The organism is Ruminococcus sp. AM31-15AC (genome assembly GCF_003462045.1).
GTDB lineage: Bacteria > Bacillota > Clostridia > Oscillospirales > Ruminococcaceae > Hominimerdicola > Hominimerdicola aceti.
In genome coordinates this window covers 1-57,671 of record NZ_QTYG01000007.1, presented here as the reverse complement: position 1 = coordinate 57,671, position 57,671 = coordinate 1, and the positions used below count along the sequence as shown (strand labels likewise).

Sequence of the window (57,671 nt, the reverse complement as noted above, 5' to 3'; positions counted from 1 at the left end):
CCTTAGAAATGTCGCCGCCCTTGATGACTTCGATTATGTCAATGCCGAACTTCTTTGCAAAATCATAGTCCCTTGTATCGTGAGCAGGCACAGCCATGATAGCGCCTGTGCCGTATCCCATCATAACATAGTCTGAGATGTAGATAGGTATCTCTTTGCCTGTGATAGGATTGATAGCTGTCAGACCGTCTATCTTAACGCCTGTTTTATCCTTAACGAGCTGAGTTCTCTCAAATTCGCTCTTTTTTGCACACTCTGTCTTATAAGCGTCAAGGTCAGCAATGTTTGCAATACTATTTCTGTATTTCTGGATGATAGGATGTTCAGGAGCGATTACCATAAATGTAACGCCGTAAAGTGTGTCAGGACGTGTAGTGTAGATCTTGAGCTGCTCGTCCTGCTCTTTGATCTTGAAGTTTACAAATGCACCTGTTGATTTTCCTATCCAATTCTGCTGCTGGAGTTTGATGTTAGGCAGATAGTCAACTTCTTCAAGTCCCTGAAGAAGCTTGTCAGCGTATTCTGTGATCCTCAGATACCATACTTCTTTAGTTTTCTGAACTATCTCGCTGTGGCAAACATCGCAGTGACCGCCCTGTGAGTCCTCATTTGAAAGAACGACCTTACAGCTTGGGCAATAATTTACGAGGGTCTTATCTCTGAATACAAGACCATTCTCAAACATTTTAAGGAATATCCACTGTGTCCACTTATAGTAGTTTTCATCGGTCGTATCAATAACTCTTGACCAATCGAATGAAAAACCTACTCTTTTGAGCTGCCCCGTGAACTTCTTAATGTTGTCGTCAGTTACCTTTCTTGGGTGAACACCTGTTTTGATAGCTGTGTTCTCTGTAGGCAGACCGTAAGCGTCAAAGCCTATAGGGAAAAGAACATTATAGCCCTGCATACGTCTTTTACGGCTTACAACTTCTAGACCAGAATAAGCCTTGATGTGTCCAACGTGCATACCGTGACCTGACGGATAAGGAAACTCTACAAGTCCGTAAAATTTCTTCTTAGAAAAGTCATTGCTTGCCTCAAAGGTCTTATGCTCGTCCCAGTATTTCTGCCATTTGCTTTCTATGGCCGAAAAATTGTATTCTTTCATCTTTATCAATCCTTTGTTAAATTATAATTGTCAAAATTAATCCTGTGGCTCGTCTGGTAAGAACTGCTTTACGTCGATATCCTTGCCGTCAGACCATAGTCTTTCAAGATTGTAATGATCTCTTGTTTCCTTATAGAAAACATGAACTATGATATCACCGTAATCAAGTACGACCCAAGTTGCACCCTGATAGCCCTCTGTTCTGTTAGGTTCAATGCCAAGCTGGCTCATTTTGAACTCAACTTCCTCCGCAAGGGCCTTTGTCTGAGTGCTTGAAGTACCATTTGCTATAACAAAATAATCCGCAACTATAGTCAGGTCACCGATCTCTATTATCCTAATGTCCTCTGCTCTTTTTGAATCAAGAGCTTTAACAATAGTTGACAGCTTTTCATTCTGTGAAATATTATCCATAAAAATCTCCTTTATTTTGAATTATCGGCAAAATCATTATATGCTTCAAGTGTGGAAACGGGGATAGTATTACCCTTTTCCACTGAGTCTTTTATTGAGAATTTCAAAGCCTCAAACATTGCTTTCTCCAAGCTTTGTTCGGCATACTTTCTCATTTTCTTTACATCTTTATAATCCCTGTCCGCAGAAATAAGGTCTGCAAGATATACTATCTGGCTAAGCTTGGGCATATTGCCACAGGCAACTGTATGATAGCGTATAGCTGAGATTATCTCAGGATCATGAATATCAAAAAGCGTCTGCACAAGCTCTGCCCCTGCAATACCGTGAAAAAGCGGAACTGCCTTTTTCTCTATATCACACACATCAAGTGAAGATTTAGAAACTATGGCCGCAAGCTCCAATGCTGGTATCTCTTTTGCAACATCATGCAAAAGTCCTGCAATATAAGCCTTGTCTGCGTCAGCACCATATCTTTTTGCAAGCTCCACAGCGGAATTTGCCACGTTCATAGAGTGTGTATATCTCTTTTTTGATAAATGTTCTTTTAGGTATGCTTTATAAATGCCTATTGTTTTTTTATCTGCCACTTAGAAAACCTCGGTTATACAAATTTTTGTCCACTATATATTGTACAACATTTTCACTCAAATAGCAAGAGCAATCAACATTTTTTTTGAGCATTTGACGTATCTCAGTTGAAGACACCTCAAATGGGTCAGTTTTTACTATGATTATCTCTCCACCCTCGGCTTTGAGCTGTTTGGCTTTCACCTCTATGTGGTCAATGTCCTCATGCGAGCGTGCAACGCAGATAAGTGCCGAAAGTGATAATATCTCCTTATACTGGTACCATTTTTCAAATGAAAGCAACATATCGCTGCCCATTATAAAAAACAGCTTATCATGTGGATATATCTCTTTTAGATGTCTGAGTGTTATCACTGAATAGCTTTTGCCCTCTTGCTTAAGTTCCCAATCGGATATTTCCACACATGGGATATCTGCAAAAGCAAGTCTGCACATATTCAACCTATCCTCAGAGGAAGCTAAGTCCTCCGCTTGCTTATGTGGAGGTATTCTGTCAGGCATGACAATCATCTTGTCAAGACCCGCCTGCTCAGCTACGCTTTTAAGGCAATTTAAATGCCCTAAGTGAACAGGATTGAACGTGCCGCCGAAAACACCTATTTTCATTACTTTGACTTTAATTTTATAACAGGCTGCTTCTCATTGCGTTTATAAAGTACCGCCTTTGAGCCTATTACCTGAACGACTTCAGCAGATATCTTTTCAGCGATCTCCTCTGCGGCTTCCCTTGCGGTGTACATTGAGTTGTCAAGCACCTTTATTTTTACAAGCTCGTGAACTCTCAGATAATCGTCTATCTGTGCCACCTGAGCGTCATTAACTCCGCCCTTGCCTATCTGAAAAGCAGGCTGTATAAGCGAAGCCATACCTTTGAGTTCTGCTCTTTGTTTAGTTGTAATCATAATCTAAATCCTTTCAGTTTACTGCTTTGTGAGCTGTTCAAGCAAAGCTTTCAGTGCGTTTGCTCTATGGGAAACGGTATTCTTTGTTTCTGAGTCCACCTGAGCAAAGCTCTTGTTCCCATACATGAAAATAGGGTCATAGCCGAAGCCGTTTTCGCCAACAGGCTCGTGAGCTATCTTACCGAATACTTTTCCCTCAACGGCTATCTCTTCACCGTCTGCTTTGATAAAGTGTATTGTACAGGTAAAGTGTGCTCCCCTTTTATCATCAGGTATTTCTTTCATTTTTTTAAGCACAAGAGCGGTACGCTCATCATCAGTTTCGAGTCCGCCATATCTTGCTGAATATACTCCAGGCTCACCATCCAGGGCGTCTATCTCAAGACCGCTGTCGTCTGCAAGTACAGCACAACCGCAAAGCTTGAATGCAGCTCTTGCTTTTAGTGCAGAGTTTTCAGCAAAAGTAGTGCCTGTTTCCTCAACATCAAGTATCAGACCTGCCTCTGATTGCGAGAACACCTCATAACCAAGCGGCTCAAGAATCTGTTTATATTCTCTTATCTTGCCTTTATTGTTGCTTGCAATAACAAGTTTCATTTTTTCTCCTTTAGCTGTGTATATAAGTTACCTTATTTTTCTTTAATTTTTCACGGCATTTGTTTGCCTTATCTTTGAAAACTGTACCGATACATTCTTCGTTGAAAACAACTTTCATTCCACATTCAATAGCACCTATTGCAGTGTTGATAACGGAGATACCACCATCAACACCTACAAATTCTATCTCTTTCACATTCCTTGCTCTCATAAAATCTTCAAGAGCAACGTTTGAAAAAGCATCGGGCTTGCTTTTGGAATAAATATTTTTGGATACAACTTTCAGCTTTGCTGGAAAGCTAGCCGCAGGTGTTCCCTCTTTGGGCATTCCTCCACCCAAAAGTCCCTTTTTGTAGCTGACGATATAAAAGACCTCCTCAGCTTTATAAGCAGAGATACGCTTGTTTATGGCGTCGATAAGTGATTCGGCATCATATGAGTATGTGGTTTTATCTCTGCCCCTTCCTACATACATTTCCTGCATATCAACTACAAACAAAACCTTATCCATAAAAAATTCCCCCTGATTTTATACTTTTAAGTGTCTAATCCAATATTCTATTATTCAAACAGTGCTTCAACAAAATCTCTTGCTGAAAACGGCTGTATGTCGTCTATTTTTTCGCCTACTGTAACAAGCTTTACAGGCACTTGCAGATCGTCGGTTATGCTGATAATTATTCCACCCTTGGCTGTGCCGTCAAGCTTGGTAAGAATAATACCCGTTATATCAGCTACTTCGTTGAACTGTCTTGCCTGATTAACTGCGTTCTGTCCCGTTGTAGCGTCAAGTGCAAGCAGAACTTCGAGAGCGCAGCCCTCTGCCTGCTGGTGAACTATACGGGATATCTTTTTCAGCTCGTCCATAAGGTTTTTCTTATTGTGAAGACGACCTGCGGTATCGCATATAACAACGTCAGCCTGTCTTGCCTTAGCAGCTGCCAGTGCGTCAAATACCACGGAAGCAGGGTCTGAACCTTCGTTGTGCTTGATTATGTCTACCCCTGCACGCTCTGTCCACACTTCGAGCTGGTCAATAGCAGCCGCTCTGAAAGTATCAGCCGCCGCAACGATAACCTTTTTGCCTTGTTTATGAAGTTGATAAGCAAGCTTGCCGATAGTTGTTGTTTTGCCAACACCGTTTACTCCGATAACCAGTATAACTGACGGTGTTGTTGACATATCGAGCTTCTGATCCTCACCGAGCATTTCTGTGATTATCTCTTTAAGCATATCCTTGATTTTTTCAGGCTCTTTAACGCCCTCCTGCTTGACTTTCTGTCTGAGCTTATCGCATATTTTTTCAGAAGTTGTAACACCGATATCGCAAAGGATAAGCGTTTCTTCAAGTTCCTCAAAAAGATCTTCATCTATTTTACTGAATGAATGGAGCAGACTTTCTATTCTGCCCATCATTGAGTCTTTAGTCTTTTTAAGACCATTTTTCAGCTTTTCAAAAAATCCCATTTCTTCACTCCTATTCAAGTTTCATTTGACGTGTTTCCGAAACGTCCATTTTAAGAAGCTTGGAAACACCCTTTTCTTGCATCGTTACGCCATACAGAACGTCAGCTTCTTCCATTGTTCCACGTCTGTGAGTAATGGTGATAAACTGTGTTTTATCTGTAAGATGGTGCAGATATTGTGCATATTTACTTACGTTCACATCATCAAGCGCCGCTTCTATCTCATCGAGAAGACAGAAAGGTGATGGCGAAATTTTCAGAATTGCAAAATAAATTGCAATAGCCACCAGAGCCTGCTCTCCGCCTGAAAGGGACATAAGGTTTGTTATGACCTTGCCTGGCGGCTGAACGTTTATCTCAATACCACATTCAAGGACATTGTTTGGGTCTGTAAGAATAAGCTCGCACTGACCACCACCAAAAAGCTCGGTGAAAATTTTCTTGAAGTTTGCATTTATGCGCTCAAAGCTGTCGGTGAACATATTCTTCATATTTTCTGTCAGATCCTCGATAAGTTTTTCAAGTTCTGTTTTTGACGTATTTACGTCATTAAGCTGACCTGTGAGAAATTCGTGTCGCTGTGACACTTCTGCATATTCCTCTATAGCTCCAAGGTTTACGCTTCCAAGATTTCTTATCTTTCCACGAAGTTCGTTGAGTCGCCTGTTAGCTACCGTTATATCCACAATATCCTCGGCTATCTCTGCAGCGTCGCTTCTTGTAAGCTCATAATCGTCCCAAAGCTGTGCCACAAGCTTATCAAAGCCTGCAGTAACAGATTTTTTCTGTTCCTCCGCTCTTGTAATCTGACCTGAAAGTGTTTCCTTCTCGTCCATTTTGTGCTTCTGCTTGGTGCGAAGTTTGTTTGCTGCATTGTCAAGCTCAATATGCTCACGCTGAGCCTGCTCCGCCATTTTCTGTGCAGCGGCTATCTTTTCGTCAGCACCGCTGAGTTCCTGTTTGGTCTGAAAAATAAGCTCTTTCTTCTCGGCTATTTTCTTTTCACACTCGGAGATATTATCATTCAACTTGCCGCTGTCAGTATCACTGTCGCCGATAGTTTCTTCAAGCTGTGATATTGAAAGCTTGCAGGCATCAAGGTCTTTGGATAACTCTGCCGCCATTATCTTCATTTGCGAAAGCTCTTCGCTGAGCTGTTCACGCTTATTTTTAAGTTCTGCCTGCTCGTTCTGAGAGTCGGCAAGCTTGGCTTCATTATCTGATATCTCAGCTTCGATCTCTGAAAGTTCTGTCTGAGCCTTGTCGATATCTCCGCTTACTATCTTGTATTTATTTTTCAGCGTTTCGATAAATGTTTCTATCTCATCAAGCTTGTTTTCATAGTCAGAATAATACTCTGAAACACGCTTTATTTCCATTTCAAAACGGAGTATATCGCTGTTTACCTGTGAAAGCTTTTCCCTTAGTCCCTCGGTATCAGCGGTGTATTTTGAAACCTCTTGATTTAGCTTCTCAACCTGCTGTTTAAGCTCTGTAAAGGAGTTTTCAAGTGCTGTTTTCTTTTTAGCAAGTGCTTCCGCTTCATTTTTTCTTGTAAGCAGACCTGTCTGTTTGGAAACGCTTCCTCCTGTGAATGAGCCGCCCGCGTTTATCACCTGTCCGTCCAGGGTAACGATGCGGAATTTATAGCCGTATTTCTTTGCGATAAGGGTTGCACTATCGATATCCTCTGCTATACATATCCTGCCTAAAAGGCTGTTGATTACGCCCTCAAACTGGCTATCATACTTAACAAGCTCACAGCCTAGAGCCACAAAGCCGTCCTCATTTTCAAGTTGCGGCATATTTAGCCTGTTTCCTCGAACTGATGTAACAGGCAGAAATGTTGCACGGCCTGCTCTGTTCTCTTTCAGAAGCCTGATACCTCTCTTAGCAGAGTCCTCATTGTTTACGACAATATTCTGAAGTGCCCACCCAACGCAGTTTCAATGGCTACAGAGTATTTTGTTTCAACAGATATAAGCTGAGAAACAGTACCGCAAATGCCGCTTATCCTACCCTGCTGTGAGGCTTTCATTATGTGCTTTACGCTGAACTGAAAGCCCTCCATGGAGTTTTCAAGGTCGGCTATAGTCTTTATCCTGTTCTCAACGTCACGGAGCTGTATTTCCGTATCTGTGAGATTTTTGCGACATTCTGAAAGCTTTGTGTTTCTAGTTTCAAGAAGCTTTGCAAGTCCGCTCATGCGGTTTGTAAGCTCCTGCTTGTTTTCGTCAGCTTTGCTTTTTGATTCACGCAGTTCCTTTAATTCCTTAGAAGAAAGTTTTGAATGTTCTTCAAGCTGTTTTTTTCTTTCAAGAGAATTTTCGATCTGCTCATCAATATCCGAAAGGTTGTTTTTAGCATTTTCAAGTCTGAATGAAACTTCCGACTTTTTCATGTAAAGCTCATTTATAAAGCTTCCAGCTTCACTTACCGACTTGTCAGATAATGCAGTTTTATCAATAAGCTCAGAAAGCTCTTTTTCCTTACAATCTACAGCTTCCTGCTGCTTTGCTTTTTTCTCGTCGAGTTCTTCAAGCTTCTGTCTGCGTGTTTTCAGCTCAGCCTCAAGATAGTATTTTGATGAGTTGGACTCACTTATCTGCTCTTTAAGCTTCAAAATATTATCTTCAAGGTGAGAAATATCATTCTCATATACTGCGATCTTTGACAGTGCCTGAGAGTTTTCAAGCTCCACCTGATGTATCTGATTTTTGTAGCTGTCAGCAAGCTCGGATTTTTCAGCGCTCTTTGCAAAGCTGTCATTTATATCATCTTCAATGCTTTCAAGCTCCTGCGTGATGACCTCGTACTCTTTTTTTACAGAAGAAAGCTTCTCCTCATAACCTGCTATTTGGCTCATATACTCGTTGAGCTTATGCACCCATACGGAGACTTCCAGCTTTCTCTTTTCTTCATCAAGGACTCTGAACTTCTCCGCCTTTTCAGCCTGCGCTTTAAGCGGACCTATTCGTCCTTCTATCTCTCCCATGATGTCATTGATACGAGAGAGATTATCCTCAGCCGCCGCAAGCTTTTTTTCGGCTTCTTTTTTCTTTGAACGAAATTTTGAAATGCCTGCCGCTTCTTCAAATATCTCACGGCGGTCATTGGATTTTCCGTTTACGATATCTGCTATCCTGCCCTGACCGATTATCGAATAACCATCCCTGCCAAGACCGGTGTCCATAAACAGTTCCACGATATCCTTTAAATTTACTTCTTTACCGTTTATCATGTAAAAGCTGTCGCCATTGCGGTAAAGCTTTCGTGATACTGACACGGTGTCGCTGTCATATTCAAGTGCACCGTCCTCGTTGTCTATGGTGATAGTTACCTGAGCAAAAGGCGCTTTTGGTCTAGTTTGAGTGCCGTGAAAAATAACGCCTGCCATTTTTTCACCTCTCAGGGCTTTGGAAGATTGCTCGCCCATTACCCAGCGCATAGCGTCACCGATATTACTCTTGCCTGATCCGTTAGGACCGACAACTGCTGTGATACCCTTATTGAATTTCAGCTCTATTTTATCTGGAAAAGACTTAAAGCCCTGCAATTCAAGTGATTTAAGATACATTATTTTTCACCACCCCTCATTATGATTTCGTTTATCTTTATTTTATCGCTGCCCTCGTGACCTACAATTTTTATATTGACACCAAGATCTTTGAAATATTCTATATTAGCTTTTTTCTGACCTATTGCCTTGCTTATCTGCCTTTTTGGTACAGATATCACAACGGAAGCTATATCGCTTATATTGCCATGCTTTCCAAGCTCCTCTGCTATAAGCCTACGGTAATTTCTGCCTTCGCAAAGTTCACGGAATGCAGGGTGATAAAATCCGCCCAACATTTGCTCCTCCACGACCTCGCTTGCGTGCAGACCAAGCTTTATAACATCTATACCAAGTTTATCGGCTTCTGTGAGAAGATAAGAACAGATTTTCACTACCTCGTCAAAGTCCATAGGCTTATATTCGCCACTTTTGTAAAGCTCTCCGAGCCTTGTACCATTAAGGATAACAACGGGATAGATGCGCACTGTTTTAGGAGACAGCGCCGCTATCTTCGACCAAGTTTCCAGCTCAGTTTCATGGTTGCTTTTATAAAGTCCTATCATCATTTGCAGACCAAGGTCAAAGCAACCATAGCTTTTTATAAGCTTTGCAGCGTTTTCGACGTCCTGAACAGTATGTCCACGCTCGTTGGCTTCAAGAACAACATCTGACATAGACTGTGCGCCAAGCTCGATAGCCGTAACGTGATTATCTCTGAGAATGTCAAGTATCTCAGTGCTGATATAGTCAGGTCTGGTGGATATCCTTATACCCTTGAATTTGTCGTTGCCTATAAACTCCTGCGCTGCACCAAGAAGTTCGAGCATATATTCTCTCGGCACTGCTGTAAAGCTACCACCGAAAAAGGCTATCTCCGTCTGTGAAACGTCCTTAACTTCGTTCATTGCCTGTGTGCAGATACGCTTCACATCATCAGCGTGCGGTATCTTCTCTGTACCAGTTATGGTGCGCTGATTGCAGAACGCACACATATGCGGACAGCCTATATGCGGCACGAAGACAGATATATTACTGTGCCCCATAGCCCATTAGTTCCAATGCTTCTTTAGCCGCCAACTGTTCAGCGGTCTTTTTCGATCTGCCTGTACCCTCGCCGATAACATTCGTATTCAAAAGTACCTGAACAGTAAATTTCTTATTATGGTCAGGACCTGACTCGCCTTTAAGATGATATTCTATTCTCTCCTCAGGATTTTTCTGGATTATCTCCTGAAGAATAGTCTTGTAATCATGGAAAACAACTCCATCAGGCGTGATATTTTCAGGTATGAATGAAAGTATATATTTTGAAACAGGCTCGATACCACCGTCAAGATAAATTGCAGCGATAACTGCTTCAAAAGCGTCTGAAATAATTGACGGTCTTTCTCTGCCACCGGTTATCTCTTCGCCCTTTCCGAGAAAGATATACTTGCCAAGTTCTATTTTCTTTGAGAACTCAAACAGTGCTTTTTCGCACACAAGTGAAGCTCTCATTTTTGTAAGCTCGCCCTCAGGCATATGCTTGTAATGCTCGAAAATGTGATCTGACACAACTATAGAAAGCACTGAATCTCCAAGAAATTCAAGCCTTTCATTGCTGTTTCTTGCCTTCTTGTTTTCATTTGCAAATGATGAATGGGAAAGAGCTTCGTAAAGGAGCTTTTCGTCTTTGAATTTATAACCTATTCTTTCCTGAAACTCTTTAAGAGCCTTTTGCTCGTCCATTATAACATCTCCTGTTTGCTTTTCAACTGCTCGATAGCAGTTGTGATCTCGTCTATCACATTAGTTTCAGTAAATTGTTTTGCTTGTCTGATAGCGTTATAGAATGCTCTTGCATTTGATGAGCCATGTGCCTTGATAACAGGCTTTGCAGTACCAAGTAGAGGCGCTCCGCCATACTCAGAGTAATCTACCTTTTTCTTGAATTCTTTAACGTTCTTCATTACCATAAGAGCAGCAATCTTTGACTTTGTATCCTTAGTCAGAAGCGTTTTAAGCTCCCCTGAGAAGAATTTTGCCATGCCCTCGTAAAGCTTGAGCATAAGGTTTCCGCAGAAGCCGTCAGCCACGCATACGTCACAATCGCCCATAGGAAGCTGTCTTGCTTCGATATTTCCAACAAAGTTTACAGGTGCGTTTTTCAACTGCTTGTAAGTTTCAAGCTCCAGCTCTCTGCCCTTTGACTCCTCTGCACCAATATTTGCAAGACCTACTCTTGGTGACTCAACACCAAGTATCTTGTTCATATAAGCCGAACCCATTATTCCAAACTGAGTAAGCATTTCAGGGCGGCAGTCTGCGTTTGCACCGCTGTCAAGAAGCATCGTAGGCGTCGTTGCCGTAGGAAGTATTGTTGCAAGAGCTGGTCTTTTGATGCCCTTTATTCTCTTTACGATAAACGTTGCTCCAACTACAAGTGCGCCTGTTGAGCCAGCTGAAACGAAAGCGTCGCCCTCGCCGTCTGCAAGCATTTTCATGCCCACAGCCATTGAACAATCCTTCTTGCCCTTAATTACTTCTGTAGGCTCTTCACATATCTCGATAACAGTATCAGCGTGCTTGATATGTAAAGCTGTGATATCAAGGCCGTTTTCCTGTGCACATTTTTTTATCTTTTCTTCGTCACCAACAAGAGTAACGTCAACGCCGAAATCCTTTTGTGCATCAATTGAACCTTTGATGACTTCGAGAGGTGCGTTATCTCCGCCGAAAGCGTCAATTACTATATTCATAACATTCTCCTTAAAATTCTCCGATGGCCTTGTCAAGGTCTGCAAGACCCCTTTCAGCTATCATCTTATATTTCAGTTTCTTATCTCTTATACGTTCAGGCAGCTCAGGCAGGATACCCATATTACATCCCATAGGCTGGAACTTCTCCACAGTAGGATCGCTTATATACTTTGAAAGCGCACCCAGCATTGTGGTATCAGGCAAGGTAACCGCAGGCTTGCCCTGCAAACGTCTTGCCATGCTCAGACCTGCAAAAATTCCGCTTGCCGCCGATTCGATATATCCCTCAACGCCTGTCATTTGACCTGCAAAATAAAGGTTCTCCCTATCTCGCATATTAAACTGCGGATTTAAGAGCTTAGGTGAATTGATGAAGGTGTTTCTGTGCATAACTCCATAGCGCACAAATTCTGCATTTTCAAGTCCTGTTATAAGTGAAAATACTCTTTTCTGTTCGCCGAATTTCAGGTTTGTCTGAAAGCCCACAATGTTATACAAACTTCCCTCTGCATTCTCGGCACGAAGCTGAACGACGGCATAAGGTCTGTTTCCTGTTCGTGGATCTGTCAAACCCACAGGCTTCAATGGTCCAAAACGCATTGTGTCCTCACCACGTTTTGCAAGCACTTCCACAGGCATACAGCCCTCGTAAACCTTGAACCCGTCCTTTGAAAAGTGTTCCTTATCAAAATCATGGAGCGGTGCTGATTCAGCGTTTATGAGCTCATTATAAAACCTGAGATACTCCTCTTTATTCATTGGGCAGTTGATATAATCAGCCTCGCCCTTGCCGTATCTCGATGCAAAAAACACCTTATCCTTATCAAGGCTTTCATATGTGACGATAGGTGCGGCGGCATCATGAAAATACAGATAATCACCGCATATTTTGCCGATACTCTCTGCAAGCCCATCGCTTGTAAGAGGACCTGTTGCGATTATAACATCGCCATCAGGTATATCTGTGACTTCTTCCTCGATAACGGTAATGTTAGAATTTTCCATTATCTTTGCCGTGACCATATCGGAAAACCTTTCCCTGTCAACAGCAAGAGCTCCGCCTGCTGATACCTTAGTTTCAGCTGCACATTCCATTGTGACAGAGCCCAGCCTGCGCATTTCCTCTTTTAGCATACCTGCGGCAGAATCTATTCTGTCCGCTTTCAATGAATTTGAGCAGACAAGCTCTGCAAAGCCCTTATATTTATGGGCAGGCGTAAACTTTTTAGGCTTCATTTCATAAAGCTCAACGTCTATCCCTGCTTGAGCTAACTGCCACGCAGCTTCACAGCCTGCAAGTCCTGCACCTATTACCTTAACCGCCATTAGATAAATTCCTTTCATATCCGCAATCAGGCTTATGGCAAATGAGTATTCCGTTCTTTCCGCCTTTCTGGAAAAGCGTACTGCCACACTTAGGGCATTTCTCTTCGGTAGGAACGTCCCATGTCATGAACTTGCACTCAGGATTATCCTCACAGCCGTAATACTTCTTGCCCTTTTTAGACTTTTTAAGAAGCACTTTCTTTCCGCAGTAAGGGCAAATTCCGCCTGTTTCCTGAACTATTTTCTTGGTATTCTTGCACTCAGGAAAACCTGAGCAAGCCATAAATTTGCCATATCTGCCTATCTTTATTACCATAGGTTTGCCGCAAAGCTCGCACACCTGATCTGTTTCTTCGTCAGGCACTTTGATACGCTTCCCGTCCATGGCTTCCTCAGCTTCAGTCAATTCCTCGTCAAAGTCACCGTAAAAGTCCTGCAAAGTTTTTACCCAGCTTTTTTTGCCACTTTCAACCTCATCAAGAGATTTCTCCATGTTTGCAGTAAACTTAACATCAACTATTTTATCAAAATGCTCGCTCATAAGCTGGTTTGTTACTTCGCCAAGCGAAGTCGGCTTAAGCTGTTTTCCGTCACGCTCAACATAATTTCTGTTTATTATGGTTGTAATAGTTGGAACATAAGTTGAAGGTCTGCCGATGCCTGTTTCCTCAAACGCTTTTACGAGGGTCGCTTCTGTGTATCTTGCAGGAGGCTGAGTGAAATGCTGATTTCCCTCAAGGTACGCACCTTTATTGAGTCACCGGATTTTATTGGAGGAAGCACGTTTTTCTTTTCACCCTCATCGTCTTTAGCCTCTTCATAAAGAACAGTAAATCCGTCGAACTTTACAGAATAGCCTGTTGCCTTGAAGTTACAACCGTTTGCAGAGATATCAACAGAAACAGTGTCCATAAGGCAGTTTGACATCTGAGAAGCTATAAATCTCTCCCAAATGAGTTTATAAAGCTTGTACTGGTCACTCGTCACTCCGCTTGCCTTTACCATATCAGGTGTAACCTCTGGGTGTGTTGGTCGGATGGCTTCGTGAGCGTCCTGAGCGTTGCCCTTAGTTTTATATTTTTTCGGTGTGTCAGGGATATACTTATCGCCATATTTTTTTCTGATAAAATCATATGCCGCTGCTCTTGCTTCATCAGAAATTCTAAGGCTGTCGGTACGCATATAGGTGATAAGACCTGTCTGACCCATATCGTTTATCTCAACACCCTCATAAAGCTCCTGAGCGGTTTTCATCGTTCTTCTCGCCTGAAGCTGAGACGTCTTGACGCTTCCTGCTGTAAAGTCGAGGTGGTGAATGGTGCGGCAGGAGATTTTCTGTGAACGCTCTTTTTTACCTTGTCGATAACAAACTCGGCACCCTCAAGTCTTTTCAGTATCTCGTCAGCCTGCTCTTTATTTTTCAACTCTGGCTTTTCTCCGTCAACTGTATTAAGCTTTGCGGCAAAGGTCTTTCTTTCACCGTTTGCGGAAATTTCGTCAATGGACCAATATTCCTGAGATACAAATGCCCTTATCTCGTTTTCTCTGTCGCATATCATTTTAACTGCGACAGACTGAACTCTGCCCGCTGAAAGTCCTTTTCTTATCTTTCTCCAAAGAAAAGGTGAAAGCTTATAGCCCACAAGTCTGTCAAGGATACGTCTTGCCTGCTGTGCATTAACAAGGTTTATATCAATAGAACGTGGGTGGCTCATTCCAGCTTTGATACCGGTTTCAGTAAGTTCGTTGAAAGTTACTCGGTTTTTATCATTCAGGTCAAGACCCAAAAGCAATGCAAGATGCCATGAAATGGCTTCTCCCTCTCGGTCAGGGTCTCCTGCAAGATAAACATGGTCGCTTTTCTTTGCAAGCTTTTTTATATCTTTTATAACGCCCTCTTTGTCTTTTATGTTGACATATTTAGGCTCAAAGTTATTATCTATATCGACGCCCAGCTTTGATTTTGGCAGGTCACGGACATGACCCTTTGAAGCCACAACTTCATAATCATCGCTAAGATAACGCTTAATTGTTTTTATCTTCGTTGGTGACTCAACTATGATCAAATTAGACAAATCTATTCTCCATTCTTAATATATATTAAAGTCCAAACATTTTGCCCGGATATGACTTAACAGTGCCATAAAGTTCAAGCTCCGTTAGCTGTGCAAGCACATCAGAGATATCCATACCAAGCTTTGCAGCTATCTCGTCCGCAAGCATATTTCCGCTTTTTAACAGTTCGCAAATGCTCTTTTGTGTGTCATCAAGCCCTGACAGATCAGGCTCAGGTATTGGCTTTACCACTTCTGTTTCAGAAACAGACTTGCTGTCAGGCACTTTTCTTTTGCTTTTTCTGTGCTTCACTGTCTTAGCTCGCCATTGTTAAGTATAGCAGAATCCTCAGCAGGAAGCGTGAACTCTCCCAGGCTTTCCACAAGCCTAAGAGATTGATACCTTTCATTGCCAAGCGAATACACTATATCCTCTGCGCCGAACACAGGTTGACACTCATTTCTTATTAGATCACGTTGTCCGAAATATCGACTGTCATAGATATCATGTGGTGGTACTACAAATACCTGTTTTCCTTGAGATATGGCGTGATTGACATTATCAAGGCCATGACTTTCCTTGCTACACTCAGTAAAAAGCACTGCATTTGAAAGTCCTGTAAGAATCCTATTGCGATTCACAAAAGCATTTCCAAATGGTTTATAACCCGGAAAATACTCTGATATTACTACTCCATTCTCAGCGATCTGTTTTTTTAGCTTGTTACTTCCCTTAGGGTAATCACAATCAAGAGCTGTGCCACACACAGCTATAGGTCTACTATTATTTTCAATAGCTACCCTGTTAGCGATCTGATCTATACCGCCTGCAAACCCCGAAGCAAGCAGACAGTTTCTTCTTATAAGATCTGCGCAAATATGCTTCGTTATCTTTACAGAATATTCAGACGGCTCACGGGAGCTACTACTGAAATAACGCATTTATCGTTTAAAAAGTCAAGGTTACCATAAGTATACAGAACAGCAGGTGGATTTGCGATCCGTTTAAGTCTGTCAGGATAGCCCTCACTTTCGTAACAATAAATATTTATGCCAAGATCTTCACAGCGTTTTTTTATGATTTCTGCGTCTTTAAGACTATATTTTCCTATCCTCTGCAGCTCTTTATCATTAAGTCCGCTGACCATATGATCATCGAGTGCAGTCATGAACTCAACTATATCATCATAATTTGCAGAAACTTCCCATATACGTTTGCTCGATGGAGTGAAAATCAGAACCGCTCTTATCCACAATAAAAGTCTTTCTTTATCCATGACTGCCACCTCGAAACATTTCCCACAAAATGATTGTGCCTGCGCAAGCAGCATTAAGTGATTCTATGTTGCCGTGCATAGAAATAGTCACACGATTTTTACAAATGTCTGAATGTTCTTTAGGCAAACCTTTGCCCTCGTTTCCTATTACAACAGCACATGGTCTGTCAAAATCAAATTCTGTGATATTTTCACCGTTTCTGACAACTGCAGCATTTGTAACGATACCAAGCTCATCAAAAAGCGTTGCGACGTTCAGAAAATTATCCACTACAAAAAGATCAAGTCTTGTAGTACTTCCCATAGCGGAACGAACCACCTTTGGGTTATACAGATCAACGCAATTATCTGTCATAACTACTCCACTAACGCCTACGGCATCGGCAGTTCTTAGAAGCGTACCCAAATTACCTGGGTCCTGTAAATTATCAAGCACGAGATACTTCCCGTTTTTGTCAATATACTCAGCCACAAAAGGCAAATCGACCTTAAAAACGATCATATAAATGCCCTGAGATTTTCCCTCATCTGTCATCTTCTTCGCAATCTCATCAGATATTTCAAAAACATCTTCAGGTCTTGCGCACGAGAAAAGGCTATCGGTTTTAAGTGTATTTTTATATTTAGTCAAGGCCGTTTGAGTATAGAAAACAGAATGGACTTTTATTCTTCCGCACACAGCTTCATAAGCGGTGTCAACGCAGTTTCTTGCACCTTCAACAGCAAACAATCCATGTTCTTCCCTAGCTTTTTTTGATGACAGAAGCTTTCTGAAAAGCTTCACTCTAGGGTTATCTTTACTATTAATATGCAAACTGCGTCACCTCTTATTCTGAAAATTTAATCATTTAGTTGCCAAATGCGTCATATATGGTGTTGCCTTAATATACAACAAAACACGCAGGTTACAAGAACGTGCGTGTTTTTGACTATTAAAGAGCAGCCTTCGCCTTTTCTGCAATCGCTGTGAAACCAGCAGGATCGCTGATAGCTATTTCGGAGAGCATCTTTCTGTTAAGATTGATACCAGCCTTGTTTACGCCGTTCATGAATGTTGAATAATTCATACCGTTCATTTTAGCAGCTGCTGAAATTCTTGTGATCCAAAGCTTTCTGAAATCTCTCTTCTTCTGCTTTCTTCCAATGTATGCATACTGACCTGACTTCATTACAGCCTGTTTAGCCATTTTGAAGTGCTTGCTCTTGGCACCAAAGTATCCCTTAGCAAGCTTCAGAGTCTTATTTCTTCTCTTACGAGTCATCATTGCTCCCTTTACACGAGCCATAGTTATTACCTCCTGAAATTTTTAAAATTTGTTTTCCCTACAACTCGTTTATTTGTAAGGGATAAGAGCCTTTACGTTCTTGATGTTGGTATCATCTGCATAAGCTGCACCACGCAGGATTCTCTTACGCTTGTGATCCTTCTGAGTAAGTCTGTGTCTTTTGTTTGTGTGCTGGAACTTAACCTTACCGCTACCGGTAACACTGAAACGCTTCTTAGCACCAGAATGTGTTTTGATCTTTGGCATTGTATTTATCCTCCTTATTATTTTACTTGTTTACTTTCGGAGAAACGAACATCACAAGACTGCGCCCCTCCATTTTTGATGGCTTGTCAACAACGCCGGCTTCAGAGATAGCGTCTTTAAATTTTGCAAGAAGTTCTTCACCGAACTGTGGATGAGCCAAAGTTCTTTTCTTGAACCTTACAGAAACTTTTATCTTATCTCCTCCGTTAAGGAATTTAACAGCCTGATTGACCTTTACATTAAAATCATGAGTGTCGATCGTAGATGACATTCTAACTTCCTTGATCTCGATAACTTTCTGATTTTTCTTTGCTTCCTTCGCACGCTTTGTCTGTTCAAAACAGAACTTGCCATAATCCATGATACGGCATACAGGCGGAGTTGCCTGAGGAGCGATCTTTACAAGATCAAGATCTTTCTCAAATGCAATTTTAAGAGCCTCGTCAGCGCTTAAAATACCAAGCTGATTTCCGTCAACGTCTATGACCCTGAGTTCTTTATCACGGATCTCTTCGTTGATCTGATGTTCCCTGTTGCTAATGACGCAGCACCTCCAAAAATAAAATAAAACGGGTACAGAATCTATCCGTACCCGCATAAAATCACATTGATATGCAAATTCATGTTGACCTTTTTACTACAGAGAACTGCGCTTAAGGTGAGAACGGACATTGTTCTGCTTTGTTTACCATGATATTATACTACACTTTTCTCGACTTGTCAATACCTTTTCTCAAATTATTTCAAAAAAATATTTTCAAAGTTCTCTACACGTTATTATATCACATTCAGAGCTTGATTTCAACCCCTTTTCGCAGCCAAAATGAATAAATATAACAGCTTTTTATCTTTTCGCCAAGTATCATCTCAAACGCCGCTTTATACAGTGCAAGCTGTGTTTTATAGCCCATGAGCTGTGACATATCCTTGAATCTGTCGGTTTTATAATCAACGATAACATATCCGTCAGGCTCGTGGAAGATACAATCGGCGATACCTTGAAGCATACTGTTGCTTCCATTATATTCAGTGAGATTTTCACTTAAGTCAAGGTCGCTCATTGAAACAAGGAACTTCTTTTCACGCATTACCTTATCAGAATTTTTCACACGCTCATAAAAGTCAGATTTAAAGAATGCTTCAAGTGCTTCAACATAAACTCCGTCAGCTTCTTTCTGGCTGAAGTACCCCTGATTCACAAGACGTTCAAGCTCTATTTTTACGCTTTCACGTGCCTTATCATAGTCCGATAACTCCATAAATTTGTGGGTAAAAGTTCCCTTTTCCGCTGCTGATAGTTTATCAAACTCATCATCAAGCCGTGGAAGACTAGGATAAAACTCAGGTTCGGTTTTCTCTGTCTGCTTCTCTTTTTCAGCCGCAGTTATCTCCGTAACAGTAAGCTTTGCTGGTGTTGATACACCTGACCAGTCATACTCAAATGAAAATTTGTCAAGAAGCTTTTTTAACATTGCTCTATCCGCTTCTATTACACTAGCGGTGGTATCTTCTTCCTGTATCTGCTCTGTATTTCCAATGCCGTATTCATTATATATTATCTCAGGCTCAGGATATCCGTCACCGTTGACAGCTATGTTATCAGTGCCAAGCCAAGATGTGAGTTGATCACCCGTGGAGTGAAGTGCGAGCGCCATTGTTATCCAGTCCAGCATCGTTTCAGCGTCCGCCACAACATTTTCAAGAGAATCTCCCTGCCTTGAGTATATGTTCCTAAGCCTGTCAACTATTCCTGCTTTTCTTTCGATAACTTTATCATATGTGGTATTGTTGTAAATAATCGGTGCATAGCTTACAAAAAGTCTTTCTTTTGCTCTTGTACATCCAACATAAAGCAGGCGGAGTTTTTCACTTTTTTCCTCTGCTTTTGATTCCTTTGAAAGCTTATCATAGTAAAGTGAAGTTTTTCTCATAAGTTTACTGTTATCCATAAAACTGAAAGCAAAGCCCAGCTTGTTATGTGAACAGTAACCTTTGTCTTTCTTTATAAGCGGTATGTCAAGCTGACATAAAAATACAAATGGATATTCAAGACCTTTTGAAGCATGGTAGGTCTTTATGTAAACGGAATCTGAGCCCTCTGTTACTGTCATTGCCTGCTTAAAGGCTTTTTCATTTGAGGACACAGAGTCGATATATCTTAGAAAACCAGTTACGCCCTCCTGACTATTTTGCTCATAGGATGAAGCATATTCAAGAAGCAGACGAAGGTTTGCTCGCTTTTTATCAGAATCAAGATACAGCGAAACGATCCCCATAAGGTCGGTCATGTCGTATATTTTTCTTATGAGCCGTTCAAGACCCATGCTCATTGAAAGATAACGCAGGGAATTAATAAGCTTATTAAGCTCTATGCACTTATCCTGTAATGTTTTATTATTAAAGCTTATATGAGTAGCTTCCTTTTCGTGGCTGTCCTCAGCAGAAGCTGACGCCGCTACCACCTGATAGATATGGTCTTTCAGTTTGCTGTTAGGCTTCTTTGACTTTTCTGTTACTGCCGCCATTTCATCAGGTGTAAATCCCATGATAGGCGACATCATGATAGCTGTCATTGCAATATCGTTCATAGGATTGTCAATTACCCTGAGCATATTCAGCACAAGTGTTATCTCTCTTGACTTTATGTATCCGTTTGTATCCTCAGAATATGCTTTCAGACCTACTTCTTCAAGGGCTTTTGCCATAAGGGTAATTTCATCATTCTTTTGAACAAGTATACAAAAATCTCCTGCACGGCATGGTCTTATAGAACCATGATCTTTGACTTCATCACCGTTTTCAAGCATGTGCTTTATCTTTTGCGCTATCACTTTGTTCTCCACAGAATAGCCATTTGTCTTTTTGTAGTCCTTATCAAAAGGTATGAGCATTATTTCTGTAGGCTTGTTATTTTCATCATAAAGTTCACCGTATCGAAGTTCTTCATTTCTATCATAATCCACCTGACCTGTGTGCTGTGTCATAAGATAGTGGAACAGAAAATTTACAAAATCGACCACAGACTCACGACTTCTGAAATTCTTGCTTAGCAAGATAGCCTCGAGCTGTTCGCTGTTTTCAGGTGCGGAAGCGTCATTTCTCGTTTTGCTGAAAAGTTCAGGATTTGAGAGTCTGAAACGATATATGGCCTGCTTTATATCGCCAACCACAAAAACATTTTTGCCCATGATATCCAAGTTATCAGAATCAGAAAGCGAGCGGAAAACAAGCTCCTGAAGATTATTCACGTCCTGAAACTCGTCTATGAAAATAAGCTCATATAGCTTGTTTCTGCGAATTTCCTCGCAAAGCTCCGTGCGAACAGGTCCATTCTCGGTATCTTTTACAAGCAATTCTCTCGCCATTATCTCAACGTCAGAAAAAGTAACGCCATTTCGTTCAAGCTTCATTTCTTGTGAGATCTTGTCTATTTCTTCGCATACCCTGCACAGAACAGTAAATATTCTGTCAGATTCAAGCATATTTTCCTTCATGATTAGTTTGGTATTATTGAACATATCGGTAATTTTAGCTACGATATCTTTATATTTGTTTCTGTATGATGCACAGAAGGCATAATTGTCCTTGAACCTAATGCGAATATCATCGTCAAGTGATGCATTGAAAGCCTTGTTCGTGGGAAATCTTTTTATGGTGCTGAATTTCCAATCTGACTTAGCAATAGTATCTATATCACCGCTTTCAAGAAGCTTTCTTAACCTATGAAGAAGTTCTCTGTCACTGTCGGCAGTTTCATTCATTTTGATATGTTTTATAAAAGGTATGCCCTCTATCTCTTTACGGCAGGCATATTCTTCAAAAACTTCATACATTGAAAATGCTTCTTTCAGCTTTGTTTGAGCTACACATATATTATCTTTTATAAAGCTGTCAAAAATCTTATCATCAGTAAAGTTTTTATGTACCTCCGCTATCCAACGCTCAGGAAACGGCAGCGAACGCATGAATTTATAAAGATTGTCGGTGATTTCATTGAGAGTTTTATCCGCAAAAGCGTTTTTCAGCAGTTTGTAGCTTTCATAATCTTCTTCACAAAGCTTTTCATAAGCCTGCGTGATAGCTTCCTGCAAAATAAGATTTTGCACACTGTCATCAAGTATATCAAGACCTCCCTGAAAATCAAATTCGTGTAGATTACTTTTCACAAGGTCAAGACAGAAAGAATTTATTGTAGATATCCTCGCAAGCTGGATAAGATTTTGCTGACTAAGCAGCCACTTATTTTCAGGGTCACGGCGAAGCTGTTCGTCAAAAGCACGGCTGAGTTTTTCTTTCATGCTTGAAGCGGCTTCTTTTGTGAATGTTACTGCAAGAAGTCTGTCGGCAGGTATTTTATTTTTTTCATCAGAAAGGAGTTGTATCATTCGTTCTATAAGCACTGTGGTTTTGCCGCTTCCTGCCGCCGCTGAAACTATAATTCCCTTGCCACGGTCACTAATGGCTCTTTCCTGCTCTTTGGTCCATTTTGTATCAGCCAATTATTTTTTCTCCTTTCTGTCAGTTAGTTCTTCCATAAGTTTTTCTTCATAAACGCTGTCTTTCACGTCTGTAATGTCCTCTTGGTTTACCCTGCCGCAGATATCGTGAAAATCACAGTGCTTGCAGGCTTCCGCCACAGGTCTTGCCTGAATGTTTCCCTGACAAAGCTGTTCACCAAACTGCGCCACTTTGCCTATAGCAAATTCTCTGAGCTTTGTAAAAAAGCCGTCTGGAACAGTGCCTGAAATGCCGTTGATTTTAGAATATTTAAAAGGCGCATAGGCATAATTTTCTTCTGAGCTGAAAGCTTCAGTGACGGCCTTTATATCAACGACTTTTCCTATAGGCTTGAAAGCGTTTAGCCGTGATCTGCTCTCGGCTTCTTCTACGTCAGCGTCGGCTGTCTGCTCGTATGTTTTAGGCTTGTTTCCTAGCGTATAGTATACGATACCAGCCTGCTTCAATCCACCGTCTATATTCACCGGATTTTTGGTTTCAAGTAAAGCGGTAAGATACACGAACATCTGCAAATTAAGGCCATTGTAGAGCATTGAATATTTAAGGTCAATAGAGCCTGTTTTATAATCGATTATCCTCACATATTTTTCACCGTTCTCGTCCTCGAAAACGTCAACTCTGTCGATAATTCCCGTAAGGATTATCTTATCTCTGCCGTTTACGTCTATGATAAGTCTGTCTTCTCCTTCGGACTTGTCTATTTTGTATTCCAAAAGCGCAGGTCTGAATTTTGAGTGAAGAAGCTCATTCTGCATAAAACGAATGATATGCAGGATATTGCTTTCCATACGCCCCTGTAAAAATACAAATGACGGAGATTTTCCGAACATTCCACCAAGGCTTTCCTTTATATATTCGGTAACGTTTTTGTGGATATACTCTTTTATCTCATCATCTGAGAGAGTAAGGAAAGCCTTGTCAAAGCCTGTGCCGTCATCATCTTTACGCATTATCTTTTCAAGAAGCTGATGAATGATAAGTCCCCTGTTAAGCCCGTCGATATCTGCCTTTCTGACAGTTTTAAGACCAAGACCATACTTGCAGAAATAATTGAACGGGCATTTATAATATGTATCAAGCTGAGTAGGCGAGACCTTTGCAGGCTGTTCTGACATAAAAAGCTTTTCTGCGGTCTTTTCTTCAAGCTTATAGTCACCGTTTTCATGAAGATTCTTTGTTCGCATAAGTTTCTCGGCATATTCCTGCGATAACCCCAACACAGACCTAATCGCAGAAATTGTAGCGTTTTTATCACGGGAATGTTCCATATATTTATAGTAAGCTGTCCTGAAAGAAGTGCAGTAAAAATCAAGCCCCATGTCCTGAGCTTTGGTATTGATTTTGCCGAACATTCCGTTAAGCTCGGAAACAAGCGCAGAGGGGTGGTGAGCTTCTCCTACAAGGTCAGATTCTGAATAAAGCACATAGAGCTTTTCGTCTGCAAGGGTAAAAGCGTTGTAGCACACAAGCTTCTCTGTCTGAAAAGATTTTCTTGCGCTGTGTGAGATATGAATATCGCTTCCCTCTAATATCATTTTTTCATTTTCTGTAATAAGTCCACCAGAGCTTAAAGACGCAGGAAATATGCCGTCGTTCACCTCAACAAGAAAGACAGCCTTTACGCCCTCAAGCCTTGAATGGCTCGGGTCGCATATCCTTACGCAGTCTAGTTTCTGCGGAGGACGTGAAACACTCATTTGCGAAAGCATGAGCTTGAAAAGCTCATAAAACTGTCTGAGGGAGATAACTTCGTCATTCATGCAGTCATAGACGGATTTGATAGCCGAAAGAACAGAGTTCCAAAGTTGTTTCAATCCTCTTGCCATTTCAAGCTGAGTTTCGTTATCCGAAGTTCCTGCCTTTTTTACTACAGAAAAGGTCTGCTGAGAAAGCTCAATGCTGCCAAGAAGATCATAAAGCCCACGGCACAGTTCCCCTGCTGTAATGTCTTTAACAAGTTTGCTTTTAAATGCTTCAAAAGGCTCGATTATCTTTCGTCTTGAGCAGTTTATTTTTTCAAGCTGTTTTTCGCTGAGATCACCTGCAACAGTAAAATCACTGAGCCACATATCACCATCAACGCTCCAGCGTATGCAATAGTCTTCCAGATTTGATATCTCGATATTCAGCATTGGAAAAAGCGGCGATTTTATGTATTTCAAAATATTGTCCGTGGAATACTTTCTTGAAAGCAAGCACTTGAAAAGCGAGTTCATATACCTCACCAGAGATGATGAAGAAACACTGTCACTGCAGTCTGAAAAATATGGTATCTCATATCTGTCAAACGTACCCTCAAAAACGGAAGCACAATCTTTAAGGTTTCTTGCAAGCAAAGCTATGTCACTGAATTTATAGCCTTTTTCTCTAACAAGCTCCCATATCTTTCCGCTGACAAATTCACTTTCTTCGTAAATATCCGTTGCTGATATAACAGAGACATTTTCGCACTTTCCGACGTATGGCTTTTTGCAGGTGTTGTAAATCTCTTTGCTAACATATTCAAGTTCAGGGACTCTAAATGAGCTGTTACGACACTCTACCGTGTTGACCTTGTAATTATGATCAGCGGAAATATCTGTTATCTGCTGCAACGTTTTAAGAGTATCAGCAAAAGGGTGATTTGCATATCTTCTAATGCTTTCATTGTCGATACATAGAGAGAACGTTATACTCTTGCACTGTGCGATACAAGCGTCAAGCATTTTAAGTTCATCAAAAGAGAAATCGTTGAAAGCGTCAACAAAAACTGTCATTCCACGGAAATATCCGTTTTCCTTCACCTGATCCACACTTCTTGCCATTGCAGACAGTGTATCCTGCATTCCTGCCTTTTCAAGCTCATCCATGTAAAAATCATAAAGCCTTGAGATATCAAAAAGTTTCATGGCAAGAGAGCCGCTCTGCTTCTCAGCAGCAAGAGCTAGATCCTGCGGTGTTATTCCGCTTTCACGAAACTGGCTCACAAGTTCGTTAAGTTCGGCTAAGAAACTGCCCTTTTCAAGACTCTTTTTATAAAAGCGGATATCCTTGGTCTGTTTAAGACGTCTGACTGCCTTATACATAAGGATAGTGCGGACGTTATCATCAGCATTTTCTTTTACCCTACCGCCATAAAGCTTCTCTGTGAACTCAGCGATACGGTTAAAGCCTGCAGTCTGTATGACGTTGAAATCTGCCGCACCAAGGTGTTCATACAGTTTTTTATCATATTCAAAAGAAAACTGATCTGGTATTATGACCATGACCTGCTCGCCGTTTTTTACAGCAGACTTGATCTTATCTATGAAAACTTTGTCACGTCCACTGTGAGAGCCACCGCTTATAACTGTTACCATTGAATGAGCCTCCGTTATGATTTATATTTATATAATAACACGGCAAGGCTCAAAAGTCAATCGTACCTTTGATACAAGTACAAATAAATGTACACTTAGCTAAAAAAACTTTTAATTATCTCGGCTATTTTAAAAGTAAACTTTATATCTTCCCTATTGCCGTCTATGACAGTTATACCGCTGCCATTTTTATCGTTTTTTTCATCTGACATAACATTGCTCAAAACGAATGCTGCCCCAAGGTTTGATGAGGAAAAAGCAGCGGCTTTGATGCCTGCAGAGCTTACTGTAACGACAAATGAAATGATGATAGCTGTAACAAACTTTTTCATTAAAAATGGCCTCCCATAAATATCTGTTGTTCAGATTATGGGAGGCCATAGTTATTTTATTCAGTTTCCGAAAAATTTTCTTGCGATATCTACCGACTCTTTTGCGTCTTTTGCATAATAGTCAGCGCCTATCTGCTCTGCATAATCGGCCGTTACAACCGCACCGCCTACTATTATCTTGCAGTCAACATTGTTTTCACGAAGAAGCTTAACTGTATTTTCCATGCTCACAAGAGTTGTTGTCATAAGCGCAGAAAGACCGATAAGATGTACGTCATTTTCTATTGCACAATCAACTACTGTCTGATAGTCAACGTCCTTGCCAAGGTCAATAACGTCATAACCATAGTTTTCAAGAAGTACCTTTACAATGTTCTTGCCGATATCGTGGATATCGCCCTTTACTGTTGCAAGGATTATCTTGCCCTTAGAAACGCTTTTTTCACCCGTTGACAGAATGTAATTTTTTATTACCTCAAAGCAAGCCTGTGCAGTGCCAGCTGTCTGGATAAGCTGCGGCAGGAAAAGCTTTCCCTTTTCAAATTCTGCACCGGCCTTATCAAGTGCTGGGATAAGCATATCGTTGACAATGTTCATGGCTTCTGTTTCCTGCAAAAGCTTTGCAGTAAGGTCAGCTGCTTCTTTCTTCAAACCATTTTCGATAGCATACGGCAAGTCTAACTCAGCTTTTGCGCCTGTTGCGGCAGGAGCAGTTTTTTTCTCGCCACCGTAGTGAGAAATAAAGTCAACAGAGTTTTTATCAATGTTTGTCAGAAGCTTGTAGGCACGAACAGTTGCCGTCATAGAATCAATATTAGGATTCATTATCGGCAGGTCAAGACCCTTTGTGAGCGCCATCATAAGAAAGTTGTGATTAACTATCTCTCTGCTAGGCAGACCAAAGCTGATATTCGATACACCGAGAACTGTTTTAAGTCCAAGCTCGTTCTTTACTCGTTCCACTGCATTTACTGTCTGCATAACATTTTCCTGCTCCGCAGAAGCGGTAAGAGTAAGACAATCTATATACACATCTTCTTTTCTAATACCGTATTCAAGCGCCTTGTCAAGTATCTTTTTAGCAAGCTCAAATCTCTTGTCAGCACTCTTTGGTATGCCGTTTTCATCAAGAGTAAGACCTACCACAGCCGCACCGTATTTCTTTACAAGAGGAAGAACATTTTCAATGGAGCTGTCCTCAGCGTTTACAGAATTGACGATAGGCTTGCCATTATAAGCCCTCAGAGCCGCTTCAAGCACCTCAGGTATAGTTGAATCCACCTGCAAAGGCACATCGACAACGCCCTGCAAAGCCTTTACAGCCTTGACCATCATACTCTTTTCGTCAATTCCCGGCAGACCAACATTTACATCAAGAATATCCGCACCTGCGTGTATCTGCTCGATAGCCTGACCAAGGATATAGTCAATATCGTTTGCAAGCAGTGCTTCTTTAAAACGCTTCTTGCCAGTAGGATTGATACGCTCACCGATTATTCTTGGCTGGTCAATAACTACAGTATGTGTCGGTGAACAGCAAGCGGCAGGGATATCATTATGCACGCTGACGTGCTTCTTGCCTTTGAGCATTTCAGCAAGCTTTTTGATATACTCAGGGTTAGTTCCGCAGCAACCTCCAAGCACCTTAACTCCCAATGGGATAAGCTTTTCTGCAAACTCCGCAAAATCATCAGGTGAACAGTTATATTCATTTGTAACAGGGTCAGGAAGTCCTGCATTAGGCTTTACTACAACAGGGAGATTTGACCACTTGCAAAGCTCCTCCACAACAGGATAAAGCTCCTTTGGTCCTAATGAGCAGTTCACACCGATTGCGTCAACGCCCAGACCCTCCAAAGTCAAAGCCATGGAGCTTATGGCAACGCCCGTAAATGTACGCATATTTTCCTCAAAAGTCATTGTGCAGACTATAGGAAGATCACTGTTTTCCTTTGCCGCAAGAACAGCCGCTTTAAGTTCATAGAGATCTGTCATTGTTTCAAAAACGATAAGATCTGCGTCAGCTCCTGCAAGTATCTGCTCCTTATAAATATCGTAAGCTTCTTCAAAAGTGAGCGTTCCTGTTGGCTCTAAAAGCTGTCCGATAGGTCCGATATCAAGAGCAACAAGGGTATCAGTACCCTCACAGGCTTTTCTAGCATTTTTTATAGCCGCAGGGATAGCCTGCTGAACAGTATATCCGCACTTTTCAAGCTTGTGTCTGTTTGCACCGAAAGTGTTGGCGTAAACAATGTCTGAGCCTGCGTTTATATACTGGCGGTGTATGTCCACCAGCCAATCAGGCTTGTCTATGTTAAGAGCTTCAGGAGTGCCACCCATTTCAAGTCCCTTTGCCTGAAGCATCGTACCCATTGCTCCGTCAAGTATGACAAATTCTTTTGTTTTAAGTAATGTTCTAAAATCCACAATGATCTCCTCTTTTTCTGAATTGACAGACTTCCCTCATATTACAGCAGGCACAACCACGTCTGCCCTTTGATATTTCATTTTCTGACAATCCGATTATCGCCGTAACAGACTTCCTCGGCGTCAGTATATTATTTTCAGTTGCATTAAGCCCGATAAATTTCTGCGCATTGAGTACGTCAAGAAAAACTCTCTGCACGCTGATAGGCAGATCGCCATAACCAGGAGAAAACCTCCATGTCTGATTATATCCGCTGAGCTTTTCTTTCACAGTGTTGTCAACTATATCGCATACCTGCTCCACAGCAGCACTTGCAAGGCAATCCGCTATCATAGCTTTAGCCATATCCTCTGCTTCATAAGCACGAAGCTTTCTATCAACGCCCGAAGAAATAGTCGCTGCAAAAAGCACGCATTTACTGCACCCCTCAAGGTGTCTGCATATATCGTTGCCGCCAAGAAACAACGGAGTACCGATGACCTCAACACCGTTCTCTTTATGAGCGACATCAAACACTCTGTACACAAATTTAGGCTCAATGACTTTCAAAAGCTCTTTTTCACATTCATCTATCAACAAAGCCGTGCGTTCGTCTGGCTTGTTATTGCCCATTCCCATATATCTCACAGCTTCTTTGACGTTTATATGTTCAAGTTTCAAATAATCACCTACCGATTGTTATTATACCACATTACTATGAATTTTACAACAATAAATAATAAATGTACGTTCACAAAAAAAGTCCCCGCAATCATCAGGGACTTTGTGTTACATATTGTCAGCGTCTTTAAGATACTGTTCAGCATTTTCAAGCATAAGCTCTGTGATATTTTCACCGCCCATTATCCTTGCTATCTCATACTTTCTCTGCTCATGATCGAGAGTTCTAACAGTTGTAACTGTCCTGTCACCCTGTATATTTTTCTCAATAAGCAAATGATTATCCGCCATAACAGCCATTTGGGCAAGGTGGGTCACGCAAAGAACTTGCCTAAGGCGAGATATCTGTTTCAGCTTTATACCTATCTTCTGAGCCGCTCTGCCGCTTACCCCTGTGTCTATCTCGTCAAATATCAGCGTGCCGATACTGTCCTTTTCTGCTATTACGTTTTTCAGTGCAAGCATTATTCTTGAAAGCTCACCGCCTGAAGCGATCTTCGCAATAGGCTTTGGCTCTTCGCCAAGGTTTGCAGAAATAAGAAACTCTATGCTATCCATGCCATTTATGGTGAGCTTGCCTGTTTTCTGCTGAACCACCAGCTTGACCTTTGGCATATTGAGAAATTCAAGCTCCTCTGTTACCTGAGAAACAAACCGCTCTCCTGCTTTTTTTCTATGGTCTGAAAGTGCTTTGGCTTTCTTTGATACCTCCGCAAGAAGTCTTTCCTTTTCTTTATTAAGCTCGTCTAAGCTCTGCTCTGCTCCGCTCAGTTCATCAAGCTCATTCTGTGAATTTTCAAGAGTAGTCAGTACATCATCAAGTTCAGGTCCATATTTCTTCATGATACGCCTGAGTTCATCAGAACGCTGATTAAGGTAATCATAACGTTTCGGGTCGATATCGAGGCTGTCAAGAAGTGAGCCTATCTCCTCGGAAATATCCTCCATTTCAATAGCCGCAGAACTAAGTCTATCGTATATAGGCGATATCTCAGTCATTATATCGGTATATTCCTCAACCGATTTTGAAGCTCTCTGCGTCATCTCCACTGCACCATCTGTGTCATCATCGCCCGAAAGAAGTTGTTTTGCCATATAAAGAGCCTCAGAGATTGCAACAGCATTTTTAGAGATGTTAAGCTCTGCTTCTATCTCTTTATCCTCGCCTTCATGAATGTTTAGCGCATTTATCTCCTCGACAATATCAGCAAGCTCAGCCATGCGAAACTCTTTTTTGCTTTGCTCAGTTTTTATCTTGTTTATCTTCTTTGCAATGCTTTGAAGCTCTCTGAAAGAGCTGTGATAATCTTCTATAAGAGCTTCCGATTCGGCATAGCTGTCAAGTATCTCTATATGACGTTCAGGAGCCATGAGTATCTGATTGTCGTGCTGTCCATGGATAGTTACAAGCGTTTCTCCGATAGCTTTAAGTACGGAAACGTTCACCGCTCTCGAGTTGACTCTTGCAACGCTTCCACCATCTGAACGTATCTCACGGGTAAGGAAAAGCTGTCCGTCTTCTGCACTTATGCCAAGTTCGTCTAGTACCTGCAAAACATTGTCGCCAATGTCAGTAAACAACGCTGAAATAACAGCCTTGTCCGTGCCTGTTCTCACAATATCCTTAGTGACACGCTGACCGAGGATAGCATTTATTCCATTTATAAGTATAGACTTACCTGCTCCCGTTTCGCCTGTGAAAACATTAAGCTTATCAGAAAAATCTATAGTTGCCTTTTCTATCACGGCAAGATTTTCAATATAAAGTTCACTTAACATTTTAGATCATTCCTCTGCTGTTTAAGAAATAATAGAGGATCTCAGTTCCTCTGCCATATGGGACGCATCCTTTTCTGTCCGCATAAGTATGAATATCGTGTCGTCACCTGCAAGCGTTCCCACAACATTGTCAAGCCCAAGCTTGTCAAGCTTTGCACACACTGCTTGTGCCATGCCCGTATGACATTTCACAACTACAGTGTTAAGCGCATGATCCACCGACACAACTGCATCTGAAATTATGCCAAAAATGCCGTTGCTTTGCTCTGCAATATCTTTTTTGAGTGCAGGCAGGCTGTATTTATAATTGCCGTCTGAACCAATGGTCTTTACAAGGGAAAGCTCCTTTATATCCCTTGAAACTGTTGCCTGAGTGACTTTCATACCATGCCTTTTAAGCGCTTCACGAAGTTCCTCCTGAGTGCCGATATTTTCGTCTTTGACAATCTGCATTATCAAATTCTGACGCTGATTTTTCATATGCCGTCCTCCGCTGATTCCTTCAACGGCTGCATAAGCTTTTTGTTTATTGACGAGAAGAAGCTGCCGCCGCTTATATCTATGATTTCAACAAAATACTTTGACTTTGATACTATCACAGTGTCCTCTGCCGAAAGTCTGAAAACATTATTACCGTCAACGCTGACGATTGCGTGAGAGCCACTGTTAGTGTGACACTTGACTTTCATAACGCTGTCCTCTGAAAGTATCATAGATCTTGCAAAAAGCGAGTGAGCACATATCTGTGTGAACTCTATACACTTCATTTCAGGTTCGATTATAGGTCCGCCTGCTGACATTGAATAGGCTGTTGAGCCTGTGGCTGTAGAAAGTATAACGCCGTCTGCACGAAGTGAAGAAATAAGTCTGCCGTTTTTTGACACCTCAAAATCGGCTATCTTACAATCGTCAGCTTTTGTTACTGCGACATCATTAAGCGCAGTATATGACTTATTTTCACTGCCACATTCGACATTTACATTTAACATCATTCGGCGGCTGAGGGTATATTCTCCAGAAAAAAGCTTGTCCAGCAATTCAAGCTGTGAATGTTCAAGAGAGGCCATAAAACCGAGTCTGCCACAGTTTATGCCAAGTATAGGCTTCTCAAACTCACAGCCCTTAAGAGAGCATTTAAGTATCGTTCCGTCACCACCGATTGCAATAATCATATCACACTGCTTTACACACTCGTCTTCGCTACAGAAAGTGATATCGAGCTTTCCGAAAACGTGCTTATAGCATGTATCCATAAAAAGTTTTGCACCATTTTTGCGCAGCCTTTCATATGTTGCGGTCGTATACTCAAAGCAATGAGTTTTATCAAGATTTGGATAAAGATAAATTTTCATAATATTACCACTCTTGCGTTTAGTCTTTGAAGCTATCAAAAGCTTCGTTCACAAATTCTTTTATATTGAGCTGACCAAGCTTGTCAGCCGTCATGTCAGCGTTTTTAAGTAGAATAAGATATTCAAGATTGCCGTCGCCGCCCTTAACAGGTGAAATTGTTATCTTTTCAGCCGCAAGCCCCTCTGCTCGAAAACAGCCAAGAAGCTCGGTTATCACTCTCACATGGTCTTTACGATCTTTGACGATACCCTTTTTATTGAGAGCCTGCTTGCCAGCCTCAAACTGAGGTTTTATAAGAAGAACCATTTCGCCGCCATCGCAAAGACAATCGCAAAGGGATTTTATAACAAGTTTTAGAGAAATAAACGAAAGGTCACCACTTATGAACTGCACAGGTCTGTCAAAAAAATCCGCTGTCAGATATCGTGCATTCACGCCCTCACAGTTTTTCACCCTACTGTCATTGCACAAACTTTCATCAAGCTGTCCGTGACCCACGTCCACCGCATAGACAAATTCTGCGCCATGTTCAAGCATACACTGAGTAAATCCCCCGGTTGAAGCACCGATATCTGCACAAACTTTACCTGTCAAGTCAAGTCCGAAAACATCGCAGGCGTGTTCAAGCTTAAGTCCGCCCCTGCCGACAAACTTCATATCGTCAGGCCTACATTTCACCCCGTCGTTCTCATCAACCAATATAGAAGGCTTGACGCAGACCTTGCCGTTTACCGACACAAATCCATTTTTTATAAGCTGCTTGGCACGTTCTCGGCTTTTCACACCGCAGTTAGTAACTATATACACATCAAGTCTTTCACTCATCTTTCAAAAAGCCCTCAACTGTATCAGCCATTTTCTCTGCTGAAAAACCAAGCTCGTCAAGTAGCACATCACATTTTCCGTGCTTCACGAAACCGTCAATGGCAAACTGTGCCACATTTGGCAGATAGAAGCATACTTCTCTGAAATACTTCCACAGTAATAAGCTTCCTCAAAGAACAGCACAGCATCGTAGGCTGACATTATATCAACCACCTCATTGTCTATAGGGAAAATATTCACGAGCTTAATAATATCGCACTTTATATCACGATTTCTGAGTATTTCTATAGCTGTAAAAAGATCATTTGCAAGCCTGCCGTATGTAACAAGCAGAACCTTTGCGCCCTCTATATGACGATAAACGTAAGTTGAAACAGGATCAGATGTATCATACAGCGATTGATCCCTGCCCCTTGGATATCTCACAGCACAAATGCCACTGTCGTCCTCAACAGCCTTATGCAGGCACAGCCTGAGTTCGTCATAATTAGACGGAGAGTATATCCTCATATTTGGCACAGAGGTAAGAAAAGAAACATCAAAAATTCCCTGATGTGTTTCACCATCATCACCGACTATACCTGCGCGGTCAACGCATATAACTGCATGACAGCCTCCTATAGCCATATCATGGATAAGTTGGTCGTATGACCTTTGCAAAAAAGATGAGTACACTGCAAAAACAGGTACATAGTTCATAGAAGCAAGCCCAGCACAGAAAGTAACTGCGTGTTCTTCGGCAATGCTACATCAAAGAAGCGTTCAGGAAAACGCTTCGCAAAATACTGAAGCCCCGTGCCGTATTTCATTGCCGCAGTGACTGCACAAAGGCGCTTATTCTTTTCGCCCATTTCACAAAGCTCTTTTCCCATTATAGAAGAAAAGCTGTCAGAGAGTACGACGTCGGGATTGCCCGTTTTTATCTCAAAGGAGCCGACCCCGTGAAACTCTCCTGGGTTAGCTTCTGCAGGAGCATAGCCCTTGCCTTTTATAGTATTCACATGAACAAAAACAGGCTTGTTTACTGCCTTTGCAGCCATAAGTCCCTGTTCAAGTTCTTCAAGATTGTGTCCGTCGATAGGTCCAATATAGTGAAAGCCAAGATCTTCAAACATGGTGCTGTGAAGTATCATGTTCTTGACCGCATTTTTGGAGTTACGAACGGCATTTTTCACAGGTTTACCTATAACAGGCGTCTTATCAAGCATTCTCTCTACTCTGCCCTTTGTGCGCTGATAGCTCTCTTTTGTACGCATGGAGGAAAGATATTTTGCCATTCCGCCAACATTTTTTGAGATAGACATTTCATTGTAGTTGAGGATAACGATGATATTTGTATCACTTTTGCCTGCATTGTTAAGTCCCTCGTAAAGCTCGCCACCTGTTGAAGCACCGTCACCGACTACAGCTATAGCATGGTGAGTTTTATCACCACTCAGCTTCATTGCTGTGGCGATCCCAAGCGCCGCAGAAACAGACGTAGAGCTGTGGCCACTTATAAAAGCATCATGCACTGACTCGTCAGGTCTGCAAAAACCCGAAATACCGTTTTCCTGTCTGAGAGTTTTAAACTCTTTGAGTCTACCCGTAAGTATTTTATGTGTATATGCCTGATGACCAACGTCCCAGACGATTTTATCTTTAGGTGATTCAAAAACTCTGTGGATAGCCATTGTAAGCTCCACAGTACCAAGATTTGACGCAAGATGACCGCCGTTTTTTGAAACCGTATCTATAAGAATTTTCCTTATATCACCGCAAAGCTCCTCACACTGTGCAGTGGAAAGCTTTTTCAGGTCGGCAGGCAAATTCATTTTATAAATATCAGGCTTTTTTATTTCCGACATTATATCTAGATCTCCAATCTTTTTATCAACTTCTTCTTGTAAGCATATCAGATGTAAGCTCTGTGAGGAAAATGCTATCCTCAAAATATTTAAGATGACCCAGTGCTTGAACTGTCAGTTGTTTTGCTATCTGTTCTGACTTATCAAGTCCAAGAAGGGATACATATGTGTTTTTATGCTGTTCGCTGTCACTGCCGATAGGCTTGCCAAGCTCCTCAAAAGTGCCTGTTACGTCAAGGATATCGTCAACTATCTGAAATGCTCTGCCCATTGCCTGAGCATAGTCTGCCGCAAAGGGGATAGCCTCAAGCTTATCTCCAAGTATAACGCCCATTACACAAGCGGCTTCAATAAGTGCGCCTGTTTTGCAGGTCTGCAAAATATTCAGTGTATCAACATCTATTTCTTTATTTTCATATTTAAGGTCTATCACCTGACCGCCTATCATGCCGTCAGTGCCTACTGCTCTTGCCAGAACAGAGATAAGCATAACAGCCTTGTCGGCAGATATAACGCCGTTCATGGCACTGTTGGCTATGACCTCAAAAGCAAGGGTATTCAGTGCGTCGCCTGCAAGTAGTGCGATATTTTCAGAAAAAGCTTTATGACATGAGGGCTTTCCACGTCTGTAATCATCATCGTCCATACAAGGCAGATCGTCGTGTATAAGAGAAAAAGTGTGTATAAGTTCAATAGAACAAGCTATCTCTGCATACTTTTCAGGCTGACGCTCACCGCACATACGGCAAAATTCAAGCATAAGCACAGGTCTGAGCCTTTTGCCCCCTGCCTGCAAAGAATACTCCATAGCCTCAACTACCTGACCCTGAAGCTCAGGCTTTGAGTGGGTAAGCTCCAGGAGTTTATTATCTATAAGCTCCACATAATAATCAAGTGTGGCTTTGTTCATATCATTCATCGCTATTATCTCCGTTCATAGCCTTTACGGAAAGCTTTGCACTTTCAAGGCTTTTTTTGCAGTCGACCGACAGATCTATCCCCTCTTTATAAAGTTCCAAAGCTTTCTCAAGAGGAAGCTTGTCATTTTCAAGCTGACCAACTATATCATTAAGTCTTGTAAGATTTTCTTCAAAAGTCATTTTAAACAGCCTTTCATTTGACAAATGTTATTTTAGCAGATACACTGCCGTCTGACAGCTTTATGTCTACCTCGTCGCCAACGTTCAGCATTGATACACTGTCGACAACGCTTTCGTCTTTCTGAACGATAGCATATCCCCTGCCCAGAATATTGAACGGACTAAGCATATTCAGAGAAGAAACATAGCCGTCAAGCTTAACTGACAGCTTTTCAAGCCTGCGTTCCATGATCTGTGACAGCCTTTTTTCAAGGTCGCACACTGCTTTTTCGCTCTGCTCTAATCTCTTTTCAGGAGAATATAATTTCAAAAGCTTATCACAGCTTTCTATCTGTGACCCAGCCTTATCAAGTTTAAGCTCCATAGCCTTGTCAAGCTTTTGCCTTAAAAGTCTCACAGCATTAAGTATATCCGCCTTGTCAGGGGTAGCAATCTCAGCCGCCGCTGACGGAGTTGGTGCACGCATATCTGCGGCATAGTCTGCAAGAGTGGTGTCGGTTTCGTGACCCACAGCCGATATCACAGGTGTATTGCAGGCGTAAACAGCCAGTGCCACCGCCTCGTCATTGAACACCATAAGATCTTCGCTAGAGCCACCGCCACGAGCTAAAATTATGGTATCTGCACCGCTTTTATCAGCCGCAGAAAGTGCTTTGCATATAGTTTGTGCTGCCACCGTACCCTGCACCTGTGCAGGATAAACTTCGATATTGCACACAGGATAACGCCTTTCAGCTATATGGATTATATCCTGCAAAGCCGCCGCAGTAAGCGACGTAACAACAGCTATCTTCTTTGGAACAAGGGGTATTTTCTTTTTTTTGTTCACATCAAATACGCCCATTTTTTCAAGCTTTTTCTTGGTCTGTTCGAGCTGAACGTGCATAACGCCCACACCAAGAGGTGCTATCTCTGTGGCAATTATCTGATAAACGCCGTCACGCTCATAGACCTCTATATTGCCCATAACAAGCACGCTCATGCCGTCCTCAGGCACGAATTTAAGCCTTGAAACACTGCTTGAAAACATAACAGCTTTAAGTGCAGAACTGCTGTCCTTTACTGTAAAATAGGCATGACCTGATTTGTAATGTATATTAAAATTGGATATCTCGCCCTTGACGGCAATGCCTTTCAGCTTAAGGTCAGACCGCAGTTTTGAAGCAAGATATCTGTTTAGCTGAGAAACAGTGATAACTGAACTCATATTTTGATCTTCCCTTTCCTGATCGCAGCATAGACCGCAACGCCCACTGCGTTATCGCTTGAAAACTCAGGCTCAGCAAAGCTGCCGTACTTCTCAAGTTTGCTTTTTATAAAGCGATTAGACATCACACCGCCTGCATATATAATAGGTATATCCTTATACTCATGGCGAAGATTAACTGTCATTTTCTCCACCGCAAGGCACACACAATCAATACAGTATGCCGCAACATCAGCCACGGAACAGCTCTCGTCTATAAGCTTCATGCACTGATTTTCTATTCCAGAAAGTGAACAATAAAGCCCGTCAACTGATGCTTTTGGCTTTATTTTATGTTTGCTTTCAGACGCAAGCCTTTCAAGCTCTTTACCACATGGAAAAGACAGCCCAAGCCTTACGCCTGTTCTGTCTATGGCTTGTCCGCCTTTAAGATCACGGCTTCCGCCGATCTGAGTTATATTTATCAGATTAGCCTTGTCAGGCTCGCACAAAAGAAGATCTGTAGTGCCACCACTGACGTGAAAAGCCGCAAAAGGCTTATCAGAACTGAGCATATCCAGCTTTTTGCAGGAATAAAGTGCCGCAAGTATATGTCCCACCTGATGCGAAGTCTTTTCAAGGTCAGCCCCACAGGCAAGTGACACAGCTTGTGCAACATTTTCTCCAACAAGGAAGCAAGGCATATACGACCCCTCTGCACACCTTGGTGCATAAGAATACCCAACTGCACTTAAGTCATACCTTCTATCAAAAAGCTGTTTCATAAGTTCTGGAAGCTGTTTCGTATGGTGAAACACGGCGTCGGATTGTCTTAGTCCTCGCTCTCCCTGCTTGACAGGAAGAAGTTTTTTGCATGACCTGACCCTCATATCCGCAGTATCAAGCAGTGCACATGAAGTGGTATAATTGCTTGTGTCTATTCCGAGTACAAAACTCACTGCTTTTCCTCTTGTTCCTTTGCAAATGAGCCAAGCACACCATTTACAAAGGAAACGTCAGGCTCGAGGGCATATTTTCCTGCAAGAGCCACAGCCTCGCTTATGGCAACGTTCACAGGAACGTTCTCCTCATATATTGCCTCGTAAATAGCAAGTCTGAGTATTGCAAGATTTATCTTAGGTATTCTTTCAACAGTTCTCTTGTTGCTGAACTTGCTGATTATGCTGTCGATCTCGTCCTGCTTTTCGCAAACATTTTCCACGAGCTTTTTAACTTCATCATTTACGATGATCTCATTCACTTCCATGGCAGACATGAAAATATCGTCAAGCTCCTCGTCCTGTCTAAACATTTTCTCAAATATCAGCAAAAATGCTGATTCTCTTATTTCACGCCTTTTAATTGGCACAAAAACACTTCCTTCATCTTATATTTGTCTGAATCCTATTCCATTTCCGAAAGGTCAACTCCGCATATGGTCACATTTACCTTTGCAACTGTAAGTCCAAGCATATTCTGAACTGCACTTTTTACTTTATCCTGTATCTCCTCGGCAACGGAAACCGCCTTAGCTCCACGGCAAAGTATTATACCTATAGACACTGACAGCACATCGTCAACAAGGCCTATCCTGATATTGCCGAAATTTTCCTGTCTAAACCAAAGCTGACGTGGAGTCTTCATAACAGGAGCGATACCATAAACGCCCTCTATCTCATTAACAGAGTTTGTAACGATCTGCGCTATAACGTCCTGACTTATGTGCAGGCTTTTTTCTACTTTCTTTGAAACATCATTCATATTTATCCAAGCCTCCCTTTTTAGATATAAAAAAGAAATCCTTCAATCTATACTTACAACCATTATATCATAAAAATCAATAGGTTACAAGTATTTTGAAGGACTTTTTTTATTTGCTGACAAATTTTATTCTACATCATAAATTCTGATGTTTTCATTTGCAACTGAAACTTCGCTAAGGAGGATATCTTTTATCTGTGCCGCTTCGCTTGCAACAAGCCCGTCGCTGTCGGTCTTTACAACGATATTTGCGTTGTCACCGTCAAGATAAACAACACAGTCCTCAAAGCCTGCTGCTTTCACGAGTGTCTCTACCTTGCTCTCCGACTCCATGAGCCCTGTCATGGCTGAAGCTTCTTCTTCAGCGACTTTCTTTTCTTCCTCTGTGGAATCGCCACCGTTCATTATATTCTTTAATGTTTCTACCGCCTCGTCCCTTGAATTCATTCTGTCTATTCTTGCCTGTGCAAAATAATCTGAAGTACTGTCAGTGCTTACGAGCTGTGCGTCACCGTAATTCACGCTTTGACTTTTCACAACGTCCGTCGCCTTTATCTTGCCGTCTGAGGTCGATACTGCATAATTTATGTATACTGCAAGACCGAGTATCAGCGTCATTCCTGCAAGGATTATCTGCTTTTTGCCTATTATCATGGTCGGTTTTTTCATCTTTATTACCTCTTTCTGTTATTTTCTGCCCTCAACGCAGATCTTACTGCTTGATATATCTAGTACTGTCGAAACTGCTTTAAGCACACGTTCGTTTACTTTTATATCTCCACCTCCTTCGCAAACAATGACAACGCCGCATATCTGCGGTTTTATTATTTTTCTGACCAATGCCTCCTTTTTGCCGTCATTATCAGTTATTACTATCTCGTTTTCATATCTGTCGCTTGTTCTGTCACCATTATTGTCTGTGCTTTTGGTAAGATTTTCGGCATAAACATATTCAGTAGTTCCCTCAACTGTCACCATTACCTTGCACTCGCCAACTCCCCTGACTTGAGAAAGAACATCTTTAAGCTCTTTTTCTATCTGCTTTTTGTAGCTGTCTGTATCATCAGTGGCAACGCTTTCCGTGGGAATGCTCTTGCTCTCTGCCGTATTTTTAGCAGGAAACATCTCAGAAACAAATATAAGCAATATCCCTGCAAGACCTACGGCTATCACTATCTTCGTTTTCATAGGAAGCTTTTTAAGAGCCTTTATTTTCCCCTCAACTTTACTTTTCAGCAATGTTTATTCCTCCTGAATGATAACTTGAGTATCAGGCAGATCTTCTGCAATAAGCTTTTCAACAAGCCCTCTGTCGCTTGTTTTAGTCAGATACACCCTTACCGCTGTTATCTCTATTCCATTATATTCATTTATATCTGTGGTTATGTCCACTCTGACGTTTTCTATGCCATTCTTATTCAGCTTATCCAAAAAATATTCTTCAAGCCTGCTTTCGGATTCGGACAGATAATAAAGTTTCGTCGCTGTTGAAATGCTGTCAAACTCAGGCAGATCTGCAAGCTCTGTATAATCGCTTAGAGTGACTTTGAAGCCATGTCCCATTACAGGCGTTATGACCGCAAGCAAAAGTATCACCGCAAGCACTGATCTAAGCTGTTTTTTCAAAGTTCCCTCAGGTGTGGCAATATCCGTCATAGAAGTTATCACGCCTATAATGCAGGCAATAAATATCACTGCTTTAACTGTATTCATTTTAAGCTCCTGTGTTCATGGCTGTCATTATTACAACTGATGTGGAAATAACGAACATTATAGAATAAGCTGCAAGAATACTGACGCCAATCGATAAAACTGAATTTATGCTTTTAAGAAGTCCACCACTGTTGCTTATGCCAAAAATATCGTTAATAGTTGCACCTATCCACACCGCAAGTTTTACTGCAAGAAGCGTAAGCAAAGGTTTCGCAACTATCACAGACATTATTATAACGCCTATCACGCCGACGCTTGTTCTTATTACGCCTATACTTCCCTTTACCGCTGAATAAGCTTCAGAGACCGAGCCGCCTATGACAGGTATAAAGCTTGAAGCCGCAAATTTAACGGCTCTAGCAGAGAGATTATCAGCCGCCGCTCCTGCAAAGTTTTGAATAGATAACAGCCCTGTAAAAAGGGTCATCACAATGCCAAGCACCCATATGACCAGCTTTTTCACCGACTCTGCAAGGCTTCCAAGGTCAAGAGATGGATTTATTGCAGAAACAAGGGTCACTGCAAGCACTGCCGACAAAAACGGCACAAGTATCGTATCCGCCAATATACCTGCGCTTTCACATATTATCAGCATAACGCCATAATAGCCTGCTCCTGCCGCCGCACTACCGCCTGCTGTCGCCACGCTTGAAAATATGGGTATGTAGGACATCATGAAGCTGTTCATTTGTTCCATGGAAGTCTTTACAGAATAAAGGCTGTCGGTGACAGTATCGCTTATAACAAGCACTGTGGTAAGGACACATATGAGCGTGAATACCTTGTCCACTGTACCCTCGGCTGACATTGACCTTACCAACACGCAGAGCATAGTGGCGGCTGTTATTTTCCCAAGCATTATAAGAGGGCTTCGCAAAGCAGCGGTAAAGATTTCAAATATATGCTTTATCACATCAGAAGCACTTATATTTGCGGCAGAAGACGGATCTTCCAAAGTGATGTTATTATCTTCAAGTACAGTTTTTACATCTTCATCACCCTCAAAAGACAGTCCCTCGTTTATTTCGCTTATGAGCCTGTCATAATATTCATTGTTCTGTTCATCACTGTCTGCATATACTCCCTGTGGTGTAAACATGACCGCAAGGACTATGATGACAGTGGCAATTATTTTTTTCATATTTAAATCCTATATAAGCAATGCTTTTACTATTTCTACAAATGCTTTGAAAAGCGGCAGCGATACCGAAAGCATTGCAAGCTTTCCTGCCAAAGTGACCTGTGACGCAAGTGCGTTTTCTCCGCAGTCCTTACAATAATCAGATGCAAGCTGTACGATATAGCATATACCAAGTGATTTGAACAGTATGGTAAGATACATATCGTCAATTCCTGACAGAGTGAAAAGGTCCTCAAAAACTGAGATAAGGTCTTTTACAAATGCCACCGAATGAAAAAGCACCAACACCGCTGCCGCAAGCACAGCCGCATATTTTATTTCACGGCTGTCTTTCTCAATGGCTTTGCACACTATAGTTGAGAAAATGCAAAAGCACGCTATTGTAAATATTTTCATTAATACAATCCAAACACTTCTTTTATCGTTTCAAATAGATTTCCGATCTGCCTTACTATCATAAGCAGAACGACAATAAGCCCTGCAAGAGTTGTCATCATTGCCTGCTCGTCACGCTCCGCTCGTTTCAGCAAGAGATTTAACACGGCAACGATAATTCCTATGGCAGCGATTTTGAAAATAAGATCTATGTCCATAAAATCTTGTTCCCTTCATTATGGTTATCCTTTGCTATGGCTATATTAGCAGAATAGCGATAAAAGCTCCGCTGAGAACGCCCAAAGCCCTGCATAGCCGCACCTGTGAGGTGAAATTCTCTGAAAGTCTGCTTATCTGCTCGTCAAGTGCGGCAAGGCTCATGGAAATGTATGCAAGCTGTCCATTTGTGTCTGTTGTGCCGAGTTTTTCAAAAAAATCTATGGCTGTCTGCCTGATTTCATTGTCAAAAAGCTTTGACTTATATATATCCTCGGTTATTCTTCTGCGGACATCAGGCGAAGAGGTATCTTGCGACAAAAATGTAAAGTTAGAATAATCCTTCTGCAAGCTAAGCTTTAAGATAATTTCCCCGAAAGTCATTCCAACCTCAACCATTGCTCTTGTTTCAAATATCAACTGTCTGAGAAGCTTGAGATATTTCATTTGCCGTATCTTGTCCGTCGCCATTGCACAGCCCATTTGTGTGCAGGCGGATATGATCAGCACACAGCCTATTAGCTTTATCATTTCATGCTCCTGTTTTTGTAAATGATACCAGCCTGCCACACATTGTTCCTGTGCCTAGTACCGCAAGTGCGTCGAAAGCCTTGTCTTTTATAAGTTTTGAGATATAACGCCGCTTTTTAAGCTCATCAAGGCTTGAAGCATGGCATGAAGCAATAAGCTTCACTCCTGAGTTGAGCGCATACTGCAAAGCTTCGTTGTCCTCAGAAGAACCTATCTCGTCGCATATGAGTATTTGCGGTGACATGACCTTGACAGCCGTCATTATGCCCTCATATTTGTTGTAGGAATTGAACACGTCCGTCATTGCACCTATAAGATTTTGCGGCTCACCTGCACTGTTGCGGCAAACTCGTTTCGCTCGTCTATAAGCGCAACACGCCAGCGTTCTCCAAGCTTTCTTGCAAGATCACGAAGCACTGTAGTTTTTCCTCCCGAGGGCGGTGAAGCAATAAGCAGGCTCATTGGTTTGTCAGAAAAGCATTTTGCATATATCTCGTCTGAACTGCCTATCATTTCACGAGCTATCCTTATATTAAGAGAAGATATATTTTTTACCGACTCCACGGCATAACTCCTTGCAGGATCAAGAACGGCAGTTCCGCAGAAGCCTACTCTGCACCCTCCTGAAACTGTTATGTACCCTCTTGCTATCTCACGGTGAAAGCTGTGAAGAGAATTCTGAAATGCTCGCTGATAGATAGTTTCAATATCCTCTGTGGCAACTTGAACGCTATCCCCGATATTGTTCATTAGTCTGCCGTTATCATTAACGAAATACTCTTTCGAGAATATGGTAACAGACAGCCTTCTACCTCTGCGAAGCCTTATTTCCTGTATCCTGTCACGCTCTATTTCTGGCACTGACATAATTGCTCCCCTTATGCGAGGGGTGAGCAGTTCGTAAACGTATTTTATCTTGCTGACTTCTCTTATCATTTTTTCACGCTCCTTTTGACTTGTCCTATGAAATAACTATGCTGTGAGCCTGCATTTTAGTACAAGATATTTGTATTCTCATACATACGCAGATATCCATTATTGTATTTAATTATCACGCAAAATGCTTGAAATACTGTTGTATTTGTGATATAATGTTAATGCAATATGCACAAATATTGTGAAGATAAAAGAAACATACAAAACAAAGGAGAAAATTATGAATAACAGCTTAACTGAAGAACAGGTAAAAGTACTGAATATGTCACAAAGCGTGATAAATGAGGTAAGAAAGGTCATTATCGGCAAGGACGAGATAATCATAAAAGTCCTGCTGTCCATACTTGCAGGCGGTCATATCCTTATTGAGGATATTCCGGGAGTAGGAAAGACCACTCTTGCCGTGGCTCTTTCAAAGGCGCTTTCACTTGACTATAAAAGACTACAATTCACCCCTGATGTTTTGCCAACAGACGTGACAGGTTTTACCATACTAAATAAAGAAACACACAAGTTTGAATATAAGCAGGGTGCAGCACTCACAAATCTTTTTCTTGCAGACGAGATAAACAGAACCTCAAGTAAGACGCAGTCTGCGCTTCTTGAAGTAATGGAGGAAGGCAAGGTAACTGTAGACGGTATCACACATAAAATGCCTGACCCTTATATCGTTATCGCAACGCAAAACCCGGTTGGCTCTATAGGCACGCAAATGCTCCCGGAGTCGCAAATGGACAGATTTATCGTAAGGCTCACAATGGGTTATCCTAATCTTGAAAGCGAAGTTGCTATGCTAAAATCAAAGCAAAATCTCGTGCCTGTGGATAATGTAAGGCCTGTGGTTTCTGCGGAGGATATCCTTCAGGCAAGAAAAGTTGTGGAAAATATTTATGTTTCAGATCAGGTTTTCCAGTATATCGTTATGCTTGCAAATGCAACCAGAAACAATGAATATATAAAGTTGGGTCTTTCACCTAGAGGAACTATCGCACTACTCAGAATGACAAAGGCGACAGCGCTTCTTAAGGGCAGAGATTATGTTATCCCCGATGACGTTATATACAGCTTCAAGGACGTTGTTCTTCACAGACTTGTGTTCAACTCAAAGGTAAAGATAAACGGCTTCACTGGAGAACAGATACTCAAAGGAGTTATTTCCTCAGTTCAGGTTCCAAGAGTTAGCAAGTAACGGAGGAGCAAATGCTGGTTTTATATATAATATTATTTATCGCCTCTATTTTCTTCTATATATTATATGTGGGTAGCTTCTCTTTTTATCTCTTTGCATTTTTACTTGTTATGCCTATTATCTTATTCGTTATGCTCAAAAAAATGTCAAAGAAAATAAGCGTTGGTTTTGTGAACACTCAGAAAACCGCAGGCAGATCGTCAAAGATACCTGTTGTGCTGAGATTGCAAAACCGCTCAAAGTTGCCTGTTGCAAATATGATTATAGAGATAGAATATTACAACACTCTTGACGGCGACAAAAATACAATGAAGATAAATACTCCCCTTTATCCTGATGATGTTCAGTATCTTACTTTGCACGTTTCTGCAAAACATTATGGCACAGTGAGAATGAACATAAAACGCTGCCGCATTGTGGATATGCTGAAGCTTTTCAAGATAAGAGTAAGTACCGACGCTGCTTCCAAACTTTTTGGCGAAAGTACTTTCACTATAGTTCCTGACTATATACCTATCGAAAACAACATTGCCAATTATGCTGAAATGGGTCTTGAAACCGATGATTATTCCAAGACATCAAAGGGCGATGATCCCTCAGAGATTTTTGATATACACGAATATCATGATGGTGACAAAATAAACAGGATACACTGGAAGCTTACTGCAAAGCAGGATAAGACTATGGTCAAGGATTACTCTCTGCCAATATCAAATTCTATCGTGCTTATGGCGGATCTCCACCTTGATACAAATACAGACGATTATATGCTCGTATATGATACTCTTGTAGAGGCTATAGCGTCTATATCCTATTATCTTATAGAAAATGACACTCCTCATAAGGTAGTGTGGTATGATAAAAAGAAAGATTTGAGCGAAGTAGTGAACGTTACAGACGAAGAAAGTGCAAGGCTGCTTATAAGTCTGCTGTTGCAGGCTTCTGTTTATGATGAGCCTGACTTGTCTATGATAAATTACATCAATGAGCCTGAGAGATATAAATGCGGTCACTTGATGTATTTTTCTCCCGCATATAACAGCAATCTCAGCGGCGTTATGAACGATAACGATCTGGCGTTCCGCTATTCCTATATGCTTATCACAAACAAAAAGAAAGACGACGTTATAAACGATGAGTTTGCAGAGGTCGTAAACGTTACTGCAAAACACGTTGCCGAAAGCATACAGGAAATATGTCTATAAAGGTGACAACATGAAAAAGAAAAGAATAAAAAGCAAAAACAAAGATATAGGATTTATCAGCAGCAATGGTATCTGCATTGACGGAGATATCCTTATGAATTGTGAGCGTGAGCATAATTCAGGCTCATTTCTATGGTTTCAGATACTTCTGACCTTTGTGGCGACCATATGCACAGCGTTTATGGCAGTATCATTCCTTGATATGGAAATATACAAGACCACGATCATATATTACTCCGCCATGCTTTCACTTGTGTTTGGTCTGATGAAATCGTCACACAAGATAATTAAGTTTTCTGCACTTGGTGTGATGATACTTCATGTAATTTACCTTGTGAGCAGGATATCTACAATAAAATACGGCTTGCTCGTTGTTATAAACAGATATCTTTCAAGGGCAAATCAACCTAACTCAACTCTTGGCGTTCAGCTTAGTGGAATTTCTACTATCGACTACCCATATCTTGCGTCAAATTTTTTCGTATTTTTTATAACTCTTGTTTGCCTTGGAGCGGCAGCAGCTTGCCTTTACAGGATAGATTTTCCACTGCTGTTCATCATTACATTTCCTGTTTTCGAGCTTGGAATGTATTGGGGCTGGGAGCCGTCAATGTGGACTGTTATTGGTCTGTTTGTATGCTGGGTAACAGTGCTTGCATTGCACATAATAAACCACACAACTAACAAGGCAGGAAGAAAAAACACCTTTGCGGTGCATGAGCGAAAACGCACGTTTTATTTTACATCTGAAAAGCAAAAAGCTTGTTTCTATAACGTATTCATGAAATTCACGGCTATTTTAAGCTCGTTGGTACTTGTAGTTATAATGCTTTTCTCAGCAATAACAGGCTTTACACGTCCTGAGTCATTTGCAAAATACAGACATGATATTTCTACAGCAGTGTCAAATTTCTCTCTCACTGACCTGAGAAATGCTTTTTCAGATTATGACGGCGGATTTGATCTGTTTGGTATAAAAACAGTTGGTGGCACAAACGGAGGCGTTCTTGGCAAGACAGCAGGCATTAGCTTCAACGGCTCAACAGCACTAAAAGTGGTCACTCCAAAATTCTCTAATACACTATATCTCCGTGGATATGTAGCAGGCGTTTATAACGACAATAGCTGGACTCCTGTTGACGTGAATGGCAATGAAGACACCTTCTCTAATGATTTTGAGCAAGGCAAGATATGGGTGCAGGATCTGGATTATGACCTTATCCAACGAAAATATGCGGATCTGACCCCTGCTCAGATTTCTGTATCTGTTCTCGGCGCAAGCAAGAAATTTGTGTATGCGCCATACGCTTCTTTATATTCAAGTGATGGAAACACAGACGATAAAAAAATGCGTCCTACCACTGAGTCATATGTCAAATTAAGTTCAACAAAGTATTCTCTTTACTATTTTGACCCCTCTCTTATAGAAGAAAGGCTTGAAGCCCTCCCTGAGGCTATAGCACAGAAGTGCCTGCATTGTCTGTTAATAAGGACAGAGGTGTTGACGCTTACTCAGAGTTTGTTCACCAGAAATATATGGACGTTTCAAAGTCTGATGAGCTTGATAAGGCATATAAAGAGATACTTAGTGAATATCTTGGCGTGGATATTTACCACAAGGGTGATTGGACTTATGAAGAAATAAGCACTGCAATAAAAAACTATTTCTCTGATAACTTCACTTATACCTTGAACCGGGTGTTACTCCAAAAGGTGAAGATTTCATAGATTATTTTTTAGGTACACAAAAGGAGGGCTATTGTTCATATTTCGCAACAGCGGGTGCAGAGCTTTTAAGAATGTTTGGCTATCCGTCAAGATATGTAGAGGGATATGTGGTGCTTAATTCACAGCTCGGTGAACCTGAAGATGATTCAACATACGAGGTAAGTGTAAAGGACAAATGTGCGCACGCATGGGCTGAGGTATTTATAGACAATGCAGGTTGGTATCCTGCAGAATTCACACCAGGTTATGATAATGATAATCCTAATCTTACACAACAAGAGAAAGACCCTAAGGAAGTTACAACAACTAAAAGCACAGAAAGCAAGCCTACGACTACCACACAAAATGGCGGTCAGGGTGGCACAACTTCAGTGGTTACTAAAAAGCCTGCAAACAGTTCAAAAGCTTCAACAACAAAGAAAACAAATTCTGCAAGCAACGGACATGGTGCCGGAGTGATGTCAGGCGCTGGGAAAACTTCTGTTTCATCAAGAATAACAGAAAACAACAGCGTCCATGGCTCATTTGTAGGAATTTTCATCACTCTGGGCGGACTTCTGTTTATAGGCTTCGGCGTTGTAGTCCATAGAGATGTAAAGGTAAAGAAAATGCGTTCGGAACTAAGTAATGGGGACAATAGATCACGTACTGTGGCGGTATATCGCTATATGCTCAAATATTTAAAGCTTATAGCATTGCCGACAGCAGAAATATTACAGACTTACAGCTTTGTGACAGGTTAACAGAAAAATGCCAGGAAATGCAAATCAATGATTTCTCTCATATGATAAAATATATCGGAGAACTTGCAGTCAAAGCGGAAATGAGCAACTCAGTAATATCTGATGGGGAACTCGAAACCGCACTTTCTTATTTTGAGATCGTAAAGGACAAGATCGTCCTGCCAAAGCTTTCGGGTGCTAAGCTTCTTAATGCAAAATTTGTTTACTGTCTATATTAGAGGGAAAAAGCCACGCTCGGTGTGGCTTTTTTAACCTCAATGATATTACCAAAAAGCTGATAGGTGATTTTTTATATGAAATATATGTTTAATGAAAATATGGATATGATATTATCAATAGGATAACTTTTTGAATATTTTAGAAAGGAATGATCGGATTGCGAAAAATAAAAAATACAATAATATTTATTGTTACAGTTGCTATACTTACAATGTTCTGCTCTTGCTGTAAACACTCTGAGATAAAACTGGGATCCGGCAACGAAGGTGGTATATATTATAAATTTGCTGACACTCTCAGTGATATTGATGCCGGCAACGAAGGTGGTATATATTATAAATTTGCTGACACTCTCAGTGATATTGATGAAAACATCACAAATATAAGAACGGCTGGTTCTCAGGCTAACATGAGGCTTTTAAAGGACGGCTTTATCAACATGGGAATAGTCCAAAGCGATGTCCTGTCTGAAGCAGTGAATGGCACAGGAGATTTTAATGGTAACAAAATAAACAACGTCCGTGCAGTTGCGGCTCTTTACATGGAGTCTTTTCAGATAATCGTTCCGGCTGACTCAGATATTCAAACTCCTGCTGATCTTAAAGGAAAAAATGTCTCTGTGGGCGAGGAAGATTCTGGCGTAGCAAAAAATGCTGAGTACATTTTAAACTCTGTAAGTCTTGACTATAACATGATAGATGTGTGCAACATGAACTATCAGAAGTCTGCTGAGGCACTTAAAAACGGCTCTATCGATGCATTTTTCGTGGTACTTGGTGCTCCATGTGATGTTATAACACAGCTTTCTGAGGAAATGGATATAAGAATATTGCCTCTTGATGACAGAACGATATCATATATAACGAATCTTTATGACGGATACTATGAAACTGTAATAAAGGCAGGAACTTATAAAGGCATTGACGAGGACGTCAAGACTGTCGGCGTAAAGGCTGTTCTTGTGGCAAGCCAAAAGATGGACAGCGACACTGTAGCAGATATCACGAAAATTCTTTTTGAGGAAAATGGCCAGATAAAGGAAAGGATCTCATTTGCGAATAATGACACAAAATTTGCGACAGATAATATCCCGTGTGCTTTTCATAAAGGGGCAGTGGAATATTATAACAGCATCGGAACTGCTATAACAGAGGAGGATCAAATTTGAAAACAATAAATGTGGATATGTATCAAACTCTTGCGGTGGCAGTAGGAGTCTTGTATTTAGGGGGATTTCTCAAAAAGAAAGTCAGATTTCTTGAAACTTTCTGTATTCCCTCTCCTGTCATCGGCGGAATTATTTTTGCTGTCATATCATGTATTCTTCACGTCGCAGGAATAGTCGAATTTCAGTTTGATGAAACGCTAAAAACAGTTTGCATGGTCATGTTCTTCACTTCTGTTGGCTTTCAGGCAAACATTAAAGTTTTGAAAGCAGGAGCAAAAGCCTTATTGTATTTTTATTATGCCTGATAGTGCTGATATTTGCGCAGAATGCGGTTGCCGTAGGACTTTCAAAGCTATTGGGAGTAAGCTCGCTGGTAGGTATGTGTACAGGATCTATCCCTATGGTAGGCGGTCACGGAACGTCAGGTGCTTTTGGCACAGTACTTGAGGACCTTGGTCAGCAAGGAGCAACAAGCCTCTGCACAGCAGCGGCTACTTTTGGATTGATTATAGGCTCTGTAATGGGCGGACCCATCGGCAGAAAACTTATACTCAAACACGATCTGCTGAAAACTGTTATTCCTGAAGACGACTCTATACTTGTCGAGGACGAACAAAAACATCACCGTTCTGTAAGCATGTATGCACCTGCAGCTTATCAGCTTGCGATAGCATGGGAATAGGCACGTTTGTATCATGGGTGCTTTCATATTCCGGCATGACCTTTCCTGTGTATATCGGATCAATGATCGTTGCAGCGTTTATGAGAAACATCGGTGAATACAGCGGTAAAATACACATACACATGGGTGAAATAAATGATATCGGTGGTATTTGTCTTTCGCTTTTTCTCGGAATAGCCATGATAACATTGAAACTCTGGCAGCTTGCCGAGCTTGCATTGCCTATGATAATCATGCTTGTTGCACAGGTGCTTCTTATGGCAATGTTCTCATACTTTATCGTATATAATGTAATGGGCAGAAACTATGATGCGGCAGTGCTTGCGGCAGGAACTTGCGGCTTCGGAATGGGTGCAACGCCAAACGCTATGGCTAATATGCAGGCTTTAACAGCAAAATTTGCCCCTTCAATAAAGGCTTATATGCTTGTTCCTATTGTTGGAAGTATGTTTGCCGATTTTATAAACAGCCTTGTTATAACAGGATTTATCAACTTTATTAATTAACGGAGGAAAAGAATATGAACAAAAAGAACAAACATCTTGACTGTTATACAGATAACCTTGCTTTTCCAGAAGTTCACGTTGAAGATGTAAAAACTGAGAATGATGAAAACGAAAATAATAGCGAATCAGGTGTAATATTCGACAACTTAGCAATACCTGAAATAAAAATAAAGTCCAAGAAAAGGAAGAAATAACGAAAACCGATTTTCTGGTTATTTTCAGAAAATCGGTTTTTTTATTTCATATTGGCGATATATTCTCTTATCTCTTTTTCCACACGCATAACGTCCTCGTGAAGCTCCTGAGCTGACATTCTGAAAGCGCCGCTGCCCATGATTATGACCTGCTCCATGCCGTCAGATGTGGCGACCTTTACCTTATGCTCTCGGCTGAGCTTGTGGGCAGTGCGTTCGATATAAGTGTCAGCCGTTTCGGCTTCTTTGGTGTAAACTATGCTGATATTGTGGTAATTTTCCACTACGCGCTCCTGCTCTTTGACCTTGTATGCGTCAAAGACGAGTATCAGCTCACATTGCTTGTATCCCTGATAGTTGCAAAGCCTGTTTACAAGCATACTTCGTGCAAGGTCAAGGCTCTCGTTGGCAGCCTTTTTCAGCTCGTCCCAAGAGAAAATTATGTTATAGCCGTCAACCAGCAAATATTCCACGCCTGAGTATATTTGCTTCGGCTTTGACGCTGACTTTACAGATTTTTCAGGTCTGCGCATCGCATAGTACTTATCACGTTCTATCTTTCCGTAAGTGCGCTCAAATATCTCCATAAGCTCCTTATCACTTGCTGCACGTCTTACAAAATCTTCGGCACGAGCGTATGTCTGTGGCTTAGAAACCTGCCTGCGTTTGTCCTCGGGAGGTATGTGAAGCTTATCAGGGACTTCGTTCCATTTGACATTGTAACCTGCGCCATGAGAGCAAAATACAGAATCTGCCGTATTTTCAAGATCTCTGTCAGGATCATAGCCATATTCTTCAAGCACAACTTCTGTATTATGACATTCACGGTAACCGTCAGAAGTGCATATCAGCTTTCCAACGCCCTTGGTGTAGCTTATGACCTGTGACTGATATCCACGCATTTCCGCCACCGGTGCGCTTCCCTTTATAACGGAAAATTCGCCCGATACCTCCGGCTGTGAGAAAACTCCGCCCATGTTCTGTATATCTGTTATAGCACGTCCTACGTTCTGCTGTGGCACTTCAAGTGTGAAGCTGTAATAAGGCTCAAGAAGAACGGACTTTGCGTTTCTAAGTCCCTGTCTGACGGCACGATATGTTGCTTGACGGAAGTCGCCGCCCTCTGTGTGTTTAAGGTGCGCTCTTCCCGAAACGAGCGTTATTTTCATATCTGTAATAGGAGAGCCTGTGAGAACGCCAAGATACTTTTTCTCCTGCAAATGGGTAAGAACAAGTCTTTGCCAGTTTTTGTCCAGCGTATCTTCACTGCATTCCGTTGCAAAACGCAGACCCTTGCCACGCTCCAGCGGCTCAAGCTTCAAATGCACCTCAGCATAATGCCTGAGCGGCTCATAGTGACCATAGCCGTAAACCGTTTTCTCAATAGTTTCTTTGTATGCAATGCTTCCCTCGCCAAAATCAATGTCGATATCAAAGCGCCGCTTGAAAATGCTTTTCAGTATTTCAAGCTGCACCTCGCCCATTATGCTGACATGTATTTCGCCAAGCTGTTCATTCCAATCGACGTGAAGCTGTGGATCTTCATTTTCAAGCACACGGAAATACGACAGCAGAGTGTGCATATCCAAATCACACACAGGCTCGACACGATAGGTAAGAACAGGCTCCAGCAGTGGTTTTGCAGAATCCTGCTCAAAACCAAACCCCTGCCCTGCATAAGTTTTAGTCAACCCTTCAACAGCGCAAACAACGCCAGTTTCAGCGTTATCCGCATTACGATATTTTGCCCCTGAATATATTCTTATCCTGCTGACCTTTTCCGAGAAGCTTTCACCGTCAGCCGATGTGTAATCTACTAGATCTCTAACCTTAAGACAGCCACCTGTTATCTTCATAAAAGTCAGGCGTGAGCACCATCCTCTGAAATTTTATACACTTTTGCACCAAAAGTACCGCTGTCATATACACACGGTGCAAGTTCTGCAAGGGCGTTCATAAGTTTTTCTATGCCCTGTGATTTTAAAGCTGAGCCGAAAAAGCATGGAAATACTTTTCTATGAGCCACGGCATCTGACAGTATCTTGTCAGACATTGATCCCGTTTCAAGAAACTCATTCATAATATTTTCATCAAAAAGAGCGCAATCCTCTGCGACTTCGGACTTCATACGGCAGAAATCCACAAATCCACTGCCAAGACGACCTTCTAAACTGTTCATGACTAAGGTTTTATCAGCACCGTCCAAGTCCATTTTGTTCACAAAAACAAAGGTTGGGACGTTATAACGCTTTAACAGCCTCCAAAGAGTTTGAGTATGGCTCTGCACACCGTCAGTGCCACTTATAACAAGCACAGCAAGATCAAGCACCTGTAATGCACGCTCAGTTTCCGCTGAAAAATCAACATGACCAGGTGTGTCAAGCAAGGTGAAAGATGTGTTTTTATATTCAAATTCTGCGGGTTTTGAGAAAACAGTTATACCTCTGTTTTTTTCAATCATATCCGTGTCAAGAAAAGCGTCGCCGTGGTCTACACGTCCGACCTTTCTTATTTTGCCAGACAAATAAAGCATTGCTTCCGAAAGCGTCGTCTTGCCTGAGTCGACGTGGGCGATTATGCCTATTACTGTTTTTTTCATATTTTCTTCCTATTTGCTAAATTTCAATGTACTCCATTTCATTCTTCATTTGCACAAATCCAAACTTTTCATATAAAGGTCTGCCCATTTCTGCGATATAAAGGGTTCGTATATATGCTTTCTTCATGCTATCTAATTATAAATCATTTTCAAGAAAGTTTTGTATTTTATCATTAAGAAACATCAGAACATCCTTATGATCAGACAAAATGTCCGTTTCAAATCTTTCCTTATTTAGAAAGTATTCAACCATAATTCTATTATCATCCTGATACGATTCTAATAAACTTTCTATCGACAAGGGATAAACTCCTGTTGCACAAAAGCGTTCTTGTCTTAATGCAAACATGAGCGGCTTCAAAATATATGTCGAAATTTTTTGGTGCGTAAGTAATTCTTTTGGCTCATCTACACATATATAATGGCGAACACTCATTAAAATATTTGCTAAATTTTTCTTATAGGATAACTGTATCTTTTCATTTATATTTTCGATTTTCACCAATTGCTCACCATACAATAAAACACTATTTAGTTCAGCAATTGCATATTCTGACCAATCTTCAAATATTTTGCTTTTATATTCGTCTACGGATAAGCATTGAGTATTTATCTCCAACAAATCATAAGGGATAGATGTGTTTCTTGCACAATGCCCAACATTTTCTAAGACATATTGATTTATTGTACTAAAGATACAAAACACGTCTAAATCAGAATTATCATTTGCATCTCCTCTCGCATAACTTCCAGTCAAATAAACCATTAATAAGTATTCACCTAATCTATTTTTTAAGGCTGACACAAATTCACTCAATACTTTCTCATAATCATGATTTACTTTATTTGCTGGTATCACTCTTCTCATAAACAAGTTCCTTCATTATTTAGTCTGTTACTTCCGGGTCTCCAATTTCTTCATTTCCTAAATAAACTTTATACGCTTTTCCTTCATACAAATTCATGATCTGTCGGCGTAATTTTGAAGGATATAATGGTGTTGTATTTAATGTTTTAATATCTAACCAATCATATCCAACTTGATTTGTATCACTTTGCAAGACGGCATTTTCAAGTTTTCCAATATACTCACATAAAAACACCAAATCTACACGATGAAATTTTTCTCCATGTAAACCCTCTATAACAAACGCTAAATCTTTCACAACTACCCGCAATCCCATTTCTTCTGCCACTTCTCTACAAACTGCTTCAGGAAGAAGTTCCTCCACATCTTGTCCGCCGCCGGGCATAATATACCATTCTTCTTTTCCGTCACTTATTTTGATTGCCAACATCTTATCATCTTTAATAATTAATGCTTTTGCTGCATTTCTTACAGTTCTATCCATAATATCTCCAACGTTACTTGTATCGCTGTGGAACTGTTGTCACCACAAACATATTATCCTATACGCTAAACTGCCATGCCCTATAAAAAGCGGCATGTTTAACCAATGTGTGTAAACCACACCGCTAAGCTAACTGTCCTGATTTACTGCGCTTTCCTTGTTATCAATACCACACACTCCACGTGGCTCGGTTGTTCAACGAAAAACATACTCAACCCCTATTGTACGAGGAAATGGTGGAACGCACCTTTTCCATTAAAATCTAGTGGTTCGAGCCTGTGATAACCTTGAATTGCTCTATAATTTGTATAGGCAAACAGGGTAAAGCTCTGTTCCTTAAACTTCATTTTTCATGTCATCCCTACAAACTGGAATTTAACTAATGGATGCCATTTTATCAGTCGGCCATGATCGCCTAAGAGCCACATAGGAGATTAAAAAGTTTGCAAGCCAGCCAACTGGTATCGCGAGCCAGACAAAGGCAATGCCAAAACGTGGTGCACAGATCAGGGCAATGGACAGACGAATCGCAAGATTCACTATGTTTGCAACGAGGAACGGACGCATAATTCCGAGGCCGCGAAGAACTCCATCGGTTGCCATCTTGATACCCATGAAGATGAAAAAGTAACCAAGCCACCTCATATAATCACCTGACACCTGATAGGCAAACGCCGTTCCGTCTTTTCCTAAGAAAAGTGATGAGATCTGCGTATGCAGCGCTTCAATGGTCACAAACGCAATGACCGCAAAGCACAGATCCAGCACCAGTGCAACATGGTAGCCTTTTTTGATACGATCAATTTTCTTTGCACCAAGATTCTGAGAAACATACGGCGAAACCGCATTGCCGATGGATACAAAGATCAATGAAAAAACATTTTCCACCCTCATCGTTGCTGCATACCCAGCGAGTGCCTGTGTGCCGAAAGGATTTACCACTGCCTGCACGATCATCATACCGATAGACACTGTGGACTGCTGCAAAACCGATGGTACCGCAATGCGAAGCATGGAATACAGCTCCTGCCGGTCGAACCTGCTAAATGAGCTCTTGTATTGCCGCATCCGAGACAGAAAGATCAAAAACGAAAACACGGCAGAAATTCCCTGTGCAATCAGAGTTGCAACAGCCGCACCGAACACGCCAAAACCTAGCCCGGCTACCATCCAAAGATCCATTAAAATATTCAGGATGGACGAAAAAATCAGCAGTCCTAGCGGAATTTTAGATTCGCCGATTGAGGTGAACATGGTAGAAAGAATGTTATACATAAACAGAAACGGAAAGCCCACAAAATAGACCCGCAGATACAGTACTGCATCATCCAGTATGTCGGCAGGGGTTTGCAGTCCACTCATCAACGAGTTGGCGAAGAAAAAGCCAAAAACACCAAGGACTATACTTAGAAGCAAAAAGCTAATCAAGGAGGTTGACACGATTGTTTTCATTTTGCCATACTCCCTGGCTCCGAAATAACGGCTCACAAGCACACCGGCTCCGACACCGGCTCCCAGTGCCACACAAATGAACACATTGGTCAATGCTGCACATGCACCGACAGCTGCAAGTGCGGAAGAACCAACAAACTGGCCGACAATAACAGAGTCGGCCATATTGTATATTTGCTGAAAGAAACTTCCAATAATCATTGGCATTGCAAAAACCGTCAACGCTTTGAAGGGCGTATCGGTTATCAAATACTCATCTTTCGACATTATCATATTCCTCCATGGTATCTTGTATCGTGGTGTAATCGGATTCTGTGCCGACTGATTCAACTTCAATCTGGCTATCGACTTTCCAATGTACAACGATTCATTCTCATCCAACGGAAATCACTGCCCATATCTTTCATCCACAAAAAAATAATCTATTTCCAGTTTTTGGTGTAAGAACAATATCCTGTCTTGGAAGTTTTACTACCCTATAAAATTACACTACTCTCAAACACCTGTGCAAACTGATTGATGATGAACCTAGTTTTACTACCCTATAAAATTACACTACTCTCAAACTGCTACGGAGAGTGTGGAGAGCTTGGTGCGGTTTTACTACCCTATAAAATTACACTACTCTCAAACCGTCAGGTGCAGTAAATACGAATGGGTCATGTTTTACTACCCTATAAAATTACACTACTCTCAAACTACCATGCAAGCATCACGGTCAAAGATAGTGTTTTACTACCCTATAAAATTACACTACTCTCAAACAGCAATGATACATAGACTGAAAGGCGGTGAGTTTTACTACCCTATAAAATTACACTACTCTCAAACACTATGCTCTTTCGTGGCAAATATACACTTGTTTTACTACCCTATAAAATTACACTACTCTCAAACTTTGGTGTAGACTTAACGGAATTTATGGAGTTTTACTACCCTATAAAATTACACTACTCTCAAACTGTTGAATAGCCTGTAACGCCAGCATATGGGTTTTACTACCCTATAAAATTACAACTACTCTCAA

Annotated in this window: 58 protein-coding genes, 3 pseudogenes and 1 CRISPR repeat array (1 of these 62 running past the window's edge); of the genes and pseudogenes, 8 read left to right on the top strand and 53 right to left on the bottom strand. The window is 41.3% G+C overall.

What is annotated here, in order from left to right; translation table 11 throughout:
* From leuS to DW793_RS03250, 48 genes and pseudogenes are all read right to left on the bottom strand, one after another.
* Window positions 1-1,111, bottom strand: the 5' end (the start) of a protein-coding gene (gene leuS, locus DW793_RS03475) for a leucine--tRNA ligase (RefSeq protein ID WP_118157078.1). The gene continues 1,298 nt to the left of window position 1, outside the view; only the first 1,111 of its 2,409 coding nucleotides appear in the window; it begins with the start codon at window positions 1,109-1,111; its stop codon lies off the left edge, out of view.
* A gap of 36 nt (window positions 1,112-1,147) precedes the next feature.
* Window positions 1,148-1,525: a ribosome silencing factor gene (rsfS, locus tag DW793_RS03470; protein ID WP_117857270.1), complete on the bottom strand. Its 378-nt coding sequence runs from the start codon at window positions 1,523-1,525 to the stop codon at window positions 1,148-1,150.
* An 11-nt stretch (window positions 1,526-1,536) separates the two neighbouring features.
* Window positions 1,537-2,115, bottom strand: a complete 579-nt coding sequence (gene yqeK / locus DW793_RS03465) for a bis(5'-nucleosyl)-tetraphosphatase (symmetrical) YqeK (protein WP_022286882.1) — start codon at window positions 2,113-2,115, stop codon at window positions 1,537-1,539.
* On the bottom strand, window positions 2,105-2,722 hold the full coding sequence (gene nadD, locus DW793_RS03460; RefSeq protein ID WP_118157077.1) for a nicotinate (nicotinamide) nucleotide adenylyltransferase: 618 nt from the start codon (window positions 2,720-2,722) through the stop codon (window positions 2,105-2,107). The genes yqeK and nadD overlap by 11 nt, the downstream gene beginning before the upstream one ends.
* Entirely contained in the window at window positions 2,722-3,018 is a 297-nt protein-coding gene (locus DW793_RS03455) for a YhbY family RNA-binding protein (RefSeq protein WP_022286880.1), read from the bottom strand. The genes nadD and DW793_RS03455 overlap by 1 nt, the downstream gene beginning before the upstream one ends.
* An 18-nt stretch (window positions 3,019-3,036) precedes the next feature.
* Window positions 3,037-3,615, bottom strand: a complete 579-nt coding sequence (gene rdgB / locus DW793_RS03450; protein WP_022286879.1) for an RdgB/HAM1 family non-canonical purine NTP pyrophosphatase — start codon at window positions 3,613-3,615, stop codon at window positions 3,037-3,039.
* A 10-nt stretch (window positions 3,616-3,625) separates the two neighbouring features.
* On the bottom strand, window positions 3,626-4,126 hold the full coding sequence (locus DW793_RS03445; RefSeq protein WP_117863797.1) for an isochorismatase family protein: 501 nt from the start codon (window positions 4,124-4,126) through the stop codon (window positions 3,626-3,628).
* A gap of 50 nt (window positions 4,127-4,176) precedes the next feature.
* A complete protein-coding gene (gene ftsY / locus DW793_RS03440) occupies window positions 4,177-5,082 on the bottom strand; it encodes a signal recognition particle-docking protein FtsY (RefSeq protein WP_038671958.1) in 906 nt (301 codons plus the stop codon).
* Between the two features lie 10 nt (window positions 5,083-5,092).
* On the bottom strand, window positions 5,093-6,964 hold the full coding sequence (locus DW793_RS15075) for a hypothetical protein (RefSeq protein WP_252969641.1): 1,872 nt from the start codon (window positions 6,962-6,964) through the stop codon (window positions 5,093-5,095).
* 26 nt (window positions 6,965-6,990) lie between these two features.
* Window positions 6,991-8,658: a chromosome segregation SMC family protein gene (locus tag DW793_RS15070; protein WP_252969636.1), complete on the bottom strand. Its 1,668-nt coding sequence runs from the start codon at window positions 8,656-8,658 to the stop codon at window positions 6,991-6,993.
* Window positions 8,658-9,683: an elongator complex protein 3 gene (locus tag DW793_RS03430; protein WP_118157076.1), complete on the bottom strand. Its 1,026-nt coding sequence runs from the start codon at window positions 9,681-9,683 to the stop codon at window positions 8,658-8,660. Before DW793_RS03430 ends, DW793_RS15070 begins: the two co-directional genes overlap by 1 nt.
* Complete coding sequence (gene rnc / locus DW793_RS03425; protein ID WP_117876033.1) at window positions 9,670-10,368, bottom strand: ribonuclease III; 699 nt, start codon at window positions 10,366-10,368, stop codon at window positions 9,670-9,672. The genes DW793_RS03430 and rnc overlap by 14 nt, the downstream gene beginning before the upstream one ends.
* The gene (gene plsX, locus DW793_RS03420; RefSeq protein ID WP_022286873.1) at window positions 10,368-11,378 is read right to left on the bottom strand and encodes a phosphate acyltransferase PlsX; all 1,011 of its coding nucleotides are present in this window, start codon (window positions 11,376-11,378) and stop codon (window positions 10,368-10,370) included. Before plsX ends, rnc begins: the two co-directional genes overlap by 1 nt.
* A gap of 10 nt (window positions 11,379-11,388) precedes the next feature.
* Window positions 11,389-12,705, bottom strand: coding sequence for a methylenetetrahydrofolate--tRNA-(uracil(54)-C(5))-methyltransferase (FADH(2)-oxidizing) TrmFO (trmFO, locus tag DW793_RS03415; protein ID WP_118157075.1), 1,317 nt, complete (start codon window positions 12,703-12,705; stop codon window positions 11,389-11,391).
* A pseudogene (gene topA, locus DW793_RS03410) lies at window positions 12,695-14,780 on the bottom strand (type I DNA topoisomerase). Before topA ends, trmFO begins: the two are co-directional and overlap by 11 nt.
* Window positions 14,781-14,805: 25 nt before the next feature.
* A complete protein-coding gene (locus tag DW793_RS03405; RefSeq protein WP_118157074.1) occupies window positions 14,806-15,072 on the bottom strand; it encodes a hypothetical protein in 267 nt (88 codons plus the stop codon).
* Window positions 15,069-15,701 carry a DNA-processing protein DprA gene (locus tag DW793_RS03400; RefSeq protein ID WP_118157073.1) on the bottom strand — a complete coding sequence of 211 codons (633 nt, stop codon included), beginning with the start codon at window positions 15,699-15,701 and terminating at the stop codon, window positions 15,069-15,071. The genes DW793_RS03405 and DW793_RS03400 overlap by 4 nt, the downstream gene beginning before the upstream one ends.
* Complete coding sequence (locus DW793_RS03395) at window positions 15,653-16,036, bottom strand: DNA-processing protein DprA (RefSeq protein WP_181988277.1); 384 nt, start codon at window positions 16,034-16,036, stop codon at window positions 15,653-15,655. Before DW793_RS03395 ends, DW793_RS03400 begins: the two co-directional genes overlap by 49 nt.
* Window positions 16,029-16,850 carry a TrmH family RNA methyltransferase gene (locus DW793_RS03390; RefSeq protein ID WP_118157071.1) on the bottom strand — a complete coding sequence of 274 codons (822 nt, stop codon included), beginning with the start codon at window positions 16,848-16,850 and terminating at the stop codon, window positions 16,029-16,031. The genes DW793_RS03395 and DW793_RS03390 overlap by 8 nt, the downstream gene beginning before the upstream one ends.
* A 118-nt stretch (window positions 16,851-16,968) precedes the next feature.
* Window positions 16,969-17,322 carry a 50S ribosomal protein L20 gene (rplT, locus tag DW793_RS03385; RefSeq protein WP_022286868.1) on the bottom strand — a complete coding sequence of 118 codons (354 nt, stop codon included), beginning with the start codon at window positions 17,320-17,322 and terminating at the stop codon, window positions 16,969-16,971.
* 48 nt (window positions 17,323-17,370) lie between these two features.
* Entirely contained in the window at window positions 17,371-17,568 is a 198-nt protein-coding gene (gene rpmI / locus DW793_RS03380; protein ID WP_022286867.1) for a 50S ribosomal protein L35, read from the bottom strand.
* 22 nt (window positions 17,569-17,590) lie between these two features.
* Window positions 17,591-18,166 carry a translation initiation factor IF-3 gene (gene infC, locus DW793_RS03375; protein WP_118157070.1) on the bottom strand — a complete coding sequence of 192 codons (576 nt, stop codon included), beginning with the start codon at window positions 18,164-18,166 and terminating at the stop codon, window positions 17,591-17,593.
* Window positions 18,167-18,356: 190 nt separating this feature from the next.
* Window positions 18,357-22,067, bottom strand: a complete 3,711-nt coding sequence (locus tag DW793_RS03370) for a UvrD-helicase domain-containing protein (protein WP_118157069.1) — start codon at window positions 22,065-22,067, stop codon at window positions 18,357-18,359.
* Window positions 22,068-25,424, bottom strand: a complete 3,357-nt coding sequence (locus DW793_RS03365; RefSeq protein ID WP_118157068.1) for a PD-(D/E)XK nuclease family protein — start codon at window positions 25,422-25,424, stop codon at window positions 22,068-22,070.
* Between the two features lie 95 nt (window positions 25,425-25,519).
* The gene (locus DW793_RS03360; RefSeq protein ID WP_118157067.1) at window positions 25,520-25,756 is read right to left on the bottom strand and encodes a hypothetical protein; all 237 of its coding nucleotides are present in this window, start codon (window positions 25,754-25,756) and stop codon (window positions 25,520-25,522) included.
* Window positions 25,757-25,816: 60 nt separating this feature from the next.
* Window positions 25,817-28,183: a homocysteine S-methyltransferase family protein gene (locus tag DW793_RS03355; RefSeq protein WP_118157066.1), complete on the bottom strand. Its 2,367-nt coding sequence runs from the start codon at window positions 28,181-28,183 to the stop codon at window positions 25,817-25,819.
* Complete coding sequence (locus tag DW793_RS03350) at window positions 28,173-28,844, bottom strand: vitamin B12 dependent-methionine synthase activation domain-containing protein (protein ID WP_046439282.1); 672 nt, start codon at window positions 28,842-28,844, stop codon at window positions 28,173-28,175. The genes DW793_RS03355 and DW793_RS03350 overlap by 11 nt, the downstream gene beginning before the upstream one ends.
* 108 nt (window positions 28,845-28,952) lie before the next feature.
* Window positions 28,953-30,623, bottom strand: a complete 1,671-nt coding sequence (gene recN / locus DW793_RS03345; protein ID WP_117897271.1) for a DNA repair protein RecN — start codon at window positions 30,621-30,623, stop codon at window positions 28,953-28,955.
* A 21-nt stretch (window positions 30,624-30,644) separates the two neighbouring features.
* A complete protein-coding gene (argR, locus tag DW793_RS03340; RefSeq protein WP_118157065.1) occupies window positions 30,645-31,103 on the bottom strand; it encodes an arginine repressor in 459 nt (152 codons plus the stop codon).
* Window positions 31,100-31,975, bottom strand: coding sequence for an NAD(+)/NADH kinase (locus DW793_RS03335; protein WP_118157064.1), 876 nt, complete (start codon window positions 31,973-31,975; stop codon window positions 31,100-31,102). The genes argR and DW793_RS03335 overlap by 4 nt, the downstream gene beginning before the upstream one ends.
* 19 nt (window positions 31,976-31,994) lie before the next feature.
* Window positions 31,995-32,801 carry a TlyA family RNA methyltransferase gene (locus tag DW793_RS03330; protein WP_117857300.1) on the bottom strand — a complete coding sequence of 269 codons (807 nt, stop codon included), beginning with the start codon at window positions 32,799-32,801 and terminating at the stop codon, window positions 31,995-31,997.
* An 84-nt stretch (window positions 32,802-32,885) separates the two neighbouring features.
* Window positions 32,886-33,500, bottom strand: coding sequence for a transketolase C-terminal domain-containing protein (locus tag DW793_RS15065; RefSeq protein ID WP_252969635.1), 615 nt, complete (start codon window positions 33,498-33,500; stop codon window positions 32,886-32,888).
* Entirely contained in the window at window positions 33,497-34,648 is a 1,152-nt protein-coding gene (locus DW793_RS15060; protein ID WP_252969634.1) for a 1-deoxy-D-xylulose-5-phosphate synthase N-terminal domain-containing protein, read from the bottom strand. Before DW793_RS15060 ends, DW793_RS15065 begins: the two co-directional genes overlap by 4 nt.
* A gap of 25 nt (window positions 34,649-34,673) precedes the next feature.
* Window positions 34,674-35,567 carry a polyprenyl synthetase family protein gene (locus DW793_RS03320; protein WP_118157063.1) on the bottom strand — a complete coding sequence of 298 codons (894 nt, stop codon included), beginning with the start codon at window positions 35,565-35,567 and terminating at the stop codon, window positions 34,674-34,676.
* Window positions 35,560-35,748, bottom strand: coding sequence for an exodeoxyribonuclease VII small subunit (gene xseB / locus DW793_RS03315; RefSeq protein ID WP_117857305.1), 189 nt, complete (start codon window positions 35,746-35,748; stop codon window positions 35,560-35,562). The genes DW793_RS03320 and xseB overlap by 8 nt, the downstream gene beginning before the upstream one ends.
* 13 nt (window positions 35,749-35,761) lie before the next feature.
* A complete protein-coding gene (gene xseA / locus DW793_RS03310; RefSeq protein WP_118157062.1) occupies window positions 35,762-36,955 on the bottom strand; it encodes an exodeoxyribonuclease VII large subunit in 1,194 nt (397 codons plus the stop codon).
* Window positions 36,952-37,893, bottom strand: a complete 942-nt coding sequence (locus DW793_RS03305) for a peptidase M22 (protein ID WP_118157061.1) — start codon at window positions 37,891-37,893, stop codon at window positions 36,952-36,954. Before DW793_RS03305 ends, xseA begins: the two co-directional genes overlap by 4 nt.
* On the bottom strand, window positions 37,890-38,303 hold the full coding sequence (gene nusB / locus DW793_RS03300) for a transcription antitermination factor NusB (protein WP_242843630.1): 414 nt from the start codon (window positions 38,301-38,303) through the stop codon (window positions 37,890-37,892). The genes DW793_RS03305 and nusB overlap by 4 nt, the downstream gene beginning before the upstream one ends.
* A gap of 35 nt (window positions 38,304-38,338) precedes the next feature.
* Complete coding sequence (locus DW793_RS03295) at window positions 38,339-38,695, bottom strand: Asp23/Gls24 family envelope stress response protein (RefSeq protein WP_118157060.1); 357 nt, start codon at window positions 38,693-38,695, stop codon at window positions 38,339-38,341.
* A gap of 126 nt (window positions 38,696-38,821) precedes the next feature.
* On the bottom strand, window positions 38,822-39,364 hold the full coding sequence (locus DW793_RS03290) for a SpoIIIAH-like family protein (RefSeq protein ID WP_038671921.1): 543 nt from the start codon (window positions 39,362-39,364) through the stop codon (window positions 38,822-38,824).
* An 18-nt stretch (window positions 39,365-39,382) separates the two neighbouring features.
* Window positions 39,383-39,934: a stage III sporulation protein AG gene (locus tag DW793_RS03285; RefSeq protein ID WP_252969633.1), complete on the bottom strand. Its 552-nt coding sequence runs from the start codon at window positions 39,932-39,934 to the stop codon at window positions 39,383-39,385.
* Between the two features lie 3 nt (window positions 39,935-39,937).
* The gene (locus DW793_RS03280) at window positions 39,938-40,408 is read right to left on the bottom strand and encodes a stage III sporulation protein AF (protein WP_118157059.1); all 471 of its coding nucleotides are present in this window, start codon (window positions 40,406-40,408) and stop codon (window positions 39,938-39,940) included.
* A 1-nt stretch (window position 40,409) separates the two neighbouring features.
* Window positions 40,410-41,549 carry a stage III sporulation protein AE gene (locus tag DW793_RS03275; protein ID WP_118157058.1) on the bottom strand — a complete coding sequence of 380 codons (1,140 nt, stop codon included), beginning with the start codon at window positions 41,547-41,549 and terminating at the stop codon, window positions 40,410-40,412.
* Between the two features lie 9 nt (window positions 41,550-41,558).
* A complete protein-coding gene (locus DW793_RS03270; protein WP_118157057.1) occupies window positions 41,559-41,945 on the bottom strand; it encodes a stage III sporulation AC/AD family protein in 387 nt (128 codons plus the stop codon).
* The gene (gene spoIIIAC, locus DW793_RS03265) at window positions 41,945-42,142 is read right to left on the bottom strand and encodes a stage III sporulation protein AC (RefSeq protein WP_022286844.1); all 198 of its coding nucleotides are present in this window, start codon (window positions 42,140-42,142) and stop codon (window positions 41,945-41,947) included. Before spoIIIAC ends, DW793_RS03270 begins: the two co-directional genes overlap by 1 nt.
* 40 nt (window positions 42,143-42,182) lie before the next feature.
* Window positions 42,183-42,671 carry a stage III sporulation protein AB gene (locus DW793_RS03260; RefSeq protein WP_118157056.1) on the bottom strand — a complete coding sequence of 163 codons (489 nt, stop codon included), beginning with the start codon at window positions 42,669-42,671 and terminating at the stop codon, window positions 42,183-42,185.
* Window position 42,672: 1 nt separating this feature from the next.
* A complete protein-coding gene (locus DW793_RS03255; RefSeq protein WP_118157055.1) occupies window positions 42,673-42,975 on the bottom strand; it encodes a hypothetical protein in 303 nt (100 codons plus the stop codon).
* 5 nt (window positions 42,976-42,980) lie between these two features.
* Complete coding sequence (locus DW793_RS03250; protein ID WP_118157054.1) at window positions 42,981-43,607, bottom strand: hypothetical protein; 627 nt, start codon at window positions 43,605-43,607, stop codon at window positions 42,981-42,983.
* A 220-nt stretch (window positions 43,608-43,827) separates the two neighbouring features.
* Between DW793_RS03250 and DW793_RS03245 the strand changes: the two genes are divergently transcribed.
* The 8 genes and pseudogenes from DW793_RS03245 (at window position 43,828) to DW793_RS03215 (ending at window position 51,241) form a co-directional block, all read left to right on the top strand.
* A complete protein-coding gene (locus DW793_RS03245) occupies window positions 43,828-44,796 on the top strand; it encodes an AAA family ATPase (RefSeq protein WP_118157053.1) in 969 nt (322 codons plus the stop codon).
* A 110-nt stretch (window positions 44,797-44,906) separates the two neighbouring features.
* The gene (locus DW793_RS03240; RefSeq protein ID WP_252969632.1) at window positions 44,907-46,001 is read left to right on the top strand and encodes a DUF58 domain-containing protein; all 1,095 of its coding nucleotides are present in this window, start codon (window positions 44,907-44,909) and stop codon (window positions 45,999-46,001) included.
* Between the two features lie 10 nt (window positions 46,002-46,011).
* Complete coding sequence (locus tag DW793_RS03235) at window positions 46,012-47,646, top strand: hypothetical protein (RefSeq protein ID WP_118157051.1); 1,635 nt, start codon at window positions 46,012-46,014, stop codon at window positions 47,644-47,646.
* Between the two features lie 58 nt (window positions 47,647-47,704).
* Window positions 47,705-48,472 (top strand): annotated as a pseudogene (locus DW793_RS03230) (transglutaminase-like domain-containing protein); the annotation flags it as partial.
* Between the two features lie 41 nt (window positions 48,473-48,513).
* Window positions 48,514-48,690 (top strand): hypothetical protein, encoded by a 177-nt coding sequence (locus DW793_RS14545; RefSeq protein ID WP_181988276.1) that lies wholly within the window; start codon window positions 48,514-48,516, stop codon window positions 48,688-48,690.
* 158 nt (window positions 48,691-48,848) lie between these two features.
* Window positions 48,849-49,859, top strand: a complete 1,011-nt coding sequence (locus DW793_RS03225; RefSeq protein ID WP_181988275.1) for a TAXI family TRAP transporter solute-binding subunit — start codon at window positions 48,849-48,851, stop codon at window positions 49,857-49,859.
* 17 nt (window positions 49,860-49,876) lie between these two features.
* A pseudogene (gltS, locus tag DW793_RS03220) lies at window positions 49,877-51,047 on the top strand (sodium/glutamate symporter).
* A gap of 14 nt (window positions 51,048-51,061) precedes the next feature.
* Window positions 51,062-51,241, top strand: a complete 180-nt coding sequence (locus tag DW793_RS03215; RefSeq protein ID WP_117897284.1) for a hypothetical protein — start codon at window positions 51,062-51,064, stop codon at window positions 51,239-51,241.
* Window positions 51,242-51,282: 41 nt separating this feature from the next.
* On the opposite strand, the gene DW793_RS03210 is transcribed toward DW793_RS03215, so the two are convergent.
* From DW793_RS03210 to DW793_RS03195, 5 genes are all read right to left on the bottom strand, one after another.
* The gene (locus tag DW793_RS03210; RefSeq protein ID WP_390624616.1) at window positions 51,283-53,097 is read right to left on the bottom strand and encodes an NYN domain-containing protein; all 1,815 of its coding nucleotides are present in this window, start codon (window positions 53,095-53,097) and stop codon (window positions 51,283-51,285) included.
* A 5-nt stretch (window positions 53,098-53,102) separates the two neighbouring features.
* Complete coding sequence (locus DW793_RS15835; protein ID WP_390624615.1) at window positions 53,103-53,840, bottom strand: GTP-binding protein; 738 nt, start codon at window positions 53,838-53,840, stop codon at window positions 53,103-53,105.
* 136 nt (window positions 53,841-53,976) lie between these two features.
* Entirely contained in the window at window positions 53,977-54,708 is a 732-nt protein-coding gene (locus DW793_RS03205; RefSeq protein WP_038671901.1) for a nucleotidyltransferase domain-containing protein, read from the bottom strand.
* Between the two features lie 19 nt (window positions 54,709-54,727).
* Window positions 54,728-55,192, bottom strand: coding sequence for an NUDIX domain-containing protein (locus tag DW793_RS03200; RefSeq protein WP_038671899.1), 465 nt, complete (start codon window positions 55,190-55,192; stop codon window positions 54,728-54,730).
* Window positions 55,193-55,567: 375 nt separating this feature from the next.
* Window positions 55,568-56,911 (bottom strand): MATE family efflux transporter, encoded by a 1,344-nt coding sequence (locus DW793_RS03195; protein WP_118157048.1) that lies wholly within the window; start codon window positions 56,909-56,911, stop codon window positions 55,568-55,570.
* 198 nt (window positions 56,912-57,109) lie between these two features.
* Window positions 57,110-57,671: direct repeats of the CRISPR family, unit length 36 nt; unit sequence GTTTTACTACCCTATAAAATTACACTACTCTCAAAC.

Coding starts and splice junctions, on each gene's coding strand:
- rsfS (WP_117857270.1), bottom strand. CDS start 1,525: ATGGATAATATTTCACAGAATGAAAAGCTGTCAACTATTGTTAAAGCT.
- nadD (WP_118157077.1), bottom strand. CDS start 2,722: ATGAAAATAGGTGTTTTCGGCGGCACGTTCAATCCTGTTCACTTAGGG.
- DW793_RS03455 (WP_022286880.1), bottom strand. CDS start 3,018: ATGATTACAACTAAACAAAGAGCAGAACTCAAAGGTATGGCTTCGCTT.
- rdgB (WP_022286879.1), bottom strand. CDS start 3,615: ATGAAACTTGTTATTGCAAGCAACAATAAAGGCAAGATAAGAGAATAT.
- DW793_RS03445 (WP_117863797.1), bottom strand. CDS start 4,126: ATGGATAAGGTTTTGTTTGTAGTTGATATGCAGGAAATGTATGTAGGA.
- ftsY (WP_038671958.1), bottom strand. CDS start 5,082: ATGGGATTTTTTGAAAAGCTGAAAAATGGTCTTAAAAAGACTAAAGAC.
- DW793_RS15070 (WP_252969636.1), bottom strand. CDS start 8,658: ATGTATCTTAAATCACTTGAATTGCAGGGCTTTAAGTCTTTTCCAGAT.
- DW793_RS03430 (WP_118157076.1), bottom strand. CDS start 9,683: ATGGGGCACAGTAATATATCTGTCTTCGTGCCGCATATAGGCTGTCCG.
- rnc (WP_117876033.1), bottom strand. CDS start 10,368: ATGGACGAGCAAAAGGCTCTTAAAGAGTTTCAGGAAAGAATAGGTTAT.
- plsX (WP_022286873.1), bottom strand. CDS start 11,378: ATGAATATAGTAATTGACGCTTTCGGCGGAGATAACGCACCTCTCGAA.
- trmFO (WP_118157075.1), bottom strand. CDS start 12,705: ATGGCGGTTAAGGTAATAGGTGCAGGACTTGCAGGCTGTGAAGCTGCG.
- DW793_RS03400 (WP_118157073.1), bottom strand. CDS start 15,701: ATGCGTTATTTCAGTAGTAGCTCCCGTGAGCCGTCTGAATATTCTGTA.
- DW793_RS03395 (WP_181988277.1), bottom strand. CDS start 16,036: ATGGATAAAGAAAGACTTTTATTGTGGATAAGAGCGGTTCTGATTTTC.
- rplT (WP_022286868.1), bottom strand. CDS start 17,322: ATGGCTCGTGTAAAGGGAGCAATGATGACTCGTAAGAGAAGAAATAAG.
- rpmI (WP_022286867.1), bottom strand. CDS start 17,568: ATGCCAAAGATCAAAACACATTCTGGTGCTAAGAAGCGTTTCAGTGTT.
- infC (WP_118157070.1), bottom strand. CDS start 18,166: ATGCGGGTACGGATAGATTCTGTACCCGTTTTATTTTATTTTTGGAGG.
- DW793_RS03365 (WP_118157068.1), bottom strand. CDS start 25,424: ATGGTAACAGTTATAAGCGGTGGCTCTCACAGTGGACGTGACAAAGTT.
- DW793_RS03360 (WP_118157067.1), bottom strand. CDS start 25,756: ATGAAAAAGTTTGTTACAGCTATCATCATTTCATTTGTCGTTACAGTA.
- recN (WP_117897271.1), bottom strand. CDS start 30,623: ATGTTAAGTGAACTTTATATTGAAAATCTTGCCGTGATAGAAAAGGCA.
- argR (WP_118157065.1), bottom strand. CDS start 31,103: ATGAAAAATCAGCGTCAGAATTTGATAATGCAGATTGTCAAAGACGAA.
- DW793_RS03335 (WP_118157064.1), bottom strand. CDS start 31,975: ATGAAAATTTATCTTTATCCAAATCTTGATAAAACTCATTGCTTTGAG.
- DW793_RS03330 (WP_117857300.1), bottom strand. CDS start 32,801: ATGAGTGAAAGACTTGATGTGTATATAGTTACTAACTGCGGTGTGAAA.
- DW793_RS15065 (WP_252969635.1), bottom strand. CDS start 33,500: ATGAACTATGTACCTGTTTTTGCAGTGTACTCATCTTTTTTGCAAAGG.
- DW793_RS15060 (WP_252969634.1), bottom strand. CDS start 34,648: ATGTCGGAAATAAAAAAGCCTGATATTTATAAAATGAATTTGCCTGCC.
- DW793_RS03320 (WP_118157063.1), bottom strand. CDS start 35,567: ATGAATGATATGAACAAAGCCACACTTGATTATTATGTGGAGCTTATA.
- xseB (WP_117857305.1), bottom strand. CDS start 35,748: ATGACTTTTGAAGAAAATCTTACAAGACTTAATGATATAGTTGGTCAG.
- xseA (WP_118157062.1), bottom strand. CDS start 36,955: ATGAGTTCAGTTATCACTGTTTCTCAGCTAAACAGATATCTTGCTTCA.
- DW793_RS03295 (WP_118157060.1), bottom strand. CDS start 38,695: ATGAATGATGTTTCAAAGAAAGTAGAAAAAAGCCTGCACATAAGTCAG.
- DW793_RS03290 (WP_038671921.1), bottom strand. CDS start 39,364: ATGAAAAAACCGACCATGATAATAGGCAAAAAGCAGATAATCCTTGCA.
- DW793_RS03280 (WP_118157059.1), bottom strand. CDS start 40,408: ATGAATACAGTTAAAGCAGTGATATTTATTGCCTGCATTATAGGCGTG.
- DW793_RS03275 (WP_118157058.1), bottom strand. CDS start 41,549: ATGAAAAAAATAATTGCCACTGTCATCATAGTCCTTGCGGTCATGTTT.
- DW793_RS03270 (WP_118157057.1), bottom strand. CDS start 41,945: ATGAAAATATTTACAATAGCGTGCTTTTGCATTTTCTCAACTATAGTG.
- spoIIIAC (WP_022286844.1), bottom strand. CDS start 42,142: ATGGACATAGATCTTATTTTCAAAATCGCTGCCATAGGAATTATCGTT.
- DW793_RS03260 (WP_118157056.1), bottom strand. CDS start 42,671: ATGATAAAGCTAATAGGCTGTGTGCTGATCATATCCGCCTGCACACAA.
- DW793_RS03255 (WP_118157055.1), bottom strand. CDS start 42,975: ATGACGGACGTGTTCAATTCCTACAACAAATATGAGGGCATAATGACG.
- DW793_RS03250 (WP_118157054.1), bottom strand. CDS start 43,607: ATGATAAGAGAAGTCAGCAAGATAAAATACGTTTACGAACTGCTCACC.
- DW793_RS03245 (WP_118157053.1), top strand. CDS start 43,828: ATGAATAACAGCTTAACTGAAGAACAGGTAAAAGTACTGAATATGTCA.
- DW793_RS03240 (WP_252969632.1), top strand. CDS start 44,907: ATGCCTATTATCTTATTCGTTATGCTCAAAAAAATGTCAAAGAAAATA.
- DW793_RS03235 (WP_118157051.1), top strand. CDS start 46,012: ATGAAAAAGAAAAGAATAAAAAGCAAAAACAAAGATATAGGATTTATC.
- DW793_RS14545 (WP_181988276.1), top strand. CDS start 48,514: ATGATAAAATATATCGGAGAACTTGCAGTCAAAGCGGAAATGAGCAAC.
- DW793_RS03215 (WP_117897284.1), top strand. CDS start 51,062: ATGAACAAAAAGAACAAACATCTTGACTGTTATACAGATAACCTTGCT.
- DW793_RS03210 (WP_390624616.1), bottom strand. CDS start 53,097: ATGAAGATAACAGGTGGCTGTCTTAAGGTTAGAGATCTAGTAGATTAC.
- DW793_RS15835 (WP_390624615.1), bottom strand. CDS start 53,840: ATGAAAAAAACAGTAATAGGCATAATCGCCCACGTCGACTCAGGCAAG.
- DW793_RS03205 (WP_038671901.1), bottom strand. CDS start 54,708: ATGAGAAGAGTGATACCAGCAAATAAAGTAAATCATGATTATGAGAAA.
- DW793_RS03200 (WP_038671899.1), bottom strand. CDS start 55,192: ATGGATAGAACTGTAAGAAATGCAGCAAAAGCATTAATTATTAAAGAT.
- DW793_RS03195 (WP_118157048.1), bottom strand. CDS start 56,911: ATGTCGAAAGATGAGTATTTGATAACCGATACGCCCTTCAAAGCGTTG.